The sequence below is a fragment of the Pseudomonas sp. AC242 genome (assembly GCF_979258655.1).
The window spans coordinates 2,586,598-2,644,095 of sequence record NZ_OZ409873.1 but is presented as its reverse complement, the minus strand read 5'-3'; the positions used below and the strand labels follow the sequence as shown (position 1 = coordinate 2,644,095).

The window sequence follows — 57,498 nt, the reverse complement described above, 5'->3', positions numbered from 1 at the left end:
ATAGCGGATTTGCGCCGCGGCATCGAACGACTCGTGCCAGCGTTCGACGGTGACGGTACCGCATACCGCGTCGGCCCCCAACCCCAGCTGGGCGACCAGCCAGTCGTCGGCGACCCGACTGTCGGCGTCCGAGCAGGAGATCCAGCGAGCGCCGCGTTCCAGCAACAGTTGTGCGCCGGCCGCCCGGGCCTGGCCGACATTGCGTGCATCGATGTGCAGGCTCAGCACCGGATAGCGGCTGACAATCTGCGCCGAGCGGTCGGTGCAGCTGTCGAGTACCACCAACACTTCAACCTTTTCGCCAGCCAGTAAACCGTGGCGGCTGGCGCGCATGGCCGCGTTCAGACAGTCGTCGAGCAAGTCTTCCTCGTTGTGCGCCGGGATCAGAATGCCGATCATCGCAAGCCCTCCAGTGCCGCTACCGAGCGCGGCTCCCGGCTCCACACCTCAAGGAGGAAATCCGCTTCCTGATGCAGCGCCACTCGCGGCAGATGCAATTTTTCGTGGATCAGGTCATGAACCTGCCGCGCGTTCAGCGGGCAGCCATCGATGGGCGGACGCCAGTGACAGGCAAGGAACTGGCCGTCGGCAGTCAGGCAATCACTGGCCCGACGGATCACTTCTGTCAGATCTTCGCCATCGAGGTAGTAGCCGATCTCGCTAAATACGATCAGGTCGAATTTTTCCTCCGGCCAGTCGCCGGGAAGACGGTTTTGCCGCACTTCGGCATGATCGAACAGACTCAAACGCGTGCGCGCCAAGGTCACCGCCGCACTGGCGGTGTCGCAGCACAGCAGGCGATCACAGCGGCTGGCCAGTTCGGCACTCAACTCGCCGTTGGCGCAGCCCGGTTCGAAGATTGCCCGGTAGTGCGGACGCGGCAGGGCAGCGAGAGTGATCGCGCGTTTGCGCTGCTCGTACCAGCGCTCACGGAACGCCCACGGGTCGTCGTTGCCGGCAAACAGGCCATCGAAGTAGCGATCTTCGACACTCATAGAAACACCACTTCGAAGGGCTGTAGGAGGCGATCGAGCACATACGGCGCGAGCACCGGACCGAGTCCGGCGTCAGGATCGCCCTCCAGTTGACTGGCGAAGGCATGTACCGCGTGGCGCTTGCGCGCAACTTGCGCCGGCGTCAGGAGAATCTTGCGTGCGCGTTGCCACGGGACAAAGGCGTCTTCCGGGGTTGCCCAGTGCCAGGTCCACACCGGCAATTCATGGCAACTCGCACCGACGCGGCGGGCAGCTTCGGCACTGGCGCGGCCGACGGCTTCGTGGTCGCAATGACCGTCTTCACTCCACGTGGTGAACAGCACGTCATCGGGGCGCAGATGACGCTCGATGAAATTCACCAGCTCTGCTTCCTGAGCGGCCACCTGGGTGTCGCTGAAGCCACCGCGCAGCCACTTCACGCGATGCATCGGCAAACCGAGGCGGCGTAACGCTTCGGCAGACTCCTGCGGGCGCACCACGCTCAGACGTTCGACCGGCCAACGACTGGAACCGGGGTGACTGGCGCTGCCGTCGGTGACTGAAATCAGCTGCAGAGGCCGTCCAGCAGCCGCGAGCAATTGCAGCAAACCGCCACAACCCAGCACTTCGTCGTCCGGGTGCGGCGCGATAATCACCGCCCGTGCGCCGGGTGGCACCAGACTGAGGATGTCGATGCTGTCCAGTTCCGCCAGATGCCGCGAAGCCTGCCATTGATGCAGGCTCGTACCCTGACCGACAATCGGATTGGTTTTCATAGCGCCCATGCCTCCGCGGATTGCCCGGCAACCATTTTCCCGAGCGCAGCCAGATCACGTTCGGCGTGACTCTGACGCAGGAACACCGGCAGGTCGGCGCTGAGCCGGGCAAAGTGCCGATCCTTGCAAAACGGCCCGGCGCCGAGGGCGCGACCGACCTCTCGCTGCACCTGTTCCGCCGACTGCTCGACCACCGCGCGGGCACGACGGGCGAGCAGTTCGGCGTTGTCCTCGGGGTGTGCATCGATGTGCAGGGCGCTGAAACGCAGGACATCGGCGGCCGCCTGCAAGGCACTGTCGACCGCGCCGAGATGGGCGAGGGCGTGCGGCTCCGGGCGTTGCTCACACTGTGCGCGCAACGCTTCGGCAATTTGCCTTGCGGCGCCGTACCAGCACGCCGCAATACCGATACCGCCTTGCCAGAAACCCGGTCGTTGCAGATAGTCGCCGGGATTGCCGATGGCCTGTGCTTCGGCGCCGTCGAACAGCACCTCCACGCTGCCAGTGGCGGCCATGCCCACGGCTTGCCAGCCTTGCTCGGTGACGGTCACGCCCGGTTGGTCGAGGGCGACGGCCACCAGTTGTTGCTGATCATCGGCATCCCACGCGGTGAGCAAGGCGTGGCTGAGCACGGCGGCCCCGGAGCACCACGCCTTGCGCCCGTGCAGCGCGACCATGTGCCCGGCCGGGCTGACCTTGACCCGCGCCTGCGGCGGTTCCGCCGCCCACATGCCCCACGTACTGCCCGGTGTCGGCGAACCGCCCAATTGCTCGATGATCGCCAGTGCGTCGGTATGGCCTTCGAACAGTTTGCACAAACCGAGGTCATGCCCAGCGACCTCCGCCAGACACTGAAAACGTTCCAGCGTGCGGCCACTGCCCGGCAACGGCAAACGATCCAGCCCGGCCTCGACCAGCGCCCGCAGACAATTGCCGAGCGCTACGGTGTGCGGATAATCCGCCGGACGCCGGGCGAGATAACGGTGCAGGTCCATATCAGTCTTCTTCATCACGTTGCAGTTCGAACAGCAGCAGCGAGCGCCCGGTGACCGAGTATTCGTGGCCGAAATCGAAGCGTTCCTGACCACGAATCGACGGCTGATTGGTGTCGATCATGCAAGTCCAGAAGCTGCCTTCCGGCACTTCCGGCAAGGTGAAATTGACGATGTCGTGGTGGGCGTTGACCACCAGCAGCAGCGTCGCATCCGCACCCTTGCGGCGAATCCCGGTTTCCTGCGCGCGGCCGTCGAGCAACATGCCCAGGCAGCGGTTGTGCGCATCGTGCCAATGCTCGGTGGTCATCTCGGTGGCGTCGGGTGCCAGCCAGGTGACGTCCTTGACGCCGATGTCCTCGTTGTACTCGCCAACCAGGAAGCGGCCGCGACGCAGGATCGGATAAGCCAGACGCAACTTGATCAGGCGCTTGACGAATTTCAGCAACGCCTTGCCGTCCTCGCTCAGGTCCCAGTTGACCCAACCGATCTCGCTGTCCTGGCAATAAGCGTTGTTGTTGCCGTCCTGGGTACGGGCGAATTCATCACCGGCGACGATCATCGGCGTGCCTTGGGCGAGCAGCAGGGTGGCGAAGAAATTGCGCATCTGCCGATGGCGCAGGGCATTGATTTCGGGATCGTCGGTCGGGCCTTCTACGCCATGGTTCCACGACAGGTTGTTGTTGCTGCCGTCCTGATTGTTTTCGTCGTTGGCTTCGTTGTGCTTGTCGTTGTACGACACCAGATCGTTGAGGGTGAAGCCGTCGTGGGCGGTGATGAAATTCACCGACGAGTACGGCCGCCGTCCGCGCTGGTTGAACATCTCGCCGGAGGCGGTCATGCGACTGGCGAAGTCGGCAACCTGGCCGTCGTCACCTTTCCAGAACGCGCGCACGGTGTCGCGGAACTTGTCGTTCCATTCGACCCAGCCCGGCGGGAAGTTGCCCACCTGATAGCCGCCGGGGCCGCAGTCCCACGGCTCGGCGATCATTTTCACCTGACGCAGCACCGGGTCCTGACGGCAAGCGACGAGGAAGCTGTGACGCTCGTCGAAACCATCGTGATAGCGGCCGAGAATAGTCGCCAGGTCGAAACGGAAGCCGTCGACGTGCATCTCGCTGGCCCAGTAACGCAGCGAGTCGGTGACCATTTGCAGCACGCACGGATGGCTCAGGTCCAGCGTGTTGCCGGTGCCGGAATCGTTGATATAGAAGCGCTTGTCGTCCGGCATCAAACGGTAGTACGAGGCGTTGTCGATGCCGCGCATCGACAGGGTCGGACCTTGCTCGTTGCCCTCGGCGGTGTGGTTGTAGACCACGTCGAGAATCACTTCGAGATTGGCTTCGTGCAGGTGCGCAACCATCTCCTTGAACTCGGCGATCTTGCCGCTGGCCAGATAACGCGGGTCCGGAGCGAAGAAGGCGATGCTGTTGTAGCCCCAGTAGTTGGTCATGCCTTTGTGCAGTAGATGCTGGTCATTGACGAAGGCGTGAATCGGCAGCAACTCGACGGTGGACACGCCGAGCTTGCGAATATGTTCGAGCACATCGTCGACCATCAGCCCGGCGAAGGTGCCGCGTACGTTCTCCGGCACCGAAGGGTGACGCATGCTGATGCCGCGCACGTGGGTTTCGTAAATGATGGTTTTGTCCCACGGCACGCTGACGCGATGGTCGTTGCCCCAGGTGTGCGCCGGGTCGATGACTTTGCACTTGGGCACGAACGGCGCGCTGTCGCGCTCATCGAAACTGAGGTCGGCGTCAGGGTGGCCGATGGTGTAGCCGAACAGCGCTTCCGACCATTTCAGTTCGCCGACCAATTGCTTGGCGTACGGGTCGATGAGCAGTTTGTTGTGGTTGAAACGATGACCGTTGGCCGGGTCGTAAGGGCCGTAGACGCGGTAGCCGTAAATCAGCCCCGGGTGCGCATCGGGCAGGTAGCCGTGGTAGATCTCGTCGGTGTATTCCGGCAGTTCGATGCGTTCGAGTTCGACTTCGCCGGCATCGTCGAAGATGCACAGTTCGACCTTGGTGGCGTTGGCGGAAAACAGAGCAAAGTTCACCCCCAGACCATCCCAGGTCGCACCGAGCGGGAAGGGCAGGCCTTCACGGATTCTCGACGGCTCGGCGTGCGCGGCGGGTTCGGCATTCTTTGGACGGGTCATGATTGCTCCTGCAAAACGGGTAATTTCTGGGCTTACACATCCCCCTGTAGGAGTGAGCCTGCTCGCCATAGCGGTCTATCAGGCGACATCGATGTTGAATGTCAGATCGCTATCGCGAGCAGGCTCACTCCTACAGGGGATTGGTGGGTTTCTTGAGGACGAGCGCGTCCTCGGTGGCGAGCGAACCCGCCACACGTTCATTCAGTTCAATAATCCAGTTAGAGCGTCAGATCGCCGAAGGCTTCTTCGGCGCCCGAGGCTTTTTCTCAGCGGGCTTTTCACCCGGGGGAATCACTTTTGCAGCGCTGGCCGGTTTGGCTTTGGCCGCAGGTTTTGGCTTGGCGGCTGGGGCCTTGGCCTCACTAGTCTTGCCCGCGGCTTTGCTGTCAGAGGCTTTTGGCGGTTTCTTCGGCGCCAGCGCTTCGGCTTCAGCGAGCTTGCGCGCCATTTCCCAATGGCGCTCCTCGTGCCCTTCAGGCTTGCCTTCCGATTCCCAGATTTGATAGGCGAATTCGCGAATGCGTTTATCGTCGGTACTCATCGCAATGCTCCTGAACTGAACTCATGCTTGTGTTAAGTGTTGGATAAAGAGATTGACCGGGACATCCCCCAGCGCGTCGCTGATATTCAGCTCCCTGTTTTTTGTGACTGCGCTGCTTGAAAAAAGTCCCTTCAGGTTTGTTTCAGAGGCGGCGAACGGTAGAACCACCCGCGTGTCGCCCCAGCGCAGCGCATCGACTTGAGGTACAGCACCGTTTTCCAGCAGCTTTGCGCAACGGATCGGCACGATCACGATGGCCTGCTGGCCCTCGTACTCACGGGCAAACGCGAGCACGTTGTGCGCCTGACTGCCGAGCACTTCCAGGGCCTGGTAGCGGCCACGGCGGAACAGCTCGGCATGCTCGACACGCAGGTTCAACACCTGGGCGATCAAGGCTTGCTTGATGCGCCCGTCACGCCAGTTCGCCAACAACTCCACAGGTGGCAATGGCTCCTGCAAGGCGTGTTCACGAGCGGCATAATCCACCGGCCGGCGATTGTCCGGATCGACCAGGCTGAAGTCCCAGAACTCATTACCCTGATACAGATCCGGCACCCCCGGCACGGTCATGCGCAGCAAGGTTTGCGCCAAGCCATTGAGGGCGCCGGCAGCGGCGATGCTGTTGACGGTCTTGCTTAGTGCGGCGCGCAGCAGCTCGCCTTCTTCACCGGTGAGGAGTTTTTCGGTGAATGCCTGCGCGGCGTTTTCATAGGCTTCGTTAGGCGCACTCCAACTGCTTTGCAACTTGGCTTCACGCAGGGCTTTCTGTTGCCATTGCCAGATGCGTTTGGCGTAATCGGCGAACCCGGCCTGATCGTCATCGCGCAGTTGCAGCGGCCAACAGCCCAGTAACGCTTGATAGAGGATCAGCTCATCGCCGCTCGACGGCATCTGATCGTCAACGCGCACCGGCCGGGCGAGGGCGCGCCACAGTTCGATCTGCTCGGCGTACCAATGGCTGCGTTCACTGAGCACGGCCAGACGCGCGCGGGTGTCTTCGCCGCGTTTGTGATCGTGGGTCGCGGTGGCCAGCAAGTTGTCGGGGAACTCGTCCAGCCGTTGCTGATTGACCGCATGAAAGTCGCTGAGCGGGGCGCTGAACTGCTCGGTGTTGTAGCCGACGTCATTGCGTGACAGCAGCACCGCCGAGCGATACAGCGCGGTGTCCTCAACGGCTTTGGCCGCCGCCGGTGAGGTCAGTTGCTGAAAACGCACACAGGCATGTTTGAGGATCTTGCGTGAACGCCCGCGCGGTTTGCGCCGCAATGGCGTGCCACCTAGCCAAGCGGCAACGCAGTCGAGCACCGGCCAATCGGCTTCGCTCAGCGTTTGCCGGGCCCCGTCCATGGCCTGCTGGAAAAACACCTCGTCCTGCTCGGAGCGACCCATCGCACTGATGTAAGTGCGATAGACCGGGAAGTGCACGATCAGCGCTTGCAACACCCGGCGGATCGCACCGAGGGTCAAGTCGCGAGTCATCAGGTCATCGCGGGCGACCTGCAGCAGGGCCTGGGCGACGCTCTCGCAATCACTGGCCAGCGAACCGTTAAGGATCTGCTGACGCGCCAGTTGCGCTTCTTCGATGAATGCGGCCGGGCGTTCGGTGCGCCGTTGCCACAGATCACCGAGCACGTGTTCGCCGTCCGGGTCGTGTTGCAGCAGCGACAGCTGATTCATGAACTCGTAACCGGTGGTGCCGTCCACCGCCCAGTCGCGGTGCAGGGTTTCGCCGGCGCCAAGGATCTTCTCGACGTAGATCGGCAAATGCCTGCCCGGTGCCAGCAGATCAACCCGGCGGCGCAGTTTGCGGCAGTAACCACGCGGATCGGCGAGGCCGTCGATGTGGTCGATGCGCAAACCGTCGACCAAGCCTTCGGCGATCAACTGAAAGATTTTACCGTGGGTGGCTTCGAATACCGCCGGACGTTCGACGCGCAAACCGCCGAGTTCGTTAATGTCGAAAAAACGCCGCCAGTTGATGTCATCCGCCGCCGTGCGCCAGCTCGCCAGGCGATAGCTTTGGCGTTCCAGCAACTGATGCAGTTTGTCGAAGCCTTCTTCGCTGCTCGAATCGTAATGCTTCAGGTTGTTCTGGATCGCTTCGAGGATCTGCGGATCAATCGCCAACTGGCGCAATTCTTCTTTCAGCGGAATCGCCAGCGAATGGGCATCGGTCTGATAGCTGAGGGAACTGAAGCGATCGGCCAGCGCCTTCAACGTTTCCTCGGACCTGAGCAATTCACCGTAATCGTTCGGGCAGATCGGGAAGTGATGGTCGTAATGCTCGACATGGAAGCTGCCTGTCTGCGCATTGAACTGCAGTTTCAGCGTGCCTTCCTGCAAGGCCACACCGTAATCGCTGCCAAGAAACGGTAGCAGCAATTGGCCTTCCATCAACGGGTCCGGCGAGTGCCATTGAATGTCGAAGAACTCGCCGTAAGGGCTCAGTCGCCCCCATTCCAGCAAGTCGAGCCACCACGGGTTGTCGTTGCCACCGACGGCCATGTGGTTGGAGACGATGTCGAGGATCAGGCCCATGTTGTGTTCACGCAGGGCGCTGACCAAGCGCCGTAACGCCGCTTCGCCACCGAGTTCCGGGTTGACCTGGGTCGGGTCGACGACATCGTAGCCGTGCATGGAACCGGCCCGCGCCGCGAGCAACGGTGAGGCGTAAATATGGCTGATGCCGAGCCGGGCGAAGTACGGCACCAGTGGCACGGCTTGTTCAAGGGTAAAACCCTTATGAAATTGCAGGCGCAGTGTCGCGCGCAGGGGCTGGATAAGCGCTTGATTCATTGGTCACGCTCGGCAGCCTGAAGACGCGCGCACGCGAGTAGTTCCAGACGTCGCGCCGCATCCGCGCCATCGAGCAGCGCCTCACTGGTGCCGGGCAAGCGCCGTGACCAGTTTGGATGGGTGTCGATGGTGCCCGGCAGATTCGCTTGTTCGTTGATGCCTAGCGCATCTTCCAGCGGCAACAGCACCAGAGGGGTACGGGTGTGTCCGAGGAAACGCACCGCGGCATCGACCACTTGATCGGCCTCGTGGGATTCCTCGCGAAAATTCTGCGGGTCCTGACTCAAGGCGCTGCGCAAACCTTCGCGTTCGCGCTGGCGGTGCTGGCGCCATTCGATTTCACCGTTGGCATCGACAAACCCCAAGCGCGCATTCCAGTCGATATCGCGGCCATGCCACCAGCCGTTGAGCGTCGGCAGGTCGTGGGTGCTGGTGGTGGCCAATGCGTTGTCCGGCCAGTCGAGAATCGGCTTGAAATAAGTGTTGTCCTGTTCGAACAGCAACACGCGCATGCCGAGCATCGAGCGGGCGATAAGCTTTTCACGCAGGCCATCGGGCACGGTGCCGAGGTCTTCACCCAGGACAATCGCTTGATGGCGATGGGATTCAAGGGTCAGTAATCGCAGCAAGTCGTCGACCGGGTAATACAGATAGGCGCCATCGGCAGGTACTGCGCCGTTGGGGATCACCCACAAGCGTTGCAGACCCATGACATGGTCAATGCGCAGGCCGCCGGCGTGGGCGAAGTTGGCGCGCAGCATGTCGATGAAGGCGCGAAAACCATTGCGGATCAGGCCCTCGGGGGAGAACGCGGAAATGCCCCAACCCTGGCCCGAGCGATTGAGAATGTCCGGCGGTGCGCCCACGGTCAGCGAGGCGAGCAGTTCATCCTGAAAACTCCAGGCCTGACTGCCAGCACCGTCGGCGCCCACCGCCAGATCGGCGATCAGGCCAATGCCCATGCCGGCGCTGCGGGCGGCGGTTTGCGCACGTTCCAGGCAACGGTGGATCAGCCATTGGCAAAAAGCGAAATAGCCAATGCGTTCGGCGTATTCTTCGGCAAACGCTTCGAGCGCTGCACCGCGTGGGTCGTGCCAGTGTTCTGGCCATTGCCGCCAGTCGAGGTTTTCGCCACGGGCGGCGCGCATTTCCTGAATAGCTTCGAAACGGCAGTGATTTTCCAGTGCTTCGCCACCGGCGTGGCGGAAACTGGCGAAGTCCGGGTGCAGCGGGTGGTCACCAGCGATGAAACCTTCGTACAACGCTTGCAAGAGTTTTTGCTTGGCGTCGGCGGCGCTCGGCCAGTCGATCAGTGTCAGGTCTTCCAGTTGCGCGAACTGCTCGGCCAGGCCGGCCGCGTCGATCGCATCACGCAAGGCGCGCTCACCAAGAATGGCCCCGGGTGCCGCGTACAGAGAATTGAGGAACAACCGACTGGATGGCGAATAAGGGCTGTAGCGCCCGGTATCGGCGCTGAACATGGCGTGCAGCGGGCTGATCGCCAGGGCATCGGCGCCGCGCTCACCGGCCACGCGGACCAGATCTTCCAGTGCTTGGGTATCGCCGAAACCACCGTCGCCGGCGCGGCGCAAGGCATACAGTTGCGCACTCAGGCCCCAGACGCGGGGAATCGGATTATCCACCGCATCGCCGACGCTGAAGCAGCGCTCCGGGGCCACGGCCAGGGTGAAATACTGATCGCTGATGTGCACCTGTTGATAGCCGACCGGGATCAGTCCCGGCAGTATCGCTTCAGAGTCGAGTTTCAGGTTCAGCCGCGAGCCGTCTTCAAGGTGGATTTCACACGGCGTCTCCGGCGCGAAGTACCGCGCCAGATCCACGCCGACCCCGACATCGGCGGTCAACAGCGGCGGCAGGTGGCGGTCTTGTTGAACGGCTTGCAGTTCCAACAGGCTGGCGTCGATTTCCTGCGCCGTGCTGGCCGGGTGGCCGAGGCCGATCAGGACATTGCGCAGCACCGCCGGGGCGACTTTTTGCGGGCGGCCGTTGGCGTCGATCCAGTCGACGGCAAGGCCGGCTCGGCTGGCAAGAATTTCCAGTTGCGCATCGCTCATAGGCGCTCTCCATCCAGAGGTTGCAAAGGGGTTGCGGCCGTGAGGCTGACAAGCGCGCAATACGCGGGCAGTTCGCCCGATTCCGACAGATCGGCGGTGGATGGCTGCTGAAACAACCACACGGCCTCGGTCTGTGGAGGGTTGACCACTGGCGTGTCGCTGAGGTTCAGGTCAATTCGCAGCTCGCTGCCATTGCCCAGACGCCAGCGCGCACTGACCGCGCCATAACCGAGCATATGGGCGCCGAGGGCCTGAGTGCCGGACAGATGGGGAATGATGTATTGATGGCGAAATTGCAGGAGCTTTTGGTACAGCTCCAGGGTTTCCTGCTGTTTTGCGCTGCCATGGCCGACCAACCTCGGCTGTGAGGCGTGGAAGGTTTTTTCGGCATTCGGGTCGGGAATCTGCTCGCGCTTGTGCGGATCGGTGAAGGCACTGAATGCGGCGAATTCATTACGGCGGCCCTCACGCACCAACTTGGCCAGTTCGCCGTGGTGACTGGTGAAAAACAGGAACGGCTGCTCGGCGGCAAACTCGTCGCCCATGAACATCAGCGGAATCATCGGTGACAGCAGCAACAACACGGTCGCTGCCTGCACGGCGCGCGGATCAGCCAGATGATGCAGGCGTTCGCCGAACGCGCGGTTGCCGATCTGGTCGTGGTTTTGCAGGAACAGCACAAACGCCGTGGACGGCAGGTGTTCGCTGGGCTCGCCACGCGGTTCGCCATGGCGGGTGATGTGTCCCTGGAAGACAAACCCCTGACTCAGGCAGCGCACCAATTGTTCGGTGGGTTGCGCGGCGTAGTCGGCGTAATAGGCGTCGGTTTCGCCGGTGAGCAGGACGTGCAAGGCGTTATGACCGTCGTCATTCCACTGCGCGTCGTAGTCGTATTCGAGCAGGCTCGACTGGTTGAGTTCGTTTTCCACAGTTAGCCAGACATGCCGGCTCGGGTCGATCTGCGCGCGGATACGCTGGGCCATCTCGGTGAGGAAATCCGGGTCTTCGATGGCATGCACCGCGTCCAGGCGCAGACCGTCGAAGCGGTATTCGAGCAACCACATCAAGGCGTTTTCGATGAAAAACTCGCGCACTTCGTCGCGGCGAAAATCGATCGCTGCACCCCATGGCGTGTGTTTGTCTTCGCGGAAAAAGCCTTTGGCGTAACGATGCAGGTAATTACCGTCGGGGCCGAAGTGGTTGTAAACCACGTCGAGAATCACCGCCAGACCATGACCGTGGGCGCTGTCGATCAGGTGTTTGAGTTGTTCCGGCGTGCCGTAGGAGGCTTGCGGGGCGTAGGGCAAAACACCGTCGTAGCCCCAATTGCGTTCGCCGGGAAATTGCGCCAGCGGCATCAGTTCGATGGCGGTGATGCCCAAGCCTGCAAGCCGCGCCAGATGTTGTTCGACTTCAGCGAAACCCCCGAGCGCACCGACGTGCAACTCGTAGATCACCGCTTCGCTCCATGGCCGACCGTGCCAGGCCGTGTGTCGCCATTGATAGGCCAGCGGATCGACCACCACACTGTGGCGGTCAAGGTCGCCGTCCTGTGCCCTGGAGGCCGGGTCGGGCACCTCCAGTTCGCCGTCGATGTTATAGCGGTAACGCGTGCCCGCCGGACAGCGGGCCTTGATCACAAACCAGCCGTCTACCTGAGGCAGCATCGGCAGCGACTGGCCGCTTTCAAGTTCGACACTCACGTAAAACGCATCCGGCGCCCATAGCGCAAATTGCGTGTGTTCGGCGTCCAGCATGATCGCGCCGTGGGGCCAGGTTTCAGTAGACCGTAACGGCATCGTGGTGAACCTCCCTGGTTATTTGTGGTGAGCTTTACCCAGCGCCTTGGCGACCAGTTGTTCGTAGAGTTCGGCGTACGGTTCGACCGCTTTGCACCAGTTGAACGGCGCAGCCATCGCCCGGCAACGCATGGCATTGAGCAGTTCGGGGAAGGCGAACACCTTGAACGCGCGGCTCAGGGCTTCCTGATAGCTTTCAGCGGTGGATTCGTCGAAGAGAAAACCGGTGACGCCGTTTTCAATGGTGTCGGCCAACCCGCCGGTATTGCGTGCGACCGGCAGCGAGCCGAAGCGCTGGGCATACATCTGGCTCAAGCCGCAAGGCTCGTAACGCGAAGGCATCAGCAGGAAATCGCTGCCGGCAAACATGCGTCGGGCGTCGGTTTCGTTGAAGCCGATGCGCACGCCGATCTGGCCTGGGAAGCGCAGGGCCAGTTCGCGCATGGCTTGTTCTTCTTCAGGTTCGCCGCGACCGATAATGGCGATCTGGCCACCGTTTTTTACGATGTACTCGGATACCGCGATCGTCAGGTCCAGACCTTTTTGATAGACCAGTCGCGACACCACGGCGAACAGCGGGCCTTCTGAGTCATTCAATTCAAATAATTCACGCACATGCGCAGCGTTGACCGCTTTACCTTCCCAGTCACCAATGGCAAACGGCGCGAACAGGTGCGGATCGGTGGCGGCGTCCCAGCTCTCGTCGATGCCGTTGGGGATGCCGCTAAGTAAACCTTGCTGGGTCTTGGCGGCGAGAAAGCCGTCGAGGCCGCAGCCGAAATCCGGGGTGGTGATTTCTTGCGCGTAAGTGGCGCTGACCGTGGTGATATGGCTCGAATACGCCATGCCGGCCTTGAGGAATGACATCTTGCCGTAGAATTCCATGCCTTCCTGTTGCAGGGCATGGGTGGGAATACCCAGCTCGGGGCAGGAGCCGAGGCTGGTCACGCCTTGATAGGCGAGGTTGTGAATGGTGAACAGGGTCGGCGTGCGCTGCCCGCGCCAGTGCATATAGGCCGGCGCGAGACCGGCCGGCCAGTCATGGGCATGCACCAGATCCGGGCACCAGTGAATTTGTGCAAGGTTGGCGGCGATGTCGGCAGCAGCCAGACCCAAACGGGCGAAACGAATGTGGTTGTCCGGCCAGTCGCGGCCGTTGTTGGCGCCGTAGGGCGAGCCTTCGCGCTCGTACAATTCGGGGCAGATCAACACGTAGATCACCAGACCGTCCGGCATATCCATGCGGCCGATCTTGCACGGTGGTAGCGCGGCATGGCCGCCAAGTTCGCCGATGATGTGGATCGGGTTCTCGCTGTGCATCACTTGCGGGTAGCCGGGGATCAACACCCGCACATCGTGCAGATGAGCCATGGCGCGGGGCAGGGCGGCAGACACGTCACCCAGGCCGCCGGTCTTGACCAGATCGGCAATTTCCGAGGTAACAAACAACACTTTTTTCTTGTTGGGGTTCTGGCTCGCTACTGGAGTCAGCGTTTTGGTGCCGGGGACGTTGATCTGTCGGCTGCCGGGAACACTGACGGTGCTCGATTCACCAACCGCCTGCTGAGCACGCTCTCCCTGAATATCCAATGCCGCACTGATCATATGAATCTCCCGTCTCGTTGATCTGATTCTTGTCTTGAACAAGCGATGTCCATGGCCAAGTCCTGTGGCCGGGCGCAAACGCGCCACGCATCGGTGAGCAAACGCTACCCAACACGCGCAAGCAGAATGGGTGATTGGGCCGTTGCAAGGATTGCACCAGTCGCTTTGGCCCTGTCTTTCTGATGACCCGTCGCCGCGCGCAAAAGTTTCGACTTTTTTTCGGCAATGTGACTGGTCGGTTTTACCCCGCGAAAGTCAGTCTAGGCCAGATCCTAGAGCGGGCCAGAGCAAATGGGTAAATTGTTCGACAATCGGTTGGCTGTCAGCACCAACCTTGCTTTTGAGGAGCAAACGCACCGACGAAGTGCAGGTTTTTCTGCGAGGGAGGGCCAAAACGGTGACTGGACGGTCACGATTTTGTGCTAGCGGGAAGGGCGGTTGCACTGTTGTGGTGCGGGCAGTTTGTTGATCGGCTGACACAGACAACACCTGTAGGAGCTGCCGAAGGCTGCGATCTTTTGATTTTGCGTTTAAAAGCGAAGATCAAAAGATCGCAGCCTGCGGCAGCTCCTACAGTGGGGGTTAATTTAACGCACGAATTGGATTACCAGCCGCCCATCCCTGAATATCCTCGATCATCTGCGAAAAGAACTGTTCATAGTTCTGCCGACTGACATACCCCACATGCGGAGTCGCCAAGACATTGTCGAGTGTGCGAAACGGGTGCATGTCCGGCAACGGCTCGTGTTCGAACACATCCAGCGCTGCCCCGGCGATGTGCTGTTTCTGCAAGGCCTTGATCAGCGCCGCTTCATCGACAATCGGCCCGCGCGCGGTGTTGACCAGCAGCGCCGTCGGCTTCATCCAGCCCAGCGCCTGCGCATCGACCAGCCCGCGACTGCGCTCGCTGAGCACCAGATGCACCGACAACACATCGGCCTGCTCGAACAGTTCCTGCTTGTTCACGTAGGTCACGCCAACCTGCTGCGCCCGTTCGGCTGTGAGGTTTTCGCTCCAGGCGATGACCCGCATGCCGAACACCTGACCGAACTGCGCAACGCGCTGGCCAATACTGCCGAGACCGAGAATGCCGAGGGTCTTGCCATGCAGATCGCCGCCCAGTCCTTGCTGCCAATGACCGGCGCGCAGGGCATTCGCCTCATTCACCAGATTGCGCGTGGCCGCCATGATCAGCGCCCAGGTCAACTCCGGGGCGGCGTGCTTGTAACTGTCGGTGCCGCAGACCTTGATTCCCAGCCTGGCGGCCGCTTGCATATCCAGCGCTGCGTTGCGCATGCCGCCGGTGACCAGCAACTTGAGATTGGGCAAACGCTTGAGCAAGTCTTCGTCGAACCGCGTGCGCTCGCGCATCACGCAAATTACCTGGTAGCGGCCCAGCCGTTCGGCCAGTGTGGCGTTGTCGGCCGGGTAATCGTGTTCAAAGGTCACTTCACCGAGGCTATCGAGCACTGACCAGTCGACCACGTCGCGGGCCACGTCCTGCCAGTCATCGATCACTGCAATCTGCACCGCCATCAGCCTTACCTCATCAACGCACGGGATTGGATGTATTCAGCCAGTCGAGCAGGGCCTTGTGGAACTGCGCCGGTTCTTCCATTTGTGGCGCGTGGCCCATGCCGGGAAACTCCACCAGCGTCGACTGCGGGATCAGCTTGGCAACCTGTTTGCCAAGCACCTCATAGTGGCCGATTTTCGCCTTCACCTCAGGCGGTGCGAGGTCCTTGCCGATGGCTGTGGTGTCTGAGGTGCCGATCAGCAGCAGGGTCGGCATCTTCAAGTCCTTGAACTCGTAGTACACCGGCTGGGTGAAAATCATGTCGTAAATCAGCGCCGAGTTCCACGCCACTTGCGTCTTGCCCGGGCCTTTGCTCAGGCCGGCGAGCATGTCCACCCAGCGGTCGAATTCCGGTTTCCAGCGGCCGTCGTAATAGGTGGTGCGCTCATAGTCGCGAATGCCCTGGGCGCTGACTTTCAGCTCGCGCTGATACCACTGATCCACGGTGCGATAGGGCACGCCGAGGGCCTTCCAGTCTTCCAGACCGATCGGGTTGACCAGTGCCAGTTGCTCGACCTGCTCGGGAAACAGCAAGGCGTAACGGGTGGCGAGCATGCCGCCGGTGGAGTGGCCGAGCAGGGTGGCTTTTTGAATGCCCAGCGCTTTGAGCAACTGCTGAGTGTTGGTCGCCAGTTGCTGGAAGCTGTACTGATAATTGTCGGGTTTGCTCGAGGTGCAGAAGCCGATCTGATCCGGCGCGATCACCCGGTAACCGGACTCGCTCAAGGCCTTGATCGAACTGTCCCAGGTGGCTGCGCAAAAATTCTTGCCATGCATCAGCACCACGGTGCGGCCATTGGCCTTGCCGTGAGCGGCGACGTCCATGTAACCCATCTGCAGGGATTTACCCTGGGACTGAAAGGCAAAGTGTTTAAGCGTGTAAGGGTATTCGAAGCCTTGCAGCTCCGGGCCATAGGCCGGGCCTTCCGGCGCGGCTTCGCTTGGCGTTGCGGCCTGTGCCGACAGGGGCAGGGCGGCGCAAAGAAACAGGCCGGGTAGCCAACGGGAAAACATGACAGACATAAGGTCAAACTCCGTTTGAAATCGGCCGATGCTGGAATGACTGGATTATGCCGACGTTAAACACAGGCAATCACCGCGCCTGATCGTTCAACCCAGCCAGCCCAGCGTCAGCAAGGCCAGCACACCATAGCGTGCAGCTTTGGCCAGGGTAACGATCAATAAAAACCGCCCGAGCGGTTCACGCATGACGCCGGCAATCAGTGTCAGCGGATCGCCAACGATCGGCAACCAGCTCAGCAGCAACGACCAGTGGCCGTAACGCTCATAGTGTTTGCGCGCCCGGGCCATGTGCGCGGGGCTGACCGGAAACCAGCGCCGATCCTGAAAGCGCTCGATGCCACGGCCCAGCCACCAGTTGACCAGCGAACCGAGTACGTTGCCCAGCGTCGCCACGGCGAGCAGACCCCACAGCCAGTAGCGTTCGCTGACGATCAAACCGACCAGCAATGCCTCGGACTGCAGCGGCAACAGGGTCGCTGCACCGAACGCGGCAAAGAACAGCCCGAAGTAGGCGGCGCCGATCAATGGGCCGGGTAGTCCGCCACGACGACGTCAGCGCCATTCTTCTTCAGGCCGATAACCTGATAAGCATCGCTCATGCCGTCCATTTCCATGCCCGGCGAACCCATCGGCATACCCGGTGCGGCGACGCCGAGCAGGTCGTCACGCTTGCTCAGGGCCAGCACTTGTTCTGCCGGCACATGACCCTCGACGAATTTGCCGTTGATGATTGCGGTGTGGCACGACGCCAGGCGCGGCGGTACGCCATGTTGTTGCTTGAAGCTGCTCATGTCGCTTTCGACGTGGTCTTCGACTTTGAAACCGTTGGCTTCGAGGTGGCTGATCCATTTTTTGCAGCAGCCGCAATTGGCGTCACGATGGACTTCGATGGGGATCAGATCGGCGGCTTGCGCCAGGGAGGTAATGAACAGGGCGCTCAGGGCGACCAGACGCAGGTGGGTACGCATAGCGGATTCTCGGCTCGGGTGACGATCAGAAAAGAACGCATTTTGACCGGTTTTTGCCGCCTGGCATCAACGCAATGTTTCCAGTTGTTGCGAGACGGGCTGGCAGGATGATCGTAGATCAAGGCTGACAGGTTGCTGAGCGCGAGATGACAAAGTTGTCAGGTGGCAATTGTGTGAACACCGTCGAACCTTGTGGGAGCGAGCCTGCTCACGAAGGCAGTGTGTCAGGCACTGGATGCAGTGACTGAAAGGACGCTTTCGCGAGCAGGCTCGCTCCCACAGGGGTTATCTGGTTTGCAGAAATTCCTGCATGAATCAGCGGACTTTGAAGCGCCCCATGATCGCGCTCACCCGGCTGTTGGCTTCGAGTAACTGATGGGTATTCAGTTCGCTGGCTTTGCCGCTCTGCACCAGCTCATCGACCATGTGACGGATCTGCACCATGCTGCGGTTGATCTCTTCGGTCACGGCGCTTTGCTGCTCGGCGGCAGTGGCGATCTGCGTGCTGAGGCTGTTGATGTGGCTGACCGAACCGGCCATTTCATCCAGACCGGAATTGACCCTTGCAGTGGCGTCGGCAGCCGACTGGCAACTGGCCTGGGTGTTTTCCATGGCGCTGACCGACGAGCTCACGCCTTGCGTCAGACGCGTCAACATCTCGTTGATTTCCGAGGTGCTCGCCTGCGTGCGTGCGGCGAGGGCGCGGACTTCATCGGCAACCACGGCAAACCCGCGGCCCTGTTCACCGGCGCGAGCTGCTTCGATTGCGGCGTTGAGCGCCAACAGGTTGGTCTGCCCGGCAATTGCACCGATCACCCCGAGGATTTCAGTGATGCGCTGAGCGTCCTGCTGCATGTTTTCAACTTTGTGCGTAGCGCTGGCCACTTCATCGATCAGCGCCACCACGCTGTTGGTCGCTTCGCCCACGACTACGCGGGAACGGTCGGCGTTTTCGTTGGCGCGCTGGGTGAACGCGGCAGTTTCGGCGGCATTCTGCGCAACGCTTTCTGCTGTCGAACTCATCTCGGTGATGGCGGTAACGGTCTGATCGGTTTCCGAGGCATGACGCAGCAGGATCTGGCTGGTGTGCGCCGAGGTGCGTTGCAGGTTGTCGAGGCTCGATGCCATGGCGCCGGTGGCTTGGGTAACTTCGCCGATCATGTTTTGCAGGTAGGCAATAAAGGTGTTGACCGAGTGACCGATGGCGCCGAGTTCATCTTCAGCGCGAATGGTAATGCGCCGGGTCAGGTCGGCATCGCCGCTGGAGAGCAAATCGATGTTGGCTTTCAACGCTTTCATGCGCTGCACCAATTGGCGAATCGCGTAGACCTGCAGCAGCACCAGCAGAATCACCAGCGGAATCTGCAACAGGCTCAGGGTGCTGAGGACGTCATCACGCTGGGCCGTGAGCATTTTCGTTGGCAGGGCGGTGGCGAGGAACCACGGCGTGCCTTCAATCGGGCGCATGAAGAAGGTGCTGGCTTCGCCGTTGTTATCGAACTCGATGCGCTGCGCTTGATCGCGGTTCTGCAACGCGGCTTTGACCTGGCTGGCGAAGGTCGACGTGCCGGCCAGTTCGCTGATGTTCTTCAGCACGATCTGGCCACTGATGCGCGAGCTGTTACTGATGATCTTGCCGTCGGCTTCGATGATCAGCATTTCGGCGTTGAGGTCTTTTTCCTTGCGCGCCACTAGATCGTTGAAGAAGCCGAGGGTGACGTCAATGGTCGACACGCCCCACGCGCTACCGTTTTTCTGGATGGCCATGGCGCAGTTGGTGCGCGGCTCGGCGCTGGCATCATCCTTGTAAGCCGCCGCCCAGGCGCATTGGCCACGCGGTGTGGCCATGCCGCCCTTGTACCAGCTCTGGTCGTAATAGTTGGGGGCTGCGTCACTGTTCCAGAATGTATTCACCGCCAGTTTGCCCGAGGCATCGCGGTGCCAGAACGTGCTGAATTTGTTGCGCCCGGCTTCACGTTGCCCCGGCAAAGGCCAGATCCCGCCGCCGAATACTTTCAGCTCTCCGTACTGATCGACCAGACCTGGCAGCACTGTGTCGATGGCGGCGCTGTCGAGCAGCGGGATGGTCTGGGTGATGCTGCGCTGTTGCGCCTGCACTTTGTTCAACTCGCCCTGAATCTGCTCGGCGACTTCGGCAATGCGGTTGAGGACGACTTGTTCTTCTGTATGACGCAGCTTGGGGGCGACGAGTTGGCTGATGCCGACCACGGTCAACACCGACAACAGCAGGATGAACAGAACCAGAAACAGCGTGTAGCGAGCCTGAATAGTGCGGAATGCGGGCATGGAGACCGGTCCTTGAGCAGCGTTTCTTATTAGGGGCAGGGTTAAAACAGTGCGGGCATTCACAGCGTATCGTCGTTGCGACGGGAAGCTTTAGGTACTTGCGTCCTAAAAAAACTGGGCGCCGATGACTGGTCGGTATCGGGTTCGATACACAAGCGCTGGTCATCGCCTGCGACTGGTTGAAAAAGCCATTTTCATTTCATTGTGATGACAGCTCTGGGTCAGGGTTTGCGGGGCGTTGCGCTTTTGTATCGAGAATGTACGAGAATTGTAAAAAAGTGCAGAAAGAGGTTGGTGCCATCAGTTCGCCCGCCGATACTCGCGCCCATTAATGCCGTTCAACACGGATATTTTTCATGTTCATTTCACAGGGAGTCTTCTCATGACGATCGGTATTGTCGGCGGCTGGGAGAGCAAAGCAGGCGTTATGGTTCGTAACACCGGCGCGAAAAAACAAGTGGCCCAGAGCATCAAAGTGCAGCAGATGCTGACCAAGGTCGGCACCAATCCCACCGCGCTGAATACCGCTGAAATGGACAAGCAGGGCATGCGCAAGGCCATCAAGGGCTTTGATCCTGCGAATGTTTCGGTAAAACAATTGGGAAATCTGAGCGAGATGCTGCGCAGCCGCGGGCTGATCTCAGAGATCACTTCGTTTACCTTGAAGAACGCCGGTGACAAGTTCGACCGTTTTGGCGTGACCAAAGATATCGATGCCAAATTCAACGCCCTGGAGTATTTCGCGACCCAGCTCGACGCCATTCAGAACAATGGCCTCAATGGCAACGCTTACGGCCAGAGTCTGATTCCAGAGTTCAAGAAAGCGATCTATGTTCTGCAGAACCTCAAGACCTACGGTGAAGGCAACGCCGCGAAACCGGTCGATGAAGGTGTCAAAGCCAAAGCTTGAGGCTGACCGTTTAGCCCGCTCAGCGCTTGAACGGGCTGGTTGATGTGCAAGAACCCGGCAACGCCTCGCTTCAGCGTGCTGCGACGTGTTGTTGAGCCTGATTATGCAGTCGTTGCAGGTGTGGGCAGCGCAGCTCCAGCGATCGGGCGCAATAGCCCCGATGAAACAACGCCAACCATCCAGCGCCCCGTTCATTCGGGGCAATCCCGGTAAAGACGAAGCCCATTGCCGAGAGGCTGTCCACGGCGCTGGCGAAACCGGTTGCCAGCCTGAGTCTGATCGAGACCATCCAGTGTTCAGGCAGTCGTCGTAGCTGTTGAAGCAAGCCGGCGTCGAGTTTCTTCAGCACCACGTCATAACGCCCGAAAGCGTGTTCGATCTGCATCGGCGGCCCCACCCAGGGTGTTTCTTTTTCCTGCACCCCGTGTACCTCGCACAAATGCTCCATGAATTCGCGACAGCTTTGTGGCCACGGCAATGCCGGGAGCGGGCGGCGGTAGCCATCGATAGGGGTGTAGCCGATGACAATCGACTCCGGCAGTGCTTCGCCAAACGGCGAGGGCACATAGTCGAGCAATAACCCACTGCTGCAAAAGCCGAGCCGGTCAGCCATGCGTTGGGTATAGGCGTGCTGCGTCACCTGTTTGATGGTTACACCATGGCAACCCAGCGCCTGCGCATGGATCAACAATCGAATGCCCAACTGGGTGGCGATGTTCTGCCCGCGGGTCGACGGATGGACCACGCTCAACGCCAGTTCTGCGGTATGCGATCCCGCGTTTCTGCACAACGTGGCGTGGCCGAGGATTTTTTTTCCGGATTCCGCCACCAGTGAATGCCATCTCCCATCGCCATGGTTCTGGTTGATCATCAACGGCAAATACACGTGTGGCTGTACGTAATGGTCGCCATAGATTTCCCGGAACAAACGGCTGACGGCTCCGGCATCGGAGCGGCGATAGCTGCGCAGCGTCACGTTGTCCATGGGCGTTGCTCCGGACGTGGGGCGGCGTAGTCGCGAAGGTCGACGACGCGTTGGCGTTTGCCGGAGCGCGGATGACGAGCGAGCTCATCGGCTGTGCAATAGGCGACCTGCAGCTCAAGCTGGCCATCAGCGCAGAGTTGTGCGATCAGCGGATAACGCTCGATCAAGGCGTTGTGCAAGGCTGTGCTGGCCTGAGTCGTTTCGGGTTTCAACGCCTCGGGCACCCATTTCAGACACACGATATCGACGTTTGCCGATTGGCTGATCACCAGTTGCCAGTCGTCGCTGACCGTGTTGCGCTGAATGATTGTGTCGATGTCGTCGATCAGCAGGGTCAGGCTGCTGACCCGTACGCGCTGACTGCTCATGCTGCGACCCATCAAGGCAAACTTGCGCATGCTCGCCGTGGCCGGCTCTCGCCAGCAGGCGAGATCACCCACGGGATAGCGGATCAATGGCATAAGCCGGCGGGTGAGGTTGGTGATCAGCAGGCGTCCGGTGCGATCGCATTCTTCAATCACTTCACCGGTGTGTTCATCGATAATTTCCAGCACGCTGTGGCTGGCGAGCATGCGGTGTTCGCCCAAGGCACAATCGCGGCTTGTGGCGCCGATGAACCCCGCGTCGACACTGGCGTAGCCGATGGAAGCGATCCGTGCGTTGGGGAATACTCGGTGCAACATCTGCAATTGCCCGGCGAACAGGCTCTCGCCGCCGTAAAGCACGCTTTCGACCTCGGCCAGAGTTTGCCCCTGGCGCTCCAGCACGCTGGCGAACGTCAGCAATTGCGCAGGCACGCCGGCCAGCACATTGATTCGGTGCTGGCGGATAGAGTCAGTCAGCAGTGTAAAGTCGACGTCGCCGGTGAAGGGGTATTCGGTAATACCTGACGTTTCGTGTGCCAACGCGTCGTGGATAAAGATGAAACTGGCATACAGATCGCCGACAAAAAACAGATTTGCAACCCGGTCTCCCGGATTGAGTTGGCTCGCCAGATGGCGACCGAAGTCGCGCACAAGTGTCTGCCACTCCTCACGGGTGAATACCGAAAGTTTACCCGCGCTGGTGGTTCCACCGGTCTTGAACACGAGTGCGCGTTCAACCGTTGAAGTCAGTACTGGCCATTGATCGAGGTTATTGCTGCTGGCCCAGTATTGTTGCGGATCAATCGGCGGAAGTTGATCCAGTGTGCTGATCTGCGGCGCAAGGTCTTGCCAATGTCTGGCGTAATACGTTGAGTGTTCGCGGGCGAAGGCGAGCAACTTGCTCAGTTCAAGTATTGTGTTCATGGGGGGCTCTTTAATTGTTCTGGTCATGGACGAAGTTGGACTTTCAGCGGCGAGCGTCGACCACTGCCGGTATCTTTCCGCTATGCCTGTTTCTGTCGAACTGTTGCGTCTCGCAGGTTTGCGTTTGCACCGTGAGCAGCCCGGCTCGCACAAGGCTCGTCAGCGTCGCGTAGCCTTCCAGTCGGAGGAGGAGGTCGGCGGGGGCAGCGGGGCTGCGAACCAGCAGGCGTTCGAGGCCGTCAGGGGCGTGATCGAGGTGCAACTGAAACGGTGCTTGCAGGTGTCTGCCGAGTTCGTTCAGGCAGATGAAATCGCTACCGATACGCAGCAGCCTGCCGTGCCGTTGCAGCAGCTCGAACCGCGGGGAACTCAGCCCGCACGCGCAATCGCCGGGCAACCAGCGCCCTGTGTCGCCGACCTCATAACGCTGTACCTGCTGACCTTCGCGGGCTTTGGAAGTGAACAGTAAACGGCCGATTTCATTGCCAACGACAGGCACGTCCTCCTCCAGCGCGACGATTTCCAGATGCTGGATCGCGTCCATCAGATGAAACACGCCATCACCGGTCGCGGCGCAGGCATGTCCGCAGGGGCCGGCATCGACACTGCCGTACACCGCCGAGCGGATGCTGGCAACGCCACAGCGCTGCAACAGTTCGCGGCACTGCTCACTGATGTGTTCACCGCCGAGAAAGACTTTTTCGATGGCGCCATAACGGCTCAGACGCTGCTGTTCGTTGAGGAACAAGCGATGCAGGGAGCTGGGCATGCCGATCAGTACGGTGACCTGTTGTTCGATGATGACTTGTGCAATATCGCCGTAGTCATCGTCGGCGGGAGCACCCATTGGCAGGTGGCTGGCCCCCAATGTTTCCAGCACTTTGGCAAAGCTGAAGAAGCCGCCGTACAAACCGCCACTGAAGAACAGGTTCATCACCTTGTCGCGGCTCGGATCGAGACCCGCCGCAAACAACCCGTCGGCCGTTGCGCGTATTTGCCGTTGAAAATCGCGGTAGCTATATCCCGCCAGCGCCGGTGTGCCGCTGCTGCCGCCAGAGCGGAAAAACAGTTGCGCCGCTGCTGTCGTCGGCCGCGCGATAAACGCTGCTTTGTCGGTGATCGCCAGGCCCGCCAGCGTCGGCTTGCAAGCTGGACGGTCGAGGGTCATGTGGGTGGGCAACTGCGTCGGTGCGACGCTGACCGACACCCGCCGGCTCAGACGTTGCAGTGCATAGACGCCGTCGTGGGGTTCGCCATCGTAGCCATCATGGATTGCATCAATGGGCGCAATTCGGCTGACGCCGGCGGCAATCAATGTTCGCGACAATGCACCGATCTGCGCTTCGTCGCACATCAGTGCGCAGCTCTGTAAAACGTTGCGCCAAGGCAGCAGGTTTTGCGTCAGTCGCGCACGCGGCAGGGGTTTGAGCAGCACCGTGCGAAACAGCGGCGAGGGCGCAAGCAACTGATCATGGCTCCAGATCACTCGCCATCCCGGTGCGCTCCAGACCTGCGCCGTCACTGCGGAAAAACTCTGGCTCAGACGTGTCATCAGGGTGCGGGTGGTGATTTCGCTGGCTTCTTGAACCGTCGGGATCAGTGCCGGCCATTGTCCGGCGCGGCGCTCGAACGCCTTGGCCAATTCGTTGCCGATTGCTTGTAGAACAGCGGGGTCGTCGCTATCGACCAACAACCATTGCGGGCTGGAGCAGGCTTGCTGATCCAGTCGGCAGACCTCATCGACCAGCGCGTCCAGTGCCTGTGGCGAGGCCGCTTGCGGCGTCAGGTAGGCAAAACTGATGCGGTGCCCCCAGTCGATCCAGCGACATCCGGGCGGCAACTGTTGGCGGATCGCCTGCAGCGCCGCTTCGCCACCCCACGCCGAAACGCCGTTGGCCATTTTGCACAAACGGCCGATCTGCGCGGTCGCCACCGGTAACACCGCGACGTAATGGCGCAACTCACCGCTGGGGTCGCATTGCACCAGCGTGTGCAACAGGCGCGCCGTCAGGCCTTGGTCACTGCTGCTGGGCCGTAGCCAGTTGATGTTGCCGGCCAAGAGACTTTCAATCAGCGCGCAGCACGCCAGCAGCGGCGCGTTGGCTGGCGTGACGTGGACCACCAGTCCCAGCGGACTCCAGCGCTCAAAGCGCGAATGCTGATAATCGACACGTCGCAGCGATTCAGCCTGATCGCCCAGTTCACGTTCAAGCTTGTGTTGCAGGGCGTGCGGCTGACAGAAGTCGATCAGCACCTGGCGTTGTTCATCGTCCAGCGGCAGCTCGGCGTTGTGCAATTGCCCTGCAAAATGTGCGGCGGCAGTCAGTACGGTGGCGCTGTCCAGCGGTGTACTCAGTCGTTGCGGCAATGTCTGCTGCAACAGCGCCAGTGCGTTATCGAGGTCGACATCTGCGTGCAGTTCTCCGTTGATCAGGTACATGTCAGTGTCCCCCCAGCAATTCGGACGCGGCCATCGCACAGCTTCTACCGGCCGTGGTGCCTGCGCGACCCTGCAGTTCGAACCAGTCACTGGCGAGGCCGCAATCACAACTCGACCCGGGATGCAGCGTCGCCAGATCGCTCATCACCACCGCGTGCGCCGGGCTGGACGAGATGTAGGGCGAGACGAATCCCAGCAAGCCCTGCTGACCGTAAGGCTGGATGGAAAAGTCCTGCGGATTGCGCACGTAAGCCTTGGCGTAAACGGGGACATGAAAATGATGCCGGGCACATTCGATATACGGCACCGCATGTTCGACCGCGCCGTAACCGTCGCGGCACCGCGACACTTCGATGCCCAGTTGCCGGGCGATGCGCCCATACAGTTGTTGTTTTGGAACTTCCTCGCTGGATCGGGTTTTCCAGCCCCCGCCGAAAAACACCAGTGAAGCACTCGGCAGTTTCAGCGCAGGCACGCCGGTGGCCTGCATCTGCTGCAAGGTCTGCCAAAGAAACGCCGGGAAGCCGAAAATGCGCACGGGCAGGCCTTCTTCGGCGAACGCTTGCAGGGCCGCGATGACCCCGAACACATCGAACTGGTGGCCATCGCCGTTGCAGCGCAAGGCGTAGACAACGCGGTTGACGGGCGCAAAGCGGCAGAGGAATTGGTCGGTGTAGGACGTCCCCAGGGTGATCGCGCCCCGCGGTTCGTAGCTCAGCAGCAGGTAATTGCACGGCGTATCCGCTGAATGCCAACCGTAATGACTAAAGATTCGTTCAACCATGAACTGCGCGGCCGACAGACTGCGCGGGTCATAGCGCATGCGGCTTTTTTGGCCGCTGGTGCCGGACGATGTCAGTTCCAGGGCATCCTCCCCGGTGGGGCTGAGTAACAGTTGCTGCTTGAAAAAATTGGCCAGAATCGGCGGTAGCCGGGACCAGTCATCGAGGCTGTCCAGATCCTTCACATCGAGGCCGTTGGCGCTCAGCCAATGTTCGTAGCCGGGTGTGTGCTGGCAATGAAAACGACTGATCTCGGTCATGGCCCGATCAAACAGGCCTGCTGGCACGGAATCCGGGCAATAGGGGTGTGGCAATGCGCAAAGCGCATCGCTGGCGGGGAAGTGATTCATTCAATAGTCCGTTATTGAGCAGTGGAGGAGTCGGGAGGTGTGCGTTGCAACAAACCGTGCAACAGGGGCAGGCACATCAGGCCGCTGAGGGCGGCGCAGAGTGCGAAGAGGTCGAGGCGGGCGCCACCGCCGATGCCGGCAATCAGTGAGCCGCCGAGCCCCATCACAGCAATCGAAATCATGCCTGCCAGCGCCGAAACCAACCCCTTGCTGTCGTCGCTGGCAAACAGCGCCAGCCGATACAGCGCAGCGTTGCTCATTCCCAGCCCGACCGCGTACAGCGCCAGACTGGCAACCACTGCGCCCAGTCCGGCACCTGACAGCGCGCAGGCAATCAACGCCACAAGGCCCAGACAAAAAGGCCAAAGCGCCAACCGGATCAACCGGGATAAAGAATGCGTAACCAGCAAGCGGTCGAGGATCAGATTGCCAGTGATGACGGCGGAAAAAACCGGAATCTGCCACAAGGCATATTCCAGCGGCATCAGCTCGAGCAGCTGCATCAGCAGCAACGGTGCCAGGCCGATCCAGGCGATCAGCGGCAGGCTCATGAGGCCCAGTGCGAGACTGGCAGCGAGGAAGCGACGATTACTCAAGAGAGCTCGGTAGCGTTGACCGGTCTGGCGCCAGGAAAAAGGCACGGCGGCTTGTACTTGCCCATCGCGGCGAGTGACCCCGACCGTTTCCGGCATGCAGACGAAAAGCCCCAGCCAGACCATTGATGCGGCAAAACCCAGGCCCAGAAACAGCTCGCGCCAGGACAGCCATTGCAGCAAGACAATACCCAGTAGCGGCCCCAGCAGCGGTGAAAGCAGGGCGATATTGCCGAGCAGCGCCATCAAACGCACCGCATCGGCCTCGCAGAATACTTCCTGAAGAGCGGGATAACTGACCGCGACCACGAAACCCAGTCCCATGCCTTGCAACAGTCGCAGCAGATTGAAGGTTTCAATGCGCTGGGTGGCAAATGCACTTGCGCAGGCGATTGCAAACAATGCGCAGCCGATCAACAGTACTCGCCGCCGGCCCCATTGATCGGACAGCGGCCCAATCAGCCATTGCAGGCAGACTCCGCCAATCAGATACAGATTGAACGCATGGGGAACATGTCTGACGTCGGCCTGAAGTTCTGTTGTCACGGCCAACATGGCTGGCATGATCAAGTCACTTGCCATATACGTCAGAAGTTCAAAAGCGCTCAGCGCCAAACAAAACCCTAGTACTTGTCGCGGCCCGATTCTTATAAGTGTTCTCTGCATAAACGTCCCTGTTAGAGAGTAGAAGAAAGTTGCCAGAGACTAGTTGCAGAGGCGGGTGTGACCTATTCTTTTGCTGCGACATTAGATTTCAAATGCTTGCAACTTGTTTAGCCAGTCCGCTTTGCGTATCAGGTGAGTTTCAACTGCGCGGCAGCCGCCGTTGGCAAAAGCAGAAAAGCCCGCAACAGGGCGGGCTTTGTTTGAAGTTGATCGGGCTTGTTGAGTTCCTGCCTCAATCTGTTCATGGGCAAGCGGGCAGGGCGAACAATCCTGTTCTAGCGATGTTGGTAATAACCAGGGCCACCCTGGTAATAACGGTGGTGATCGTCATGCCAGCCGCCGTGGGGGAAGATGATGCAGCCACTCAGGGTCAGCAGGGCAAGAACGGGAATCAGCCAGGTGATTCGACGCAGCATTTTGAAAATTCCTCATGGTTACGCCGTCATGAAGCCAAAACTCTTCATCGGCTGTAACATGAGACCCCGATTGCAGCGGCGCATCCCCGTAGAACGGTATGTGCATGGCATGCAAGCGGATACAAACCGGATACATTTCACCGTTTCAGGAAGCCGCAATGACCCACAAGCAACGCTTGATTTATTCGATTCTGATCGCCGTGTCGGTCCTGGCGATCATGCTCGGCCTGTCCTGGCTGCAAAACCAAGGAATGATTTCGGAAAAGACGTTCCAGTTCGTCGCCATCGGTGTGGCAGTGATCGTGGTGGTGATCAACGGCGTCATGCGCCGCAAGGTCAAGCCTTGACGGCGTTTGCCGCACGCATCAATCGTTGTTGAGGACTGCCGCAGCCTGTGGATGCAGGCTGTAGCTCTTGTCTTCATTGAAGGTGATCACCCCTTCGGCGCATAGACGCTTGAGCACTTCGCGCACACTGAGAAAGGACAGCGGGATATCCAGATCCAGCAATTGGCTGTGGACGCCGCGCACACCCAGACGCCGCTCGCTTTGTGCGGCGACCAGCAGGGCATCAATGACTTTCAGACGAATCAGGCTGGTGCGCAGCCCGAAACTTTTCAGCAGCAAACGGATGCGTTCGTTGCCGTGACGCTCGACGCGTTGCCCGAAATCGCTCGCGTGTGGGCTCATGGAAGCTCCTTTGGGGGCCTGGCTACCGTCCGTTGGTAGTTGCGAGTTGTACATGCGATTACTCCTTTTCAGAGCCTGATCGGGAAAGGTTTTTTTGCGCTCTTTAAACAAGACGTATCAGCACGACAAATCATGAAAGAAAAGATGTAGAAAATTTGTCGGGGGTTTGTCTTTTTCTTGTGATTCTGGCTTGAGATCGCTTTGGGCTTGGCGGCCTTTGGGCCGACCATGCTCTTGGGGTTTTGGGTGAATATCCGTTGTTTTGGGTGTTGCGGCTGGCGGTTTCGCTCTTACAGCGAGTCCCTTTGGCAAACGCCCCAAAGGAACCAAAGGTCTGGGCCCCGGCGTTCGGCCCTCGCCGTGGCTCGGGTGCCTTCGTTGCGGGATCTATCCGGGGGCATCGCCTACGGTTTGCTTCGCTGCACCTCCTCTCGATGTGTTCGACTTCGTCGAACGGTCGCTGCGCTCCCACCCCCGGATAAATCCCTCCACTCAGCCTGCCGAAGGGGCCAGCACGGCAAGATCAAGAGCTGCAGCCGAGCTAACGCTCATCCTGTTGAGTGGTGAGAAGCGGGGTGGGTGGGGCTTTTGATCTGCTTCTGGGTTTGAGTCCGGCTCGGTATTTCACGTCGGCGTACCTCTACCAATCACCTCGGTCAGTTCCCTCTCCCTCTGGGAGATGGCTAGGGTGAGGGGCTTTTGATCTGCTTCTGGGTTTGAGTCCGGCTCGGTATTTCACGTCGGCGTACCTCTACCAATCACCTCGGTCAGTTCCCTCTCCCTCTGGGAGATGGCTAGGGTGAGGGGCTTTTGATCTGCTTCTGGGTTCGAGTCCGGCTCGGTATTTCATGTCGGCGTACTTCTACCAATCATCTCGGTCAGTTCCCTCTCCCTCTGGGAGATAGCTAGGGTGAGGGGCTTTTGATCTGCTTCTGGGTTTGAGTCCGGCTCGGTATTTCGTGTCGGCGTACTTCTACCAATCATCTCGGTCGGTTCCCTCTCCCTCTGGGAGATGGCTAGGATTAGGGGCTTTTGATCTGCTTCTGGGTTTGAGTCCGGCTCGGTATTTCATGTCGGCGTACTTCTACCAATCACCTCGGTCAGTTCCCTCTCCCTCTGGGCGGTCCGACGTTTCGGGAGGGCTAGGGTGAGGGGCTTTTGATTGTGCTTTCGGGGATTACGCGGCGAGCCTAAATTTTTTTCTTCGGCTTCGTTTCTTCGACAGGCTCATTGCGCGTGGACGCGTGGGTGTTTCCAGGGCGGGTCCGCGTCAGCGTCAGATCCGCTCTTTGGCATGTCGATCAGGAGCGAGCGTGATAATTTCCAGACAGTTAACCGGACTGACCTTGGCCGGCGTGGTTTTTGGCTTGAGTGGTTCGGCCCATGCGTTCAGCCCGGCCACGGATGTCAGTGCCGATATTCGCCGCACTGCTTTTGGCGTGCCGCATATCCGCGCGCAAGACGAGCGCGGGCTGGGTTTTGGCATTGGCTACGCCTATGCCCAGGACAATCTTTGCCTGCTGGCCAACGAGATCGTGACGGTCAATGGCCAGCGTTCCCGTTACTTCGGTCCGGATCAGTTCACCGTCGAGCAACGCGAAAACCGCGTCAGCGACGTGTTTTTTACCTGGCTCAATACGCCTGAAGCAGTCAAGGCTTTCTGGCAGGCGCAACCTGCGCAGGTGCGTGATCTGGTAGAGGGCTACGCCGCCGGCTACAACCGTTATCTGGCCGAGCGCCGTCCGCAAGGCTTGCCGCAACAGTGTCAGGGTGAGTGGGTGCGAGAGATTGCACCGGAAGATCTGGTGAAGCTGACCCGCCGTCTGTTGGTCGAGGGCGGTGTCGGCCAGTTCGCCGAGGCCCTGGCCGGTGCTACACCGCCGCATGCGAGCGCCGCAATCGAACAAAACGTGCAGGCCTATCAGTTGGCTGACGCACGTCAGCAGCGCTTCGCCCTGGACCGTGGCAGTAACGCTGTCGCAGTGGGCAGTGAACGCTCGGTCAATGGCCGCGGGATGTTGCTGGCTAACCCGCACTTTCCTTGGGTCGGCGGCATGCGCTTCTATCAGATGCACCTGACCATTCCCGGCAAACTCGACGTCATGGGCGCAGCATTGCCGGGCCTGCCGATGATCAATATCGGCTTCAATCAGCACCTGGCCTGGACGCACACGGTCGATTCGTCGAAACACTTCACCTTGTATCGTTTGCAACTCGATCCGAAGGATTCCACACGCTATCTGCTCGATGGCAAATCCCTGCCGTTGAACAAGCAGACCGTCACCGTGCAGGTGAAACAGGCCGACGGGCAAGTGGTTCCGGTCTCGCGTGATGTCTACAGCTCGCAATTCGGGCCGATTGTGCAATGGCCGGGCAAGCTCGACTGGGACAATCAGTTCGCTTATAGCCTGCGCGACGCCAACCTCGACAATGATCGGGTGTTGAACCAGTGGTACACGATGAATCAGTCGAAGACGCTGCAAGAACTGCAGGATTCGGTGCACAAGATTCAGGGGATTCCGTGGGTCAACACCCTGGCCGTCGATGACAAAGGCCAGACGCTGTACATGAACCTGTCGGTGGTGCCGAACGTCAACGCCGAGAAACTGGCCAAGTGCAGCGACCCGCGTATCGGCACACAAATGATCGTGCTGGACGGCTCCAACAGTGCCTGCGCGTGGGACATCGACCCGCAAGCGGCGCAGAAAGGCATTTATGCCTCCAGCCAACTGCCGCAACTGCTGCGCAAGGACTTTGTCCAGCACTCCAATGACTCGGCATGGCTGGCCAACCCGGCGCAGCCGCTCACCGGTTTCTCGCCGTTGATCAGTCAGGATGGCCTGCCGCTGGGCTTGCGCGCCCGGTTTGCTCTGGATCGTTTGAGCACACTGAGCAAGAAAGGGCCGTTGGCGGTGAAGGATCTGCAGCAAATGGTGATGGACGACCAGGTGTATCTGGCAACGCAGGTGGTGCCGGATCTGTTGAAGTTCTGTGCCGCTGACCTCGGCGCCGACGCTCAGGCTCTCAAACCGGTTTGCGTCAGCCTCAAGGCCTGGGATGGCCGCGCCAATCTTGATTCGGGCGTGGGCCTGGTGCACTTCCAGAACATCATGCATGCATTGCAGGCTTCGCCGGATGTCTGGCGCGTGGCGTTCGATCCCAAGGATGCGCAACACACTCCGCGTGGCCTGGCAGTCGAGCAGCCAGCGGTGGCCAAGGCGTTGCGTGCGGCCATGTTGGCGTCGGTCGAATCGAGTACAAAAATGGGCCTCACGCCGCAAACCCGCTGGGGTGATATCCAGGTGGTCAGCAGTGGCGGGCAACAGACGCCGATTCACGGCGGGCCGGCTGCTCTCGGGATCTACAACGCCATCCAGAGCGTGCCTCGTGAGGACGGCAAACTCGAAGTGGTCAGTGGCACCAGCTACCTGCAAGTCGTGACCTTTGACGACAAAGGCCCGCACGCCCAAGGGCTACTGGCGTTCTCGCTGTCCAGCGATCCGGCATCTAAGTATTCGCGGGATCAGACCGAGGCGTTCTCGAAGAAGCAGTGGAGTGTGCTGCCGTTCACCGAACAGCAGATTCAGGCTGATCCGCAGTATCAGGTGCAGACTGTTCGCGCGACGTTGGACAAGGCGGGGAAAGTCGCCGCTCAATAAGTACAAGCGTTCATTGCATCGAGCCTGAAGGCCGCATCCTGCAAGGGGTGCGGCCTTCAGCTTTTTGGTGGCTGTTGCGGTATTGAGTTGATCACCGGGTTACCTTCCTTGTTACGGCTCAGGTAGACCGGCAGCACCTTGGGCAGGCTGTTGGCGAGGTTGTTCAGCTCTTTGATGTTGTAGATGCCACCCACGCGAATCGAACCGGTGCTGTTATCAGCCAGTTCGAGTGGATTGCTCAGATAACGGTTGATCAGTGGCAGTGCTTCGCTCAACGCCAGGTTATCCAGCACCAGTTTGCCATTGCGCCACGCCAGTGACGTGTCGCTGGCGTAGGTCTGGCTGATCTGTGGCATGTAGTCGCCTTGTTTGTAACGTGCCTGCATCGACGGGCCAAGGCGCAAGCCATCGCCCGGTAATGAACGACTGCTGGTGACCAGCACCGAACCTTCGATCAGGTTCACGCGCACTTGATCCTGATACATCCAGACGTTGAACCGTGTTCCCGTGACTCGAATTTTGCCTTCGCCTGCGCGGACGACAAACGGGTGGGCCATGTCGTGACTGACCGTAAAGAACGCTTCACCTTTTTTCAGGGTGACCCGGCGTTCGTCCTTGTAATTGCTGAAGGTCAGGTCGGTGTTCAGGTTCAGTTCGATCTGGCTGCCATCACTCAGCGTGACCTGCCGGACATTATCGGTGGCGGCGAAATGTTCATAGCTGTCGGGCAGCCAGCCCAGGTTCCAGCCAGTGTAAGCGGCCAGTGGCAGGGCGAGTGCACAGACACCGGCGGCAACAGCGAATTGACGCCATGCGCGCGAAGGTCGAGGCGCTGGCACGAATGACGCCGATTCCGGGCGAGGCAAGTGTTCAGCCACGTCCCAGATTTCCAGCATGGCTTCATATTCGAAGGCATGCAGTGGATGTGCGTCGTGCCATTGCTTGAATGCGAGACGCTCTCCGTCTGTGCAGTCGGCGGCGTGCACACGCATGCACCAATGCGCGGCGGCATCGGTGATCGCATCGTATTCGGCTTCCGAGAGGGTGTCTTGGGTCATTGACTCGTCCTGATTTCGCACATTCTAACCTTGTCGGCAAGTTGCCGAGAACATTCGTCATGGCATTTACCCATCAAAGTGGAACTTATTTTTCGCTCCGGCACCCAAAAAGCAGGACGCTAATGAACACTATCCATAAATGGAGTGAAAAAATGATCAAAAAGACAATCGCAGCGTTGATTGCCACCGCCAGTTTGCTCAGCGCTGGCGCAGCGTTGGCCGATCGGCCGGGCGCTGGCTGGATCACCATCGAAAAAGCCATTGAGATCGTCAAGACCAAGGCCGGTTATGTCGAGGTCTATGAGATCGAGGCCGACAACAACGGCTACTGGAAAGGCGAGGGGCGCAAGGCTGATGGCGTTGTCTACGAGTTCCGTATCGACGGGGCGTCGGGCAATGTGTTGCGTGATCAGAAGGATTAACCAACCCGAATGCAACGTGTGAAAATGCGCCGGCTTCTAGCCGGCGTATTTTTTTGTTCCAGTCGTCAAGGCGAAGCAGATGAGGATCCTGTCTGACTTGAAGTTGGCGCCGGTAAAGGTATGGGGACCGGAAGCGGGTCCAGTTCCCGGCCCATTTCGCTGATGAGCAACGCGATCGAATCGGCGTTGGCCAGCATCACATCAACGCGTGCTTCATCAGAAACCGCACTGCGAAAGGCTTTACGTGCATCTGCGAGGTTTTGGGTTTTTGTCAGACTGAGAATTTTTTTGTACTCATTAGCGCGCTCCGGCAACTGATCCAGACCCACCCACACACCCTTCGTACTCTTCTCTGCGAACAACTGCGAAAATGGGGTGGAACGGGAAAAGGACTTACGCAGCCGATCAATATCAGCTTTGAGAAGTAGCCCGTTTGCGGTTGATGTATCGATAAGTTGGGGAAATGGCCCCATCGCCTCTACGGATTCGAAATCGTCGCTGTCGCAGACTAAATGCGAAAGTTCATGGATCAGCGTGATCGCGCGAGCATGAGAGTCAATATTGAACCTGGGCGGCAGAAAAGCGGTGTAGGCATGCAGCCCCGGATTAAAAAAGAGTTCGGTGAAGTGGACGACCTTTCGTTTGTCTTCCTTGAAAACAAATGCAACCGTATCGTCGCCATACCGCGCATTCAGGCCCGCGAAAAAGCGTTCCGTATAGAGCAAGTCATCTTTTGGATCAGTTAACTCACGGCAAAGGGGAATGATCACCTGTTCGATTTTTCTGAGTAGCCTGGGTGTGATTTGCGAAACTTCGAAAAAGTGTTTGAGTAATGTTTCAACTCGAGTGCCACCCAGGTTGTCGCGATTTATGACGAAGTTGTGCAGGCAATTCAGCGCATAGTCTCTCGCCCGAGCGACAGCTTGCTGAATCACGAAGGCTCTTGGCGGGATAGCGGCGGTTGATTTGTGCCATCCCTTTGGCCTGGATGTGCATCATTATTGAGCGGCTGCGCTCGATGTCGGTTTGCACGCTGTTGCGTTGTTTTGACCGGCAACGACGAGCCGACTTGTCGGCGCCGGCAATTACAAGTCTCGAGTTCTTCTGTTCAAGCGCCGGCCCTTGCCCGCCGTCCTTTACCTGCAAATACCAGGTTTTTTCAGACTGGATCACCGGATAGACCTTGCCGGCAATCGCCGCATATTTTTGTGCCGTCGACGAATCCCTATAAACAAGTTTATTGTCCTCAAGCTTCAGCTTCTCGAGAGCGGTGGTGGTTTCAAAGCGTTGCAGATTAATGCGAGAGGCCGTAACGGGTGCGACTTTTGCCCAGCGAGCGGCGGCTTTTACCGTTGTCGTCGCGCCGCTTGCGGCAGCCGTCGATCCAGGCGCCTGCGTTTCAGTGGCAAATTCGGCTGTTTCCTCTTCCACCTCTGTTTCCCAGGATAAACGACCCAGACTGAACAGGGAGATCGCTCCTGCAATGAAGCTTTTCAGGGCGTTCGCCCAATGGTGCTCCTGCAGGTCTTCGGCAGACTCTTTGAAGTCCTTGTAACTCTTCCAGAGAAAAAACAAAGAAGCGAGTTTCCCCGGCAACAGATGGGGGACCAGACGGACACCGTGGCTGAATAGAAACTTCGCCGCTTCCCAGTCGGATTGCGCATTGATCTGCGGCTGGCAACTGAGCAACTGCGGCAACAGGCTGAGCGTGTCCTTGTGCAATCGCTCCAGTAGATTGCCGTTAACGGCAGTGCTTTGCAGCTTGATTTCAGTCGGTTTGCCGATCGTTGTTTTCAATAGATTCCTGAAGCCTGCCTGTTGCGCTGAGGGCAAACGTCGAATGATCAGATCCTGGAAGTGCCCCGGTGTATTCAACGCATCAATCAACTGCGCTTCATTATCGAATTCGCGAAAAACGTATTTGGAGTAAGGCGCGTAGAGCACCCGTGGACCTGTTTGTCCTGCACCCGGCCCGATCACATAAAGTCCGAGGGCCTCGACAAAAGCGGCGCCCGTGGTTTTGTTCAATAACAGCGGGCAGACAATGGCGTGGGCGTCCTTGACTGTGGCACGCGCCACCCCGTCCGGCATGTCCAGAACCTGGCAAATGTAGTCGTAGCCGCTTTCTGACAGCTGTTGCTGCAACTTCAGCGAGTGCGCGTGCTGCATCAACTGCCAGGGCAATTGACGTAAAAAGCGCGCTTTGCTGGTGCGTGCCGAGGCACTGTCAGCTGACAGCGCTTGCGTCACTTTCTGCGTGTAGGTGGTGGTGATATCGAGGGATTGCAGCAGTTGCTGCACGGCAGTCTGATTGAGGTGCTTCGGTAACGCGGTGGCTGTGTTCGAGGCGACCTTGAACCCGGTGCCCTGCACGATGTTGTAGTGATGCAAGGCAAAATCGAGAAGATTGCACGCAGGGCCGGCCAGCGTCAGATTCGGTGTGATCTGGATCTCCTGGGGTTTGAGTCCATTGTTCGGGAATCTGGCGTCGAGCAGGGTCTTCAGCGTCTGCTCGACATAGGTAGCTAACGCAGGGACGCCTTCGAGAAAATCCTTGCCATCGATAAAGCTGCGCCGCAGTTCATCCAGCAGGGCGAGTTGCGTGTGTTGTTCGGTGACCGGGGCCATGCGTAACCAGTCTGGATAGTCGAGCCGGCGGACGATGGCCCGCGCGAGTTCAATGGCCCGGCGCAAGTTGGTATCGATGACGGTATTTTTCATCTGACTCAGGAAGTTTGCGAGTGTGTCCTTGTCCTTGATGCAAGCGCGTAATAGCTCGCAATGGTCGAGGAAATGTTCAATGGCCGACTGCATGCGGTCGTTCAACACATCGCCTTCAATCAGTTGGAAGGTACCCAGAGTGTATGGCTGATCGAGTTGGCGTTGCTTCGGTGGCAGGTTTTCCAGCAGCGTCTGATTCTGGTTGTTGTCGTCGAGCCGTCGTTGCATTTGCTTTTGCGCAATGGCGATGTCGTCGAACGATTCCAGGCCCATGGCTGGGGTCCACAGGATGGCACGCCCGGAATGCTTGACATCCATGCCTCCGCGTTCGGTCAGGAGTACGCAGTGGGCGAGCGACATCACTTCACTTTGGCCCGTGCGGGTGAGGGTGAGCGACCATGCATCCGGCCGGAAGCCATTGAGGGACTGGCGATCCATGCGTGTTGCGTGTTTTGCGTTGAACACGGTTTCGACTAGTGTTCGCTCGGCCGTCAGCCAGGACCCGCTGAGGTTTCTCATCTGTGCCTCTCCACGCACGCCGTCCTCGAAAGCCTGCGCCAGTTTCCATCGAATATCTTCGAGAAAGGCGCGTTGTTCAGTGCTGCTCGTGGTCGGCTGATTTTTAAAGTGGCTGGTGAGATTATCCAGGGTGCGTTCCAGCTTTGTCGCCAATTGCCCAGCCTTGTCGGCCTGCACGAGTGAGGAGGGTGGTGCGCTGGAAAACAGCGGGCGGGTGCTCCAGCGTTCGTTGACGTCAAGCTTGAGCAGACGCTCGTGAATCAGTGCGCGGACATCCAGCGCCTTGTCGAAAAGCGCATGGATGTCAGTCGTGCGCTCGCTTTGGCGAAAGAGTTGCAAGACGTATTCAACGTTCTGGCGCTGTTTGGTGAGGATTGCCTCAAACAGCGTCGCAATGATCTCGCCGCCGATGTTTTCACCGGACACCTGGGCGTTGGTGAAACCAAGATAGCGATTGCGCTCCTCCATACTCATGAGGCCGTACAGCTCGTCCTCATGTCCGGCGGCATTGAGTTTGGCGGTCAACGTCTGTTTCAGATCGGCGTAGTCGGTGAGAACCTGAAAGCCTTGCGTGGGGGTGTAGAGATAGGCCTTGTCATGGTTGATCATCAGCGAGCCGGCCAACTCGACATAGGTGCTCTCCTCGCGCAAGCACACGGTTTCGAAGGTGGGTCGCTGGAAAGCGACATTCGGTTCCCGAATCAAGCAGTGCAATGCGTCGAACTCAGCGGCAGAGAGGATTTCCGTTTCGCGCTTGATCATCAAATCCGCACGCACCTGATCCTGCAGTGTCTGGCTGAAGAATGCGCGTCTGGGCGAGCCCTCGAATGAGGCGGCATTCCAGTAGGCCTCGAGTTGCCGAAACAACAGCATGGTCAGTTTTCCCGCCGCGGATTTGATCGCTTCTGCCCACGCGATCTGGTCAGCAGGCCGGGTTGCGCGGGCGGGATGGGAAAATTCAGCTGTCTGACCACGCGGCCAGCCATGACGGCGGAAGTACAGCAGTAGCGCTTCACTCAGCGATAGCGAATCGACCCATTGCCTGACATCCCCGGAGAGTGGGGCGGTGTCAGCGAAAAAACTGACCCGGGTGCGCGACTGCTGCAAACCGGCAAAGTGAGGTTCGAGCAGTTCATCGAGAATCTTTTCCAGCAGGGTGGTCAGCGAAGGCAGGCGTTTGAGTTCATCCAGCTGGTCGCGCCCGCAGGTTTCCTGAGATTGGCTGATCGCGGCTTTTTGATCGTCAAATACATCGCCTTCGATCGTTTCACGGGTCAGGGTAAAGCTGCGTTTCTCCACCAATTCCTTGCGCAGCGACACGGTGAGAAAGGCAAGCAGATCATCCTTTTCGTCAGCGTTGTCGAGGCGCGTTTGCAAGGCTTCGGTCAGCACTTTGTGATCGCTGTATTTTTTCAGGCCATCGTAGGGGGTATAGAGAAACACGCCCTTGTCATCCGGCCCGGCGCTGAGAATAAAACTGCCGGCCAGCGGAACAGCCAATTGCTTGTCGGCGTTTAACAGAATGCGTTCGGCCAGCATCGGCGGGGTTTGTTCGCTGCGCAGCGCATGGGTTGCCAGTTGCACATGAGCGAGCCAAGAGAAATCTTTGCTGTTCAGACCGTGGGCCAGACGGAAGCCCTCATGCAGGCCTGGGGATTTAAGAATGTCGGGGAACAATAAAGGTGCAGTGGGGCTAGACATCATTGAGCTCTGAATGCAGGCGCCTTGGGCGGGGGCTCAAGAATAGGTACGCAGTTCAGCGCGCAGGCGGTACATAGTTACCGCACGCGCCGAGCTGAAATGTGCGGAAGGGCGTCAATCACTCCCGAATGATCGAAGGGTTGACAGCCGACAGCTCCGCCGTGGTTAATCGACGAGCAAGTCGTCCGTACGCTGTTGTTCCCTCCAATAATCATTCTGGAGCTTCAGATGTCTGCGCCACACGATCATGTGTCCTCTGCTGTCGCGTCCTCGTTATCTCTCGAAGCGCTGACGCAACTGCTTGAAACGATTTTCCTGCGCCACGGCACCTCCGCCGACGTCGCGCAAGTGCTGGCCGCCAACTGCGCCGGGGCCGAGCGCGACGGCGCTCACAGCCATGGCGTGTTTCGCATTCCCGGTTATGTCTCGACGTTGGCCAGCGGCTGGGTCAACGGGCACGCGGTGCCGCACGTCGAAGATGTCGCCTCGGGATTTGTCCGTGTCGATGCCGGTAACGGTTTCGCCCAACCGGCACTGGCTGCCGCCCGGCCGCTGCTGGTGGAGAAGGCGCGAAACGCCGGGATTGCCGTGTTGGCGATTCGCAACTCTCACCACTTCGCCGCATTGTGGCCGGATGTCGAACCTTTCGCCGATGAAGGTCTGGTGGCGCTCAGTGTGGTCAACAGCATGACCTGCGTGGTGCCCCATGGCGCCGACCGGCCACTGTTCGGCACCAACCCGATTGCGTTCGCCGCGCCACGGGCCGGCGCCGCGCCGATTGTCTTCGACCTGGCCACCAGCGCGATCGCCCATGGCGACGTGCAGATCGCTGCGCGCAAAGGTGAGCGGCTGCCGGCCGGGATGGGCGTGGACAGCCTCGGTCAGCCGACTCAGGATCCCAAGGCGATTCTTGAGGGCGGGGCGTTGTTGCCGTTCGGTGGTCATAAGGGTTCGGCGCTGTCGATGATGGTCGAGTTGCTGGCCGCAGCGCTGACCGGGGGGAATTTTTCCTTCGAGTTCGACTGGTCCAATCATCCCGGGGCGAAAACGCCTTGGACCGGGCAGTTGCTGATTGTCATCGACCCGAGCAAAGCCGCCGGGCAGGGTTTTGCCGAACGCAGTGGCGAACTGGTGCGCCAGATGCACAGTGTCGGGCTCAAGCGTTTGCCGGGGGATCGTCGGCATTGGCAACGCAGTAAGTCGTTGGCTGAGGGCATTGTGCTGGACGCGCAGACGCTGGCGCAGTTGCGCGAACTGGCGGGGGTGTGAGCAAAGAGCAAAGGGCCCTCACCCTAGCCCTCTCCCGGGGGGAGAGGGGACTGAACGAGGTGAATGGGCGAGGTACGCCGACGTGGAATACCGAGCTGAATTCAGGATCTGAACAGAAAAAAACCGGCAGGCATAAAAAAGGCGAACCCAGTGGGTTCGCCTTTTTCGTGCGCGTTTGACTCAGCGACGGCCGAGCAGCAAGCCGACCACCAGGCCGAAACCGGCGGAGATCGCCACGGTCTGCCACGGGTGGCCGCCGATGTAGCTTTCGGTGGCATCGACCGCTGGTTTGGTGCGATCACGCACGCTCGACACGGAATCCAGCGCCTGTTGCAGTTTCAGGGCGATTTGTCCGCGCAGCGTTTCCGCTTCTTCGCCGACCAGTGAGGCGCTGCTCTTGAGCAGTTTGTCGGACTCTTGGATCAGAGCCTGAAGTTCGCTGAAGGCCTGATCCTTGATTTGGTCTTCGGCGGCTTGCACGGCGGATTTGCGGGCCATTGGGTGACTCCTTGCAGTTGAATGGACAGTGATCAATGGAGTGTGGCGCTTGCTGAAAAGTTGCACTGAATTTAGGTCAGAAATAAAAACCTGCGCGGGAGATTTCCGTCGAGCGTGTAAGATGTCGCCATTTTACGCAGCAGGATAATTCCCCATGAGTTTCAATCTGGCCGACAAATCCCTTGCAGAGCGCGCTGCGCTGGAAGACGAGAAATCCCGTCTGTTCGAACTCTGGCAGAACAATCTGGGCAAAGCCAAGGGCGAAGCCGCGCGTTTGTTCGGCGAGCGCGGCAAGCGCAAAGGCAAATGGGCCGAGTGGGTCCGCGCGGAACTGGACGGCATGTCGCCGCCGGAGTTCGCCAACATGGTACGCAGTGAAGTCAATCGCCTGATGGCCGCCAACAAGTAACGCTTCAACTGAACGTCGTGGCAATCGCTTCACGCACTTTGACCACCACCGGATCGATCTGCGTGCTGGTGCGCCAGCCCAGTTCGATCGGATAACGCGGCAACTTCAGCGGGCAGGGCAGCAGCGCCAGACCGCTGAGTGCGGCGATGCTCTCGGCGGCATGCGTCGGAATCGTCGCCACCGCCCGGCTGCCCTTGAGCAGATACGGCAGCGCGGCGAAATGTGTGGTCGAGGCGCACACTCGCCGGCTCAGCCCCAGCGCCGCCAACCCCTCATCGGTAATCCCGATAAACCCGCCGGACGACACCAGGATGTGCTCGCGGGCAACGAACGCCTCAAGATCAATCTGTTGCTGACCAGGCGCAAGGCTCGCCGGATCGACCAGGCACGCATATCCACCTTCGCCCAATACCTGACGGCTGAGCAAGCGCTCGGCAAAGCCACCGGCAGTAATCGCCAGATCGATGCTGCGTTCCATCAGCGCGCGGGCGACGATCTGACTATGAGTCTGTCGAAAGATCACCCGCAGCTTCGGTGCGCTGCGGGCGATTTCCTCGATCAGGCGACGGCCGTAGGCAATCTCGAAGTCGTCCGACAGCCCCACCGTGACCGAGCGGCCATCGTATAGATTGGCCGCCGGGTCGACCATCGCCAGACTTTGTCGGCATTTGTTCAGCGCGTCGCTAACCACCGGTTTCAATTGATTGGCTTTGAGCGTCGGGGCCAGCCCACGCCCGGTGCGCACGAACAATTGATCGCCGTAAACCTCACGCAACCGGCGCAACGCCGCGCTGACGGCCGATTGCGTGACGCCCAGACGCAACGCCGCGCGGCTGGCGCTGGATTCTTCATGCAAGGCTTCAAAGACTTTCAGCAGATTGAGGTCGACCGTGGCGATATTCATTTGGCTCATATCATTAAGCAGCAATTGGGGCTTTATTCATGATCGCGTGGCGCCGCAGAATCGGCAACCACTGAACCTGAAGGAGTCCCCGTAATGGCCAAATCGATTGTTGCCGCGCTGCAAATCGGCGCATTGCCCGACGGCAAAGCTGCCACTCTGGAACAGATTTTGAGTTGGGAAGGCGCGATCAGCGAATCCGGCGCGGCGCTGGTAGTGATGCCGGAAGCGCTGCTGGGCGGTTATCCGAAAGGCGAGGGTTTCGGCACACAATTGGGTTATCGCCTGCCTGAGGGGCGTGAAGCCTACGCCCGTTATTTTGCCAATGCGATCGATGTGCCGGGGGCCGAGACGCAAGCGCTGGCCGGTCTGTCGGCGCGTACCGGGGCCAATCTGGTGATCGGCGTGATTGAACGCTCTGGCAGCACGCTGTATTGCACCGCGCTGTATTTCGACCCGCAGGACGGCCTCGTCGGCAAACACCGCAAACTGATGCCAACCGGCACCGAACGGTTGATCTGGGGCAAGGGCGACGGCTCGACGTTGCCGGTGTTCGACACCCAGGTGGGCAAGCTCGGCGCCGTGGTGTGCTGGGAAAACATGATGCCGCTGCTGCGCACGGCGATGTACGCCAAAGGCATTGAAGTGTGGTGTGCACCGACCGTGGACGAGCGTGAAATGTGGCAGGTCAGCATGCGTCACATCGCCCATGAAGGCCGCTGCTTTGTGGTCAGTGCGTGCCAGGTGCAGGCATCGCCTCAGGCGTTGGGTGTCGAGATTGCCAGCTGGCCGGCGGATCGACCTTTGATTGCCGGCGGCAGCGTGATTGTCGGACCGATGGGCGACGTGCTGGCGGGGCCATTGCGCGGGGAGGCGGGCTTGCTCACGGCTGAAATCGACACCGATGAACTGGTGCGTGCGCGCTATGACTACGATGTGGTCGGCCACTATGCGCGGCCGGATGTGTTTGAGCTGTCTGTGGATGAACGGGCCAAGCCCGGGGTGCGATTCAACACATAACCCACTGGCTGACACAAAACCTGTAGGAGTGAGCCTGCTCGCGATAGCAATCTGTCAGTTAACGATTATGGTGTCTGGCAGACCGCTATCGCGAGCAGGCTCACTCCTACAATGGATCGGTGGTGTGTCTGGAGATCAGTGGCGTTGCTGCCATTCTTCGCGGGTGATTTCCCAAAGCTCCCGAGGGAAACGCCCAGCGACGAAATCGTCTTCATCGGTCCGAATCAAACGCATTCCCGCGCGCTCCGAGATTCTGCGTGAGCCGATGTTCGGCGCCGCTTTCGGCACGCGCATCAGCGGGCGTTGCAGAGCGTTGAACCAGTAATCGGTCACCACCGCACAGGCTTCAGTCATCAAGCCCTGACCTTGCCACGCCGGCGCCAGCCAGAAGCCGCGATGGTTGTCCGCCTGATCCATCAGGCTGATATTGCCGATCAACTGTTCGGGTGCGGCCTTGAGGCGAATCGTCCAATGCCACTCCTTGCCTGCCGCCACCGCTGGCAAGGCAACGTCGCGCAGATAGGCGAGGGCACCGTCCTCCGGATACGGCCATGGCACGGCCGCGTTCAGATAACGCACCACGTCCCAATGCGGAAATTCGCGCTGCACGGCTTCGGCATCGGCCAGTTGCAATGGGCGCAGGATCAGTCGTTCGGTGTACAGCGTCGGTATGTCTTCCATAAACCTGCAGCCTCCATGCGTGTCTTTCAGGAACGCAGCAGGCTAGCGCATTTTTACCAGGTAGCGGCAGTGGCCTTGGGCAGGCTGAGCTTGCCGCTGTCGACAAAGCGCATGGTGCCAAACAGACCACCGGCAAGCTTGCCGCGCAGCACGTAGGGCAGGTTATCGAGGGTTTGCGTCTGGCTCAGGCCCAACGTCTGGCGCAGGACCGAGAACGCGGAAATGCTCACCGGCACGCTGACAATGGTTTCGGAAAAACGCGGGATCGAACCGCTCTGATCGCTCACGCCGGAGGCCAGGGAATGGCCGTTGACCTCCAGATCCAGCGCAATGCCGTTGTAGTCGATGGCCGTCTCATTGGGGTTCTGTACGCGAATCTTGATGGCGAAACGCACTTCCAGATCCTGGCTCGGCAACGGTTCGAGGCCGACCACGTTGATGTTCACCGGATCACGGTTGGGGAAAAGCGCACAGGCGCTGAGGGACAGCAGAAGCAGTGACAGCATGACGGCTTGGAAACGGCGCATAAACGGTCTCTCAACAAAAAAGGGCTGAACCGTCACCGGCTCAGCCCTCTCTATCAAAGGCCAGACGTTAGCGGTTCAACTGTGCGACAGCCGCCGCCGGGGCAGGTTCACCTTTGGCCGGCATGTCCGGGTTTTCCATGACCTGAAGGATAGAAGCTTCCGGGTCGAAATCGTCTTCTTCCAGCTCGATGAATTCTTCTGGCAGAAAGATGTTCAGCACGATAGCGCACAACGCACCGACGGTGATCGGCGATTCGAAGATGTTGCGCAGCGCTTGCGGCAGTTCGCGCAACACTTCCGGCACAGCGGCGATGCCCAGGCCCATGCCCAGCGAAATCGCCACGATCAGCATGTTGCGTCGATGCAGGCCCGCCTCGGCAAGGATCTTGATGCCGGCCACCGCGACGGTGCCGAACATCACCAGTTCGGCGCCACCCAGTACCGGTTTCGGCATCAGTTGCAGCACCGCGCCGATCATCGGGAACAGCCCGAGCAACACCAGCAAACCGGCAATGAAGAAGGCGACGTAGCGGCTGGCCACGCCGGTGAGCTGAATCACGCCGTTGTTCTGCGCGAAGGTCACCATCGGCATGCTGTTGAACACCGCCGCCATGGCCGAGTTGAGGCCGTCGGCGAGCAGGCCGGACTTGATTCGGCGGATGTACAGCGGGCCTTTGACCGGTTGTCGCGAGATCATCGAGTTGGCGGTCAGATCACCGGCAGCTTCCAGCGGCGACACGAGGAAAATCACCGCCACCGGCACGAACGCCACCCAGTCGAAGTTGAAACCGTACTTGAACGGCACCGGCACGCTGACCAGCGGCACCTCGGGCATCGAGGCGAAATCCACCGTGCCCATCAGCCACGCAACCACATAGCCCAGCGTCAGGCCGATAACGATCGCGCCCAGGCGCAGAAACGGCACGTCGACGCGGTTCAGCACGACGATGGTGCCGATCACCAGCGCTGCCAGAAAGATATGGCTGGCCGCGCCCAGATCCGGCGCGCCGAAACCGCCGGCAATGTCGGTCATGGCCACTTTGATCAGCGACAGGCCCATCAGCGTGATGATGGTGCCGGTGACCACCGGGGTGATCAGCATGCGCAGTTTGCCGATGAACTGGCTCAGCACCACTTCGATGAAGGCTGCGAAAAAGCACACGCCGAAGATCGTCGAGAGAATTTCATCGGTGCTACCACCGCGCGCCTTGACCATGAACCCGGCACTGAGAATCACGCTGATAAAGGAAAAACTGGTGCCTTGCAGGCACAACAATCCCGAACCGACCGGGCCGAAGCGCTTGGCCTGGACGAAGGTGCCGAGGCCGGAAACGAACAGCGCCATGCTGATCAGGTAGGGGATTTCACTGTGCAGACCGAGGGCGCCGCCCATGATCAAAGTCGGAGTGATGATGCCGACGAAGCTCGCCAGCACGTGTTGCAGCGCGGCAAACACGGTGGCAGTCAGGTGCGGGCGGTCGTTGAGACCATAGATCAGGTCGTTGTTGCGCGGGGCTTTTTCAGAGGCGGTCATGGTGTTTTGCGCGCCGCGAGGCGGGGCCGGGTCAGAAAATGGAGGCGCAGGATGCCGGAAGAGGGCGGCGAGGGCAACGAGCAATAACTGCCTGAAAGGTCAGGTTTTATTGGCCGCTAGCGGTAGACGGCTATGTAGGAGCTGTCGAGTGAAACGAGGCTGCGATCTTTTAAGATCAAAAGATCGCAGCCTGCGGCAGCTCCTACAGCGAGATGTATCAGGAGAAGGCTGCGAGCAGATCTTCTTCAAACGCCTTTTGCGCATCCCCCGGCACCTGTGCCCGATGCCGGGCCAGATGAAACGCCACCTCGAAACTCAACTCGCCCTCGCGGATTGGCCGCAGCAGGCCCTTGGCTTGCCAACTGCGCGCATAGTGATCCGGCAGATAGCCGACATGTTTACCCGACAGAATAAAGGTCAGCGTGCCTTCAACCTGCTCCGACCGCGCCGAGCAGACCTTGCCCTGAAACGGTTCGTCACTGCGCAGAAAGCGGTAGGGATGATCGACTCGGTCACAGGCCTGCAAGGCTGCATCACTCGGCGCTGCATCGGTAAACAACGGATGGCCGGCAGCACAGTACAAATGCTGGGTTTCGCTAAACAACTGGCGATAGTCGAAGGCACTTTGCACTTGCGAAAAATAACCGATCGCCAGATCCAGTCGCTGTTGCAACAGCAGGCGTTCCATTTCGCCGGGCATGGCACTGATCAATTCGATGCGTACAGATTCATCACGCTCGCGAAAGCGGCGGATCGCCACCGCCACCCGCTGCAACACCGACTGATCGACCGACTCGGAGATCCCCAAGCGCACTTCGCCGATCAAACGCCCGGCGACGCCGTTGGATTGATGGCGGAAGGTTTCAATCGATTCAAACAACGTGCGCACAGCAATCAGCAACTGCTCGCCCTTGGGCGTGACGCTGAAACCGCCCTTGCCGCGACTGCACAGACGATAGCCGAGACGGGTTTCCAGTTTGGCCATTTGCTGACTGATGCTTGACTGGCTCAGGCCCAGATCACCTTGAGCCGCACTGAAACCACCGCACTCGACCACCCGCACAAACAGGCGCAACAGTTGCAAATCGACGTCGTGCAGTTGACCCAACATCACATTACTCCGGAATAAAGTCAGGATAATTATTCGGCTATTTTTCTAATGTATCGGACCGCGCATTCTGCAACCACTTCCTCCGGTCAGGTGTTCGTCATGGCTCCCGTGTTCAAGCTGTGTTTCCCCGCGCTGCTGTTGTCCGTGGCTCTTCAGGCGCAGGCCGAGGACAAAACGCTAAATCTGTACAGCTGGGCCGATTACGTGCCACCGCAAACCCTGCAACGGTTTGAGCAGGAAACCGGTATCCATGTGCGTTACGACACCTTCGACACCTCCGAGGTGCTGGAGACCAAGTTGCTCACCGGTGGTAGCGGCTATGACGTGGTGGTGCCGTCGTCCAGCGTTCTGGCGCGAGGACTTGCGGCGGGTGCGCTGAAAGAAATCCCCCACGACGGCCTCGAGGGCTACGCCAACCTTGATCCGGACCTGCTGGAAAAAATGGCCGCCGTCGACCCCGGCAATCGCTACGGCGTGCCGTACACCTGGGGCACCTTGGGTCTGGGGATGAACGTTGAGGCGGTGAAGCAGCGCTTGCCCGATGTGCCGCTCAACAGCCTCGATCTGCTGTTCAAACCCGAGAACGCCAGCAAGCTGAAAGACTGCGGCATCGCGATCCTCGATTCGCCGCAAGAGGTCATCGGACTGGCCCTGCATTACCTGGGTAAAGATCCCTACAGCACGGACAAGAACGATCTGGCCGCCGCCGAAGCGTTGTTGCACAAACTCCAACCGTCGGTGCTCTACGTCGCCACTGGCCGGCAGATCAATGACCTGGCCAGCGGCAACGTGTGCCTTGCGCTGACCTACAACGGCGACGCAAGCATGGCCGCTGATCAGGCACACAAGGCCAATAAACCCTTCGAAGTGGCGTATCGCATTCCCAAAGAAGGCACGCTGGTGTGGCAAGACAATCTGGCCATCCCCAAAGACGCGCCGCACCCCGAAGCCGCGCGGGCGTTCATCGAATTCATGCTGCGGCCGGACTCGGTGGCCGAGTTGACCAACACGCTGTTTTTTGCCACCGCCAACCAGGCCGCGACGCCATTGGTGGATGAAGCCGTGCGCAACGATCCCGACATCTACCCACCCAGCGAGGTGCGCGCGCGGCTGTATGCCGATCGCAGCATGAGCCTCAAGGACATGCGTCAGCGCACGCGTCTGTGGACCACTTTCCGTAGCCATCAATAACAACAGGAGCACCACGATGGATGTGCCCATGCAAAACGATCAGGCCCTGACCCGTGACAGCCTTTATGGCACCGCCGCCGAAAGCACCTACGCCGGCATCACCAGTTTCATGCGCCGGCGTTACAGCCGTGATCTGCGCGGCGTCGATGTCGCGGTCAGCGGCGTGCCGTTCGACACGGCCACCAGCAACCGCCCCGGCGCACGTTTCGGGCCACGGGGGATTCGCGCGGCTTCCACCGGGATTGCCTGGGAGCGCCACTGGCCATGGACGTTTGACCCGTTCGATCATCTGGCGGTGATTGATTACGGCGACTGCAATTTCGATTACGGCTCGCCACACACCGTCCCGGAACGCATCGAAGCCCACGCCGAACAGATTCTCAACGCCGGCAGCGCCATGCTCACATTTGGTGGTGATCACTTCATCAGCTATCCGCTGCTCAAGGCCCATGCGCGCAAGCACGGCACGCTGTCGCTGATTCATTTCGATGCGCACAGCGACACCTGGCCGGATGAAGAGGGTAAACGCGTCGATCACGGCACCATGTTCTGGCACGCGGCGCGCGAAGGTCTGGTCGATCCGGCACGTTCGGTGCAGATCGGTTTGCGCACGACCAATGACGATCACATGGGTTTTCAGGTGCTGGACGCCCGGCAGGTGCATCGCCGTGGCTGCGAAGCGATTGTCGAAGCGATCCGCGCCCGGGTCGGCGATAACCCGGTGTACCTGACGTTCGACATTGATTGCCTGGATCCGGCGTTCGCTCCCGGCACCGGAACACCGGTGTGCGGCGGCTTGAGCACCGTGCAAGCGCTGGAAATTCTCGGTGGTTTGCGCGGGATCAATCTGGTCGGCATGGACATGGTGGAAGTTGCCCCGGCTTACGATCACGCCGACGTCACCTCACTGGCCGCCGCCACACTGGCGATGGAAATGCTCTGCCTCTACGCCGCTCGACACAAGGTCGATATTTAACCAACACTGCGTACTCCTGCTCGCGAAGGCGTCATTTTTCAGCCAACATCTTTGTCGACTGATCCGCCGCTTTCGCGAGCAAGCTCGCTCCCACATTTTCAGCAAAGGCTCCTGCCATTTTCTGACACCAGCCTCTGCTAAGCTGCGACCACTTTCCCAGTTGAGCCTGACCATCGTGTCGCGTACCACTCGTCTTTTGACTTTGCTGCAAGTGCTGCGCGGCAAAAAGCGCCCGGTGACGGCGGCAACGCTGGCCGCCGAGCTGGAAGTGTCCGAGCGCACGCTCTATCGCGATATTGCTGAGCTGACCGCCCTCGGCGCGCCGATCCATGGTGAAGCCGGGATCGGTTATGTGCTGCGCAGCGGCCTGTTTTTGCCGCCGCTGATGCTCAACGCCGACGAGACCGAAGCCATTGTCCTCGGCTTGCGTTATGTCGATCAGCGCGGTGATGAAGTCCTCGGCAAAGCAGCGGCGGATGCGCTGGCGAAAATTGCCGCAGTGCTCGATCCACAAGCGCAGGAAGCGCTGCGTAATCCCACCGTGATGCCGGGCCCGCCGGGTTATGGTTTTCCACAAAACGCCGTGCCGTTGAACGTGTTCCGCCACGCTATCCGCGATCAGGCCAAACTGCACATCGATTACGCCGACGCGCAACAGGTGCCCAGTCAGCGGCTGATCTGGCCCTTGGCGCTGGGCTTCCTCAATGAGGTGCGGATCATCGTTGCGTGGTGCGAATTGCGCAGCGCCTACCGCACTTTTCGAACCGACCGCATCAGCGCCGCTAGCCGCCAGGGCGACAGTTATCCGGGGCGGCGCAGCGACCTGTTACGCACTTGGCGCGAGCAGATGCAGCTGGACGAAAGTGGGCGCTTCACTCCTGACAAAAACTGACGCAGCGCTGATTTAGGATGGTCGCAGAACCAAACAAAAAAAGGAGCTGCAACCATGTCACATCCTGTCTCTACACTGGCCCCGGCGATCGCTGCGTATATCGATGCGGCCAACGCACGCGACACCTCGCGGGTCGGCAGTTTTTTTGCCGAGGATGCCAACGTGTTCGACGAGGGCCAGCATCAGGTCGGCCCGCAAGCCATCGCGCAATGGATGCAAGACACCGGGCAACGCTATCAGCCACGGGTCGAAGTGCTCGACGTCCAGCAGCGCACCGGCAAGGTGCTGGTACACGGGCTGATTTCCGGGACATTCCCCGGCAGCCCGGCCCAGTTACGCTATACGTTTCGCTTGAACGAACAGGGCAAAATCGCTCGCCTGGATATTTCCCTGTAAGCATCGTGGCATACTGCCGCGCATGACTTTCGACACTCCCCTCAGCGCCTGGCAACACGCCGTTCAACACAAGGGCTTTGTCCAGGACGAAGCCCAGGAACACGCGGTCTGGGCGCTGCAAAAATGCCATGAAGCCCTGCACGCCGGTGCCCGTTCGGTCACCGGCGTTTACCTGTGGGGGCCGGTCGGGCGCGGCAAGACCTGGCTGATGGATCAGTTCTATCAGAGCCTGCGCGTACCGGCGCGACGCCAACACTTTCATCACTTCATGGGCTGGGTGCATCAGCGCTCGTTCCAGTTGACCGGGATTGCCGATCCGTTGCGCGCGCTGGCCAAAGAGCTGGCGGCGGAGGTGCGGGTGCTGTGCTTCGATGAGCTGTTCGTCAACGACATCGGCGACGCGATCATTCTCGGTCGGCTGTTTCAGGTGATGTTCGACGAAGGCGTGGTCATCGTTTGCACCTCCAATCTGCCGCCGGATGATCTGTACGCCGATGGCTTCAACCGCGACCGTTTCGTACCGGCAATTGCCGCGATCAAGGCGCATATGCAGGTGGTGGCGGTGAATGGCGCCGAGGATCACCGCTTGCATCCAGGGGCCGGCCTGCAACGCTACTTTGTGGCCACGTCTGCGGTCAGTGCGCTGGACGAAGTCTTTCAGGCGTTGACCGCCGGACAGCCAGCCAGCACCGAACCCGTGTCGGTCGGTCATCGTCAGTTGAACGTCGTGCAGGCCAGCGAATCGGTGTTGTGGTGTCGCTATGCGGATCTTTGCGAGCAGCCGTTCGCCGCCATGGATTTCATCGCGCTGTGCGATCGCTACACGGCTATTCTGTTGAGCGAGGTGCCGAACCTCAGCGCACAGAAACGTGAAGGGCGCATCGCGCGCGGCACCGAAGATGGCGCGCAGCGGGTCGTTGCAGGTGACCGCGAGCTGCCGCAATTGTCGGTTCACGATGACGGTGTGCGGCGTTTCATCGCGCTGGTCGACGAGTGCTATGACCGTAAAGTGCCGCTGTACATCGAGGCGCAAGTGCCAATGGATGCGCTGTACACCGAGGGTTATCTGGAATTCCCGTTCCGCCGCACCCTCAGTCGCTTGCAGGAGATGCAACTGCAGCGCTTTGCCGAAACGTGAGTGAAGAGGGCGCCGACATGAGCCAACCACTTTCCCATCATTTGCTGACCATGGCCTACCAGAATGCCTGGGCCAATCATCGTCTGGCCAAGGCCTGGCGCCAGCTCGGTGCGGCAGATCTGGCCGCCCCCAGGTCGAGTTTCTTCCCGAGCATTCGCCTGACTCTCAATCACATCCTCACCTGCGATTGGTTCTACGTTGACGCACTGGAACGCGAGTTGCGCGGGGCTGAGCCGCATCCCGACTGCTACGTGTTTTTCAATGCGGATGAGCCGTTTACCGAGGGCGCGCAGTTGCGTGAAGAGCAGGCTCACGTTGATCGACGGCTGATTGCCTATTGCGAGCAACTGCGCGATGGCGATCTGGCCCGGATTGTCACCATTGCCCGCGACACGCCGCAGCACGACAGCCGTTTGCGCATGCTGTCGCACCTGTTTGAACACCAGATTCATCACCGAGGCCAGGTGCATGCGATGCTCAGCGACACAGTGGTCAAGCCGCCGCAACTGGATGAGTTTTTCTGTGCCGGCGAGAGCGGCCTGCGTGCCGAAGACTTCGCCGAACTGGGCTGGACTGAGGAGTTGATCTGGGGCCGCTGAAAAAGCCAAAGATCGTCCGATCGCGGCCCGAGCCTTCGGACGATCTTTTGATCTTTTGATCTTTTGATCTTTTGATCTTTTGCATTTGCGGGTTGCCCGCTCGATCACCCCCGCGCTAAGGTCAGACAGCCTTTCAGTGCGCACTTTGCGCGCCGGGGCTTTTGTGTGTTCGGGGATGGAAATGGATTCCGCAGAGATTCTTGTGCTTCAAGCCAGCTACAGCAATCCAACGCAAGCCGAGGCCATCGGTATCGTGCTCAATCATTACGCAGAAGACCCGATGGGCGGCGGTCATTCGCTCGACCCTGACCTGTTGCGTCGGCTCCCCGAAGAGCTGGCCCGACGCCCGCATGCGTTCAGCGTGCTGGCCTTTGTCGGGGGCGAGCCGGCGGGGCTGGTGAACTGCTTTGAAGGGTTCTCCACGTTTGCCTGCAAACCGTTGGTCAATGTCCATGACGTGGCGGTGGTGGGCAAATTCCGCGGCCTCGGTCTGAGTCAGAAAATGCTGCAGAAAGTCGAGGAGATCTCTCGCCAGCGCGGTTGCTGCAAAATCACCCTTGAAGTGCTGGAGGGCAACGCTGTGGCCCAGGGGTCTTACCGCAAGTTCGGCTTCGCGCCAGGCATGTTCGACCCGGATCATGGGCAGATGCTGTTCTGGATCAAAAACCTCCAAGCCTAGAAGCCCCTAACCCTACCCTAACCCTACCCTAACCCTCCCGAAACGTCGGACCGCCCAGAGGGCGAGGGGACTGACCGAGGTGTTTGGGCAAGGTACGCCGACCTGAAACATCGAGCCAAACGTAGGTTTTGAAAAGCATGAAAATCGGCTCCCTTTCCCCCTCGCCCCTTTGGGGAGAGGGCTGGGGTGAGGGGGGGATCTTGCTGACCCAACCCAATCTGCGAACTCGCGACAGCATAAGGTCGAACACCCCGCTCAATGCCCATAAAAAAAGGCGCCCCAATCAGGGCGCCAAACTGTCTTCTTCCGGGCCAGAGCGGAGCCACGGAAGGTCCATCGGTTGCTCGGTCAATCTCAGTCGCGATAGGACTCGGTCACTTGCGCCGTCTGGTCGGCGGGAACGCGAATTTCTTTCGCGTTGGCGTCGCTCTGCTGCGCGCTCTGGGCGTGGTGAACCGGGAAGTTGTCGTAGTAATAACGCATACGCTCAGCGCCGCCCTCGGCAAAGACGCTGGCAGAACCCAGGGCAAACAGCCCGGCAAGGATTACGGTGATGATTTTCATGGTGCCTCCTACTGAACAAGTGGGAGCCGTTCGTCCATGAAGCAGATCTCGGAAGAGAGTCTGGATGGCATGAATTAACACTGGGTTAACGCCCGTTCAGTGTAGGTTTTGCAGCATGTTGCGAGGCGATATCAGACAGACGCGGCGCACATCAAGCGTAGGTGCGCTGCGCCCGATAGGCGGGGGTCAGAGCTTCCAGTCGAGACTCAGGGTGACGGTGCGCGGGTCACCCCAGTACACACCGTTATAGAAGCCGACATTGTCGTAATACTTCTTGTCGAACAGGTTGTTGACGTTCAGCGACGCCGACAGGTGGCGATCGAACGCGTAGCGCGACATCAGGTTGACCACGGTGTACGCGCTCTGGTTGATGCGTGCCTCCTGAGTGTCGCCGCCGACCGGCCGGCTCGACGTGCCATACACATCGCTCTGCCAGTTCACCGCACCGCCTACGGTCAGCGCCTGCCATTCGCCCGGTAAACGGTACGCGGTAGAGACGCGCAGCAGATTCATCGGCTCACTGGTGTTGGTGCGCTCGCTGTTGCCGTCGGCCGAGTGGGTATAGGTGTAACCGGCGGTCATGTTCCAGCCCTGCAGGATTTCGCCGGATACTTCAGCCTCAAAGCCGTTGACCTTGTTGCCCTTGCCGCCGGATTTGTAGAACTGCTCACGGGTCACCGGATCCGCCGGGGCCGAGTTGTCGAGTTCGGCGACGTTATCCTGCTTGCTCCAGAACACCGCCGTGGACAGGTTCAGGCGCTCCTCGAGCAGGCTGCCCTTGATGCCCACTTCATAGTTTTTGCCGATAACGGGGTCGATGTATTTGCGGTTCTTGTCGCGGTTGCCCTGGGGTTTGAAGATGTCGGTGTAACTCACGTATGCCGTGTACTCCGGGGTCAAGTCGTACAGCAGGCCGGCGTAAGGCGTCCAGACGTCGTTCTGTTTCTGGCTGGTGTAATCGACCTTGGTCAGTTGCCGGCTGGCGTCGTAACGGTTGCTGGTGCTGGACGCTTCCCAGCTGCCGTATCGGCTGCCGAGCACAGCGTGCAGATCATCAGCCAGGCTCAGGCGCGTGGCGATGTACCCGGCTTTCTGCCGGGTATCGTCCTTGGAACCGGTGAGGTCGGTGACGGTATCGCTGAATTTGGCGATATCGCCCATGTACTTCCAGTCGCGGATTTTTCCGTAATCGCTGGGTTGTGCGCCGGCAATGGTGTACGGCGAGTTCGAGCGGCGTTCGGCCTCGCCATAGCCGAACATCATTTCGTGCTCACGGCCCAGCAGCGAGTAGGGGCCGGAGACATTGAAGTCATACGCCTGCATTTTCTGCGTGCCGATCATGTGCGAGGTGTAAGCGAGCATGCCGCTGCGGTCGGCCTCGGGGAAACCGCCACCGCCGTAATACACCTTGCCGTCGCTCGCGCTGTCGCGGTGGGTGTACGCAGCTTTCAGGCGCCAGCCGCCGGCCAGTTGCTGATCGAGGGTGGCAAACGCGGTTTTGTCCTGCAGCGGCCAGGAACTCCACGACGTCGCCATGTTGGTCGAACGGCCGAGACCGGCCTTGCTGCCATCGGCATTCCAGTAAGGCACGGTGCCCCAGGACGAGCCTTGCACATGCTTGTTCTGATAGTCGTAACCGACCGCCAGCACGGTGGAATCGCTCAGATCCGCCTCAAGCACGCCATAACCGACCTCGCGTTGCAGCGCGTATTTGTCCTTGATCGATTGGTTGTCGCGATAGGCCAACACCGTGCGCCCGCGCAAGCGTCCGTCGAACGCCAGCGGCCCGCCGACATCGACGTAGCTGTAATAATTGTCATAGCTGCCACCACTGACCCCGGCCAGCGCCTGCCACTGCGCGGTCGGACGCTTGCGCACCATGTTGATGGTCGCCGATGGATCACCGGCCCCCGTGGTCAGGCCCGTGGCACCGCGCACCACCTCGATACGGTCGTAGATGATGGTGTCGGAATCGGACTTCATGCGATCAAAGGTGTTGAGCATCCCGTCGATCTGGAAATTATTGATCGCATAACCGCGCGACGAATAACTGACCCGATCCGAATCCAGATGCTGCACCACAATGCCCGTGGTCTGGCGCATGGCCTCGGACAATGTACCGAGTTTGAAATCATCCATCTGCTGACGGGTGATCACCGACACCGATTGCGGGGTTTCCTTGATCGACAGGTTCAGGCGCGTCGCCGTGCTCATGGCGCCGGTGGTATAGGACTCGGTGTTCTCGGTGGTGGTGCCCAGACCTTGTGCACTGACGTTGGTCGCCGCCAGCTCAAGCGCCGTGTTCGCAGGCTGCGGCGGTTTTTCGGCTTCGGTTTCAGCCAGCAGATCGGCGCTGAATGCAGCGCCGCACAGGCCGAGGGTGAGGGTCATGGAACGGGTAATGGGCGCGAACATCGCAGCCGACTCCTTGTCTTTGAGGGAAAAATTCCGTTTGTTCAAAGACGAGGGGGAGGGCGGGGATTTAGTGTCAAACGAGAAATATTGTTATTTGAAAAGTGTTTCAGAGGTTTGACTCGACCTCGCTGAAAAAGCACATGATCGCAGCCTTCGGCAGCTCCTGCACCGATCTCAGTAGGAGCTGCCGAAGGCTGCGATCATTTGATCTTGCCGTTATCAGACGCGCAAACGAATCTGCCGGCCTAACACATCCATCACGTCACAGCCATCACGCAGCAACATCGCCGCCGCATGGGCCAGTTGCTGCACATCGGCACCTTTGGCGGACGAGATATCCAGGCTGGCCAGACTTTCCATCATCTGCGTCACTGCCAAAAAACGGCTGGCTGCGCTGCTGTGCAAAACATCCAGCGGCGCTTCGCTGGAGACCAGCAAGACTGGAATGCTGTGTTCGTTGTGAGTCATCGAAATGTGCGAACTCATGCCTCACCTCCGGCCTGCGCGGCGTGTAGACCGGCGACGGATGCAAGGACCAACGCGCGGGCGGTGCCAAGCATTTGCTGGCTGGCCCATTGGAGTGATCCGCTGTGTTCCGGGCGGGTGGCAGTGGGGGCTTGGTGGGCGAGGGCTTCGGCGCAATTGAGGTAAACGGAGGCGTGTTCGAGGGCGTCGAGGAGAGGGATGTCGGGTTGAACGGTGAAGAGGTGGTGGGCGACGTGGTCGCAGGGGGCGAAGGGGGTGGGTTTTGTGGTTGCTTGCGTCATTAGTGAGGTATCTCTTTCAGGATTAAAGAGAGCTGCCACGAAATCGCCGTCAAACGAATGGGGTGGCAACTGTGCGCAGGTTGACGGACCGGTCCTCACAAACCCGGCGCATCCGAGGATGCCCCACACACAGTCACCATAAGCAATGAGCGGGCACACAAGTGCACGAGCAGAGAGAGGCTATGCGCGTAGTAAGGATGTCCAGGCCGTCAAACCCGATCACGAATGAGTCGTGACAGGCGCGAGGATAGGGAGTGAGGGCAGGGCAGTCAACCGCTGCAGTCTGCCGGAGTTTTACGGGTTTCTTTGTAGGGGCGACGCTATGCGCGCTGACAATCTGCCAGTTTTTTTTAACGAAAAAGATCGCAACCTATGGTAGTTCACACACTGATTGTGTGGGAGCTACCATAGGCTGGGCAGCTTCTATAAAAATACAGCAAACATAATCTGGCTCCGTTTGGCGCCTCGGTTATTTTTTGATGGCTAGAAAAGGTGCGATGTTTGGATAAGGGTAGAACTGGAGAACAAAAGTCGGATTCAACAACTCTTCAGTAGTAGTATTGCGCCGGCTGGATACGTGATGCCATGTGGCATTTTTTTGACGATACAATGCTCTGAGTACAGGTCCTAAAAAACCATCAGGGAGCTCGTTCCCCCCAACTTTTCCTGCCCACTCAATAAATTCCTCTTGAGTGCCAGGGTGGGGAGAATACAAGAGAGTCCAGTGAACTTGTATTGATGTAACTTCAAGCGTTTTGGTTTCGCCTGCATTGTCTTGTAGGGTAATGATGGTTTTTCCTTCGCCGACAACCTTGATACTGCCAGCCCAAGAAACTGTAGCGACGCTTTCATTTGCTGATTTGAAAGTGTAAGGAGGAACTCCCTCTTTGGCTCCCCGGTATAAGTCAACTGAAAAAAAATTCCCGATGATATTCCAGTCTGGACTGACCCCTTCAAATGAAGCGGTATAGAATGGCCGTGTCACCGGACTATCATCCCAGACGAGAGGGTTTGCGGTCTTCACCTTATAAATACGCTCTTTAAATGGTGTCGCCTGCCGTTCGTCCGCACTTCCTCCCAACCCTGTTTTAAATACCATTTTCAAGTCGCTGCCATTCTTCAGACTTTTCAAATC

49 protein-coding genes and 2 pseudogenes (2 of these 51 cut by a window edge) are annotated in these 57,498 nt (G+C 59.6%); 14 read left to right on the top strand and 37 right to left on the bottom strand.

Annotated features, from left to right (window positions below):
• The 16 genes and pseudogenes from ACZZ0A_RS11870 to ACZZ0A_RS11795 form a co-directional block, all read right to left on the bottom strand.
• On the bottom strand, positions 1–399 hold the 5' portion of the coding sequence (locus tag ACZZ0A_RS11870; protein WP_007918170.1) for a glycosyltransferase family 2 protein. It extends 288 nt beyond the left edge of the window; 399 of the gene's 687 nt are visible here — the first part of the coding sequence; the start codon lies at positions 397–399; its stop codon lies off the left edge, out of view.
• Positions 396–995 (bottom strand): SAM-dependent methyltransferase, encoded by a 600-nt coding sequence (locus tag ACZZ0A_RS11865; RefSeq protein ID WP_463543132.1) that lies wholly within the window; start codon positions 993–995, stop codon positions 396–398. The genes ACZZ0A_RS11870 and ACZZ0A_RS11865 overlap by 4 nt, the downstream gene beginning before the upstream one ends.
• Positions 992–1,750 carry a PIG-L deacetylase family protein gene (locus tag ACZZ0A_RS11860; protein WP_007918166.1) on the bottom strand — a complete coding sequence of 253 codons (759 nt, stop codon included), beginning with the start codon at positions 1,748–1,750 and terminating at the stop codon, positions 992–994. Before ACZZ0A_RS11860 ends, ACZZ0A_RS11865 begins: the two co-directional genes overlap by 4 nt.
• The gene (locus ACZZ0A_RS11855; protein ID WP_007918164.1) at positions 1,747–2,745 is read right to left on the bottom strand and encodes an acyl-CoA dehydrogenase family protein; all 999 of its coding nucleotides are present in this window, start codon (positions 2,743–2,745) and stop codon (positions 1,747–1,749) included. Before ACZZ0A_RS11855 ends, ACZZ0A_RS11860 begins: the two co-directional genes overlap by 4 nt.
• A 1-nt stretch (position 2,746) precedes the next feature.
• Positions 2,747–4,906, bottom strand: a complete 2,160-nt coding sequence (gene glgX / locus ACZZ0A_RS11850; protein WP_414894316.1) for a glycogen debranching protein GlgX — start codon at positions 4,904–4,906, stop codon at positions 2,747–2,749.
• Between the two features lie 226 nt (positions 4,907–5,132).
• Positions 5,133–5,447, bottom strand: coding sequence for a DUF2934 domain-containing protein (locus ACZZ0A_RS11845; protein WP_463543131.1), 315 nt, complete (start codon positions 5,445–5,447; stop codon positions 5,133–5,135).
• 21 nt (positions 5,448–5,468) lie between these two features.
• Positions 5,469–8,243, bottom strand: a complete 2,775-nt coding sequence (locus ACZZ0A_RS11840) for a malto-oligosyltrehalose synthase (protein WP_463543130.1) — start codon at positions 8,241–8,243, stop codon at positions 5,469–5,471.
• Positions 8,240–10,318, bottom strand: coding sequence for a 4-alpha-glucanotransferase (gene malQ / locus ACZZ0A_RS11835; protein ID WP_463543129.1), 2,079 nt, complete (start codon positions 10,316–10,318; stop codon positions 8,240–8,242). Before malQ ends, ACZZ0A_RS11840 begins: the two co-directional genes overlap by 4 nt.
• Positions 10,315–12,117 (bottom strand): malto-oligosyltrehalose trehalohydrolase, encoded by a 1,803-nt coding sequence (treZ, locus tag ACZZ0A_RS11830; RefSeq protein WP_463543128.1) that lies wholly within the window; start codon positions 12,115–12,117, stop codon positions 10,315–10,317. The genes malQ and treZ overlap by 4 nt, the downstream gene beginning before the upstream one ends.
• An 18-nt stretch (positions 12,118–12,135) precedes the next feature.
• Positions 12,136–13,722, bottom strand: a complete 1,587-nt coding sequence (gene glgA, locus ACZZ0A_RS11825; protein ID WP_007918141.1) for a glycogen synthase GlgA — start codon at positions 13,720–13,722, stop codon at positions 12,136–12,138.
• 582 nt (positions 13,723–14,304) lie between these two features.
• Positions 14,305–15,258, bottom strand: a complete 954-nt coding sequence (locus ACZZ0A_RS11820) for a D-2-hydroxyacid dehydrogenase family protein (protein ID WP_007918139.1) — start codon at positions 15,256–15,258, stop codon at positions 14,305–14,307.
• Between the two features lie 13 nt (positions 15,259–15,271).
• Positions 15,272–16,321 carry an alpha/beta fold hydrolase gene (locus ACZZ0A_RS11815; protein WP_007918137.1) on the bottom strand — a complete coding sequence of 350 codons (1,050 nt, stop codon included), beginning with the start codon at positions 16,319–16,321 and terminating at the stop codon, positions 15,272–15,274.
• Positions 16,322–16,408: 87 nt separating this feature from the next.
• Positions 16,409–16,843: a YqaA family protein gene (locus tag ACZZ0A_RS11810; protein ID WP_042704985.1), complete on the bottom strand. Its 435-nt coding sequence runs from the start codon at positions 16,841–16,843 to the stop codon at positions 16,409–16,411.
• On the bottom strand, positions 16,843–17,289 hold the full coding sequence (locus ACZZ0A_RS11805) for a DUF411 domain-containing protein (protein WP_095112082.1): 447 nt from the start codon (positions 17,287–17,289) through the stop codon (positions 16,843–16,845). The genes ACZZ0A_RS11810 and ACZZ0A_RS11805 overlap by 1 nt, the downstream gene beginning before the upstream one ends.
• 315 nt (positions 17,290–17,604) lie before the next feature.
• Positions 17,605–18,132, bottom strand: a pseudogene (locus tag ACZZ0A_RS11800) (methyl-accepting chemotaxis protein); the annotation flags it as partial.
• 333 nt (positions 18,133–18,465) lie between these two features.
• Positions 18,466–19,596, bottom strand: a pseudogene (locus ACZZ0A_RS11795) (HAMP domain-containing protein); the annotation flags it as partial.
• 382 nt (positions 19,597–19,978) lie between these two features.
• On the opposite strand from ACZZ0A_RS11795, the gene ACZZ0A_RS11790 reads away from it, so the two are divergent.
• On the top strand, positions 19,979–20,506 hold the full coding sequence (locus tag ACZZ0A_RS11790; RefSeq protein ID WP_007918129.1) for a hypothetical protein: 528 nt from the start codon (positions 19,979–19,981) through the stop codon (positions 20,504–20,506).
• A 70-nt stretch (positions 20,507–20,576) separates the two neighbouring features.
• Here ACZZ0A_RS11790 and ACZZ0A_RS11785 read toward each other — a convergent pair whose 3' ends face one another.
• From ACZZ0A_RS11785 to ACZZ0A_RS11760, 6 genes are all read right to left on the bottom strand, one after another.
• Positions 20,577–21,491 (bottom strand): GNAT family N-acetyltransferase, encoded by a 915-nt coding sequence (locus ACZZ0A_RS11785; RefSeq protein WP_463543127.1) that lies wholly within the window; start codon positions 21,489–21,491, stop codon positions 20,577–20,579.
• Positions 21,479–22,780 carry a phenylacetate--CoA ligase family protein gene (locus ACZZ0A_RS11780; protein WP_463543126.1) on the bottom strand — a complete coding sequence of 434 codons (1,302 nt, stop codon included), beginning with the start codon at positions 22,778–22,780 and terminating at the stop codon, positions 21,479–21,481. Before ACZZ0A_RS11780 ends, ACZZ0A_RS11785 begins: the two co-directional genes overlap by 13 nt.
• 43 nt (positions 22,781–22,823) lie before the next feature.
• Positions 22,824–25,220: an acyl-CoA reductase gene (locus tag ACZZ0A_RS11775; protein ID WP_007918117.1), complete on the bottom strand. Its 2,397-nt coding sequence runs from the start codon at positions 25,218–25,220 to the stop codon at positions 22,824–22,826.
• Position 25,221: 1 nt separating this feature from the next.
• Entirely contained in the window at positions 25,222–26,352 is a 1,131-nt protein-coding gene (locus ACZZ0A_RS11770) for a LuxE/PaaK family acyltransferase (protein ID WP_007918115.1), read from the bottom strand.
• Between the two features lie 11 nt (positions 26,353–26,363).
• On the bottom strand, positions 26,364–27,611 hold the full coding sequence (locus ACZZ0A_RS11765; protein ID WP_007918113.1) for an MdfA family multidrug efflux MFS transporter: 1,248 nt from the start codon (positions 27,609–27,611) through the stop codon (positions 26,364–26,366).
• Positions 27,612–27,886: 275 nt separating this feature from the next.
• Positions 27,887–28,027, bottom strand: a complete 141-nt coding sequence (locus ACZZ0A_RS11760) for a hypothetical protein (RefSeq protein ID WP_007918111.1) — start codon at positions 28,025–28,027, stop codon at positions 27,887–27,889.
• Between the two features lie 158 nt (positions 28,028–28,185).
• Here ACZZ0A_RS11760 and ACZZ0A_RS11755 point away from each other — a divergent pair, with 158 nt between their 5' ends.
• Positions 28,186–28,374, top strand: a complete 189-nt coding sequence (locus tag ACZZ0A_RS11755; RefSeq protein ID WP_007918108.1) for a hypothetical protein — start codon at positions 28,186–28,188, stop codon at positions 28,372–28,374.
• Between the two features lie 18 nt (positions 28,375–28,392).
• Here the strand turns inward: ACZZ0A_RS11755 and ACZZ0A_RS11750 are convergent, their stop codons facing one another.
• Complete coding sequence (locus tag ACZZ0A_RS11750; RefSeq protein ID WP_007918105.1) at positions 28,393–28,770, bottom strand: hypothetical protein; 378 nt, start codon at positions 28,768–28,770, stop codon at positions 28,393–28,395.
• A 1,259-nt stretch (positions 28,771–30,029) separates the two neighbouring features.
• Between ACZZ0A_RS11750 and pvdQ the strand changes: the two genes are divergently transcribed.
• Positions 30,030–32,375, top strand: a complete 2,346-nt coding sequence (pvdQ, locus tag ACZZ0A_RS11745) for a bifunctional acylase PvdQ (RefSeq protein WP_463543124.1) — start codon at positions 30,030–30,032, stop codon at positions 32,373–32,375.
• Between the two features lie 56 nt (positions 32,376–32,431).
• On the opposite strand, the gene ACZZ0A_RS11740 is transcribed toward pvdQ, so the two are convergent.
• The gene (locus tag ACZZ0A_RS11740; RefSeq protein WP_007917427.1) at positions 32,432–33,433 is read right to left on the bottom strand and encodes a FecR family protein; all 1,002 of its coding nucleotides are present in this window, start codon (positions 33,431–33,433) and stop codon (positions 32,432–32,434) included.
• 152 nt (positions 33,434–33,585) lie between these two features.
• Between ACZZ0A_RS11740 and ACZZ0A_RS11735 the strand changes: the two genes are divergently transcribed.
• Complete coding sequence (locus tag ACZZ0A_RS11735; protein ID WP_042705002.1) at positions 33,586–33,855, top strand: PepSY domain-containing protein; 270 nt, start codon at positions 33,586–33,588, stop codon at positions 33,853–33,855.
• A 65-nt stretch (positions 33,856–33,920) separates the two neighbouring features.
• Here ACZZ0A_RS11735 and ACZZ0A_RS11730 read toward each other — a convergent pair whose 3' ends face one another.
• The gene (locus tag ACZZ0A_RS11730) at positions 33,921–34,790 is read right to left on the bottom strand and encodes a M35 family metalloendopeptidase (protein WP_463543123.1); all 870 of its coding nucleotides are present in this window, start codon (positions 34,788–34,790) and stop codon (positions 33,921–33,923) included.
• Entirely contained in the window at positions 34,693–38,796 is a 4,104-nt protein-coding gene (locus ACZZ0A_RS11725) for a dermonecrotic toxin domain-containing protein (protein ID WP_463543122.1), read from the bottom strand. Before ACZZ0A_RS11725 ends, ACZZ0A_RS11730 begins: the two co-directional genes overlap by 98 nt.
• A gap of 228 nt (positions 38,797–39,024) precedes the next feature.
• Between ACZZ0A_RS11725 and ACZZ0A_RS11720 the strand changes: the two genes are divergently transcribed.
• Entirely contained in the window at positions 39,025–40,065 is a 1,041-nt protein-coding gene (locus ACZZ0A_RS11720) for an Ldh family oxidoreductase (protein ID WP_123375364.1), read from the top strand.
• 180 nt (positions 40,066–40,245) lie between these two features.
• Here the strand turns inward: ACZZ0A_RS11720 and ACZZ0A_RS11715 are convergent, their stop codons facing one another.
• The gene (locus ACZZ0A_RS11715; RefSeq protein ID WP_007917413.1) at positions 40,246–40,563 is read right to left on the bottom strand and encodes an ElaB/YgaM/YqjD family protein; all 318 of its coding nucleotides are present in this window, start codon (positions 40,561–40,563) and stop codon (positions 40,246–40,248) included.
• Between the two features lie 154 nt (positions 40,564–40,717).
• Between ACZZ0A_RS11715 and ACZZ0A_RS11710 the strand changes: the two genes are divergently transcribed.
• Positions 40,718–40,972 (top strand): hypothetical protein, encoded by a 255-nt coding sequence (locus ACZZ0A_RS11710; protein ID WP_007917411.1) that lies wholly within the window; start codon positions 40,718–40,720, stop codon positions 40,970–40,972.
• Positions 40,973–40,976: 4 nt separating this feature from the next.
• Here ACZZ0A_RS11710 and ACZZ0A_RS11705 read toward each other — a convergent pair whose 3' ends face one another.
• The gene (locus ACZZ0A_RS11705; protein WP_463543121.1) at positions 40,977–41,885 is read right to left on the bottom strand and encodes a LysR family transcriptional regulator; all 909 of its coding nucleotides are present in this window, start codon (positions 41,883–41,885) and stop codon (positions 40,977–40,979) included.
• Between the two features lie 84 nt (positions 41,886–41,969).
• Here ACZZ0A_RS11705 and ACZZ0A_RS11700 point away from each other — a divergent pair, with 84 nt between their 5' ends.
• Complete coding sequence (locus ACZZ0A_RS11700; RefSeq protein WP_463543120.1) at positions 41,970–42,893, top strand: carbon-nitrogen hydrolase family protein; 924 nt, start codon at positions 41,970–41,972, stop codon at positions 42,891–42,893.
• 135 nt (positions 42,894–43,028) lie between these two features.
• Here ACZZ0A_RS11700 and ACZZ0A_RS11695 read toward each other — a convergent pair whose 3' ends face one another.
• The 4 genes from ACZZ0A_RS11695 to ACZZ0A_RS11680 form a co-directional block, all read right to left on the bottom strand.
• Entirely contained in the window at positions 43,029–43,574 is a 546-nt protein-coding gene (locus ACZZ0A_RS11695) for a GNAT family N-acetyltransferase (protein WP_463543119.1), read from the bottom strand.
• A 53-nt stretch (positions 43,575–43,627) separates the two neighbouring features.
• Entirely contained in the window at positions 43,628–44,101 is a 474-nt protein-coding gene (locus ACZZ0A_RS11690; protein ID WP_397480458.1) for an LEA/WHy family protein, read from the bottom strand.
• A gap of 67 nt (positions 44,102–44,168) precedes the next feature.
• Positions 44,169–45,635 carry a nucleobase:cation symporter-2 family protein gene (locus ACZZ0A_RS11685; RefSeq protein ID WP_463543118.1) on the bottom strand — a complete coding sequence of 489 codons (1,467 nt, stop codon included), beginning with the start codon at positions 45,633–45,635 and terminating at the stop codon, positions 44,169–44,171.
• 217 nt (positions 45,636–45,852) lie between these two features.
• Complete coding sequence (locus ACZZ0A_RS11680; protein ID WP_007917400.1) at positions 45,853–46,746, bottom strand: LysR family transcriptional regulator; 894 nt, start codon at positions 46,744–46,746, stop codon at positions 45,853–45,855.
• Between the two features lie 99 nt (positions 46,747–46,845).
• Here ACZZ0A_RS11680 and ACZZ0A_RS11675 point away from each other — a divergent pair, with 99 nt between their 5' ends.
• The 7 genes from ACZZ0A_RS11675 to ACZZ0A_RS11645 all read left to right on the top strand — a co-directional run bounded on the left by ACZZ0A_RS11675 (position 46,846) and on the right by ACZZ0A_RS11645 (position 52,617).
• Entirely contained in the window at positions 46,846–47,937 is a 1,092-nt protein-coding gene (locus tag ACZZ0A_RS11675; protein WP_463543117.1) for a polyamine ABC transporter substrate-binding protein, read from the top strand.
• A 16-nt stretch (positions 47,938–47,953) separates the two neighbouring features.
• A complete protein-coding gene (gene speB / locus ACZZ0A_RS11670) occupies positions 47,954–48,913 on the top strand; it encodes an agmatinase (protein WP_463543116.1) in 960 nt (319 codons plus the stop codon).
• Positions 48,914–49,088: 175 nt separating this feature from the next.
• Entirely contained in the window at positions 49,089–49,805 is a 717-nt protein-coding gene (locus ACZZ0A_RS11665) for a helix-turn-helix transcriptional regulator (protein WP_007917394.1), read from the top strand.
• A gap of 54 nt (positions 49,806–49,859) precedes the next feature.
• On the top strand, positions 49,860–50,201 hold the full coding sequence (locus ACZZ0A_RS11660; protein ID WP_007917392.1) for a nuclear transport factor 2 family protein: 342 nt from the start codon (positions 49,860–49,862) through the stop codon (positions 50,199–50,201).
• Positions 50,202–50,223: 22 nt separating this feature from the next.
• Complete coding sequence (gene zapE, locus ACZZ0A_RS11655; RefSeq protein ID WP_463543115.1) at positions 50,224–51,339, top strand: cell division protein ZapE; 1,116 nt, start codon at positions 50,224–50,226, stop codon at positions 51,337–51,339.
• A gap of 17 nt (positions 51,340–51,356) precedes the next feature.
• A complete protein-coding gene (locus tag ACZZ0A_RS11650) occupies positions 51,357–51,938 on the top strand; it encodes a DinB family protein (protein WP_463543114.1) in 582 nt (193 codons plus the stop codon).
• A 181-nt stretch (positions 51,939–52,119) separates the two neighbouring features.
• Positions 52,120–52,617 carry a GNAT family N-acetyltransferase gene (locus ACZZ0A_RS11645; protein ID WP_463543113.1) on the top strand — a complete coding sequence of 166 codons (498 nt, stop codon included), beginning with the start codon at positions 52,120–52,122 and terminating at the stop codon, positions 52,615–52,617.
• A 354-nt stretch (positions 52,618–52,971) separates the two neighbouring features.
• Here the strand turns inward: ACZZ0A_RS11645 and ACZZ0A_RS11640 are convergent, their stop codons facing one another.
• From ACZZ0A_RS11640 to ACZZ0A_RS11620, 5 genes are all read right to left on the bottom strand, one after another.
• Complete coding sequence (locus tag ACZZ0A_RS11640) at positions 52,972–53,181, bottom strand: hypothetical protein (protein WP_007913338.1); 210 nt, start codon at positions 53,179–53,181, stop codon at positions 52,972–52,974.
• 186 nt (positions 53,182–53,367) lie between these two features.
• On the bottom strand, positions 53,368–55,596 hold the full coding sequence (locus tag ACZZ0A_RS11635; RefSeq protein WP_463543112.1) for a TonB-dependent siderophore receptor: 2,229 nt from the start codon (positions 55,594–55,596) through the stop codon (positions 53,368–53,370).
• Positions 55,597–55,815: 219 nt separating this feature from the next.
• Positions 55,816–56,082, bottom strand: coding sequence for a hypothetical protein (locus tag ACZZ0A_RS11630; protein WP_007913336.1), 267 nt, complete (start codon positions 56,080–56,082; stop codon positions 55,816–55,818).
• A complete protein-coding gene (locus ACZZ0A_RS11625; protein ID WP_463543111.1) occupies positions 56,079–56,363 on the bottom strand; it encodes a DUF3077 domain-containing protein in 285 nt (94 codons plus the stop codon). Before ACZZ0A_RS11625 ends, ACZZ0A_RS11630 begins: the two co-directional genes overlap by 4 nt.
• A 469-nt stretch (positions 56,364–56,832) precedes the next feature.
• Positions 56,833–57,498, bottom strand: the end of a protein-coding gene (locus ACZZ0A_RS11620) for a hypothetical protein (RefSeq protein WP_463543110.1). The gene runs 2,406 nt beyond the window's last position; only the last 666 of its 3,072 coding nucleotides appear in the window; the start codon falls outside the window, past its right edge — the gene reads right to left on this strand; it ends in the stop codon at positions 56,833–56,835.

Excerpts from the sequence above, each read along its gene's own strand:
- ACZZ0A_RS11865 (WP_463543132.1), bottom strand. The coding sequence starts at position 995 with ATGAGTGTCGAAGATCGCTACTTCGATGGCCTGTTTGCCGGCAACGAC.
- ACZZ0A_RS11860 (WP_007918166.1), bottom strand. The coding sequence starts at position 1,750 with ATGAAAACCAATCCGATTGTCGGTCAGGGTACGAGCCTGCATCAATGG.
- ACZZ0A_RS11855 (WP_007918164.1), bottom strand. The coding sequence starts at position 2,745 with ATGGACCTGCACCGTTATCTCGCCCGGCGTCCGGCGGATTATCCGCAC.
- glgX (WP_414894316.1), bottom strand. The coding sequence starts at position 4,906 with ATGACCCGTCCAAAGAATGCCGAACCCGCCGCGCACGCCGAGCCGTCG.
- ACZZ0A_RS11845 (WP_463543131.1), bottom strand. The coding sequence starts at position 5,447 with ATGAGTACCGACGATAAACGCATTCGCGAATTCGCCTATCAAATCTGG.
- ACZZ0A_RS11840 (WP_463543130.1), bottom strand. The coding sequence starts at position 8,243 with ATGAATCAAGCGCTTATCCAGCCCCTGCGCGCGACACTGCGCCTGCAA.
- malQ (WP_463543129.1), bottom strand. The coding sequence starts at position 10,318 with ATGAGCGATGCGCAACTGGAAATTCTTGCCAGCCGAGCCGGCCTTGCC.
- treZ (WP_463543128.1), bottom strand. The coding sequence starts at position 12,117 with ATGCCGTTACGGTCTACTGAAACCTGGCCCCACGGCGCGATCATGCTG.
- glgA (WP_007918141.1), bottom strand. The coding sequence starts at position 13,722 with ATGATCAGTGCGGCATTGGATATTCAGGGAGAGCGTGCTCAGCAGGCG.
- ACZZ0A_RS11820 (WP_007918139.1), bottom strand. The coding sequence starts at position 15,258 with ATGGCGGTGCAGATTGCAGTGATCGATGACTGGCAGGACGTGGCCCGC.
- ACZZ0A_RS11815 (WP_007918137.1), bottom strand. The coding sequence starts at position 16,321 with ATGTCTGTCATGTTTTCCCGTTGGCTACCCGGCCTGTTTCTTTGCGCC.
- ACZZ0A_RS11805 (WP_095112082.1), bottom strand. The coding sequence starts at position 17,289 with ATGCGTACCCACCTGCGTCTGGTCGCCCTGAGCGCCCTGTTCATTACC.
- ACZZ0A_RS11790 (WP_007918129.1), top strand. The coding sequence starts at position 19,979 with ATGACGATCGGTATTGTCGGCGGCTGGGAGAGCAAAGCAGGCGTTATG.
- ACZZ0A_RS11785 (WP_463543127.1), bottom strand. The coding sequence starts at position 21,491 with ATGGACAACGTGACGCTGCGCAGCTATCGCCGCTCCGATGCCGGAGCC.
- ACZZ0A_RS11780 (WP_463543126.1), bottom strand. The coding sequence starts at position 22,780 with ATGAACACAATACTTGAACTGAGCAAGTTGCTCGCCTTCGCCCGCGAA.
- ACZZ0A_RS11775 (WP_007918117.1), bottom strand. The coding sequence starts at position 25,220 with ATGTACCTGATCAACGGAGAACTGCACGCAGATGTCGACCTCGATAAC.
- ACZZ0A_RS11770 (WP_007918115.1), bottom strand. The coding sequence starts at position 26,352 with ATGAATCACTTCCCCGCCAGCGATGCGCTTTGCGCATTGCCACACCCC.
- ACZZ0A_RS11765 (WP_007918113.1), bottom strand. The coding sequence starts at position 27,611 with ATGCAGAGAACACTTATAAGAATCGGGCCGCGACAAGTACTAGGGTTT.
- ACZZ0A_RS11760 (WP_007918111.1), bottom strand. The coding sequence starts at position 28,027 with ATGCTGCGTCGAATCACCTGGCTGATTCCCGTTCTTGCCCTGCTGACC.
- ACZZ0A_RS11755 (WP_007918108.1), top strand. The coding sequence starts at position 28,186 with ATGACCCACAAGCAACGCTTGATTTATTCGATTCTGATCGCCGTGTCG.
- ACZZ0A_RS11750 (WP_007918105.1), bottom strand. The coding sequence starts at position 28,770 with ATGTACAACTCGCAACTACCAACGGACGGTAGCCAGGCCCCCAAAGGA.
- ACZZ0A_RS11740 (WP_007917427.1), bottom strand. The coding sequence starts at position 33,433 with ATGACCCAAGACACCCTCTCGGAAGCCGAATACGATGCGATCACCGAT.
- ACZZ0A_RS11735 (WP_042705002.1), top strand. The coding sequence starts at position 33,586 with ATGATCAAAAAGACAATCGCAGCGTTGATTGCCACCGCCAGTTTGCTC.
- ACZZ0A_RS11725 (WP_463543122.1), bottom strand. The coding sequence starts at position 38,796 with ATGTCTAGCCCCACTGCACCTTTATTGTTCCCCGACATTCTTAAATCC.
- ACZZ0A_RS11720 (WP_123375364.1), top strand. The coding sequence starts at position 39,025 with ATGTCTGCGCCACACGATCATGTGTCCTCTGCTGTCGCGTCCTCGTTA.
- ACZZ0A_RS11715 (WP_007917413.1), bottom strand. The coding sequence starts at position 40,563 with ATGGCCCGCAAATCCGCCGTGCAAGCCGCCGAAGACCAAATCAAGGAT.
- ACZZ0A_RS11710 (WP_007917411.1), top strand. The coding sequence starts at position 40,718 with ATGAGTTTCAATCTGGCCGACAAATCCCTTGCAGAGCGCGCTGCGCTG.
- ACZZ0A_RS11705 (WP_463543121.1), bottom strand. The coding sequence starts at position 41,885 with ATGAGCCAAATGAATATCGCCACGGTCGACCTCAATCTGCTGAAAGTC.
- ACZZ0A_RS11700 (WP_463543120.1), top strand. The coding sequence starts at position 41,970 with ATGGCCAAATCGATTGTTGCCGCGCTGCAAATCGGCGCATTGCCCGAC.
- ACZZ0A_RS11695 (WP_463543119.1), bottom strand. The coding sequence starts at position 43,574 with ATGGAAGACATACCGACGCTGTACACCGAACGACTGATCCTGCGCCCA.
- ACZZ0A_RS11690 (WP_397480458.1), bottom strand. The coding sequence starts at position 44,101 with ATGCGCCGTTTCCAAGCCGTCATGCTGTCACTGCTTCTGCTGTCCCTC.
- ACZZ0A_RS11685 (WP_463543118.1), bottom strand. The coding sequence starts at position 45,635 with ATGACCGCCTCTGAAAAAGCCCCGCGCAACAACGACCTGATCTATGGT.
- ACZZ0A_RS11680 (WP_007917400.1), bottom strand. The coding sequence starts at position 46,746 with ATGTTGGGTCAACTGCACGACGTCGATTTGCAACTGTTGCGCCTGTTT.
- ACZZ0A_RS11675 (WP_463543117.1), top strand. The coding sequence starts at position 46,846 with ATGGCTCCCGTGTTCAAGCTGTGTTTCCCCGCGCTGCTGTTGTCCGTG.
- speB (WP_463543116.1), top strand. The coding sequence starts at position 47,954 with ATGGATGTGCCCATGCAAAACGATCAGGCCCTGACCCGTGACAGCCTT.
- ACZZ0A_RS11660 (WP_007917392.1), top strand. The coding sequence starts at position 49,860 with ATGTCACATCCTGTCTCTACACTGGCCCCGGCGATCGCTGCGTATATC.
- zapE (WP_463543115.1), top strand. The coding sequence starts at position 50,224 with ATGACTTTCGACACTCCCCTCAGCGCCTGGCAACACGCCGTTCAACAC.
- ACZZ0A_RS11650 (WP_463543114.1), top strand. The coding sequence starts at position 51,357 with ATGAGCCAACCACTTTCCCATCATTTGCTGACCATGGCCTACCAGAAT.
- ACZZ0A_RS11645 (WP_463543113.1), top strand. The coding sequence starts at position 52,120 with ATGGATTCCGCAGAGATTCTTGTGCTTCAAGCCAGCTACAGCAATCCA.
- ACZZ0A_RS11640 (WP_007913338.1), bottom strand. The coding sequence starts at position 53,181 with ATGAAAATCATCACCGTAATCCTTGCCGGGCTGTTTGCCCTGGGTTCT.
- ACZZ0A_RS11635 (WP_463543112.1), bottom strand. The coding sequence starts at position 55,596 with ATGTTCGCGCCCATTACCCGTTCCATGACCCTCACCCTCGGCCTGTGC.
- ACZZ0A_RS11630 (WP_007913336.1), bottom strand. The coding sequence starts at position 56,082 with ATGAGTTCGCACATTTCGATGACTCACAACGAACACAGCATTCCAGTC.
- ACZZ0A_RS11625 (WP_463543111.1), bottom strand. The coding sequence starts at position 56,363 with ATGACGCAAGCAACCACAAAACCCACCCCCTTCGCCCCCTGCGACCAC.